Source organism: Halorubrum alkaliphilum (genome assembly GCF_017873815.1).
Classification (GTDB): Archaea; Halobacteriota; Halobacteria; order Halobacteriales; family Haloferacaceae; genus Halorubrum; species Halorubrum alkaliphilum.
The window spans coordinates 56132-113802 of record NZ_JAGGKQ010000002.1; the positions used below are offsets into that span (position 1 = coordinate 56132).

Below are 57671 nucleotides of genomic sequence, written 5' to 3' on the forward strand. Positions count from 1 at the left end.
CGAGGAGGAGTACGCCTACGAGGGGGAGGTGTACTGGAAAGACGAGACGGTACAGTACTGTGACGAGCTGTTCGAGAGCCTCGGTGCCGATCTGGAGGAGATAACTTATATTGAGGACCCGTGGGTCGGCGGCGGCAACGCGGGTCCCGCCATCGAGGTCATTTATAAAGGAGCCGAGCTGGCGACGCTCGTCTTCATGTGTATGGAACGGGATCCAGACGGGGAGTACGAGATGAAGGACGGCAACACGTACTCGTTCATGGACACGTACATCGTCGACACCGGCTACGGGCTGGAGCGATGGACGTGGATGAGCCAGGGGACGGCGACGGTGTACGAGGCCATCTATCCCGACGCCATCGACTTCCTAAAGGAGAACGCCGGCATCGAGCACACGGAGGAGGAGCGCGAGCTCATCCATCGCGCCGCGAAGCTCTCCGGGCGACTCGACATCGACGACGTCGACGACGTGGAGGCGGCCCGCGGCGACATCGCCGAGAAGCTCGGCGTCGACGTCGAGGCGCTCCGGGAACTCGTTGAGCCGCTGGAGTCGATCTACGCGATCGCAGACCACTCGCGCACGCTGGCGTACATGTTCGGCGACGGGATCGTCCCTTCGAACGTGGGGACCGGCTACCTCGCGCGGATGGTGCTTCGCCGGACGAAACGGCTCGTGGACGAGGTCGGGGTCGACGCGCCGCTCGACGAGCTCGTCGACATGCAGGCCGACCGACTCGGCTACGAGAACCGCGACACGATCCGCGAGATCGTCCGCACCGAGGAGCGGAAGTACCGGGAGACGCTCGAACGTGGCTCCCGAAAGGTCGAGGCGCTCGCCGACGAGTACGCAGGTACCGGCGAACCGATCCCGACGACCGAACTGTTGGAGCTGTACGACTCCCACGGGATCCAGCCGGACATGGTCGCCGACATCGCCGTGGAGCGTGGCGCGAGCGTCGACGTGCCGGACGACTTCTACGCGCTGGTCGCCGACCGCCACGAGGAGGCCGATGCCGACGCCGAGAGCGACGACCGCGACGACCGCCTCGGCGACCTCCCGGAGACGGAGAAGCTGTTCTACGACGAGCAGGGACGAACCGAGTTCGAGGCGGTCGTCCTCGACGTGTTCGACCGCGAGGACGGCTACGACGTCGTGTTGGACCAGACGATGTTCTACCCCGAGGGCGGCGGACAGCCGGCCGACCGGGGACAGCTCACCGTCGGCGAAACGACGGTCGACGTCTCGGACGTACAGGAGGTCGACGGCGTCGTCCTCCATCACGCGGACGCGGACCCCGGAAAGGGGGAGTTCGTCCGCGGACAGGTCGACGGGGAGCGGCGGGAGCGGCTGCGGGCCCACCACACGGCGACGCACCTGATCGGACACGCGGCCCGCGAGGTGCTCGGCGATCACGTGCGACAGGCGGGCGCACAGAAGGGGCTCGACTCCTCGCGGCTCGATGTGCGTCACTTTGAGCGGATCTCTCGGGAAGAAGTCAAAGCGATCGAACGCGTTGCCAACGAGCTGGTCCGCGAGAACCTCTCGGTTCGTCAGGAGTGGCCACACCGCCACGAGGCCGAGGCGGAACACGGCTTCGACCTGTACCAAGGTGGGGTACCGCCGGGAACCAACGTCCGGCTGATCCACGTCGGCGACGCCGACATCCAGGCGTGTGCCGGCACCCACGTCGACCGAACTGGCGACATCGGCGCGGTGAAAGTGCTGAAAACGGAGCCGGTACAGGACGGTGTCGAGCGTATCGTCTTCGCCGCCGGTGAGGCCGCAGTCGAGGCGACACAGCGCACGGAGGACGCGTTGTACGACGCCGCGGACGCGCTCGACGTCGACCCGCTCGACGTCCCGGAGACCGCTGAGCGGTTCTTCGAGGAGTGGAAAGCACGCGGGAAGGAAGTCGAGTCACTGAAAGCCGAACTCGCGGAGGCGCGAGCCGCCGGCGGCACCGACGCCGAGACGGTCGACATCGACGGGTTTACCGCCGTGATACAGCGTGTCGACGGCGACGCCGACGAGCTTCGTGCGACGGCTAACGCCCACGTCGAAGACGGTTCGGTCGCAGTGGTCGGCAGCGGAGCGAACGGCTCTGCCAGCTTCGTCGTCGGGGTGCCGGAAGAAGTCGGGGTCAACGCCGGGCAGGTCGTTTCCGAGCTTGCCGGTCGCGTCGGCGGGGGCGGCGGCGGCCCGCCGGACTTCGCGCAGGGTGGCGGGCCGGACGTCGACGCGCTCGACGAGGCGCTCGACGACGCACCGGACGTGTTGCGGACGCTTCTGGAGGCGTGACTCGATAGCCGTGGCCCGCGCGACCAACGACGGCGTCTCGATTCGATACGAGATCGACGAGGGGCGCTCGGTCGACGATGAAGCGGTCGTGTTCTGTGGCGACGTCGGACTCGGCCCGTGGCAGTTCGGCTGGCAGCACGCGGCGCTTGCGGGTCCACACACGGTACTCACACCGGAGACGCGCGGGATCGGGGAGTCCGACGCGCCCCCGGGACCGTACACGGTCGAGGCGCTCGCGAGCGACCTCGACGCGGTCTGTGCGGCCGAGGGGATCCGGAACGCCCACCTCGTCGGCTACGGGCTGGGCGGCACGGTCGCGCTCGCGTACGGGATGGCCTCCTCACGGCCGGCGAGTCTGACGCTTCTCGGGACGCCACCCGCGGGCGACGCGTACAACCCCGACGGCGTCTGGGCCGACCCGAACGACCCGGACGCGGTGGAGGGGTCGCTGAACGGGCTGCTCTCGGTCGACTTCCGCGAGGCGCACCCGGACGCGCTATCACGGATCGCGGAGTGGCGCGTCGCGGAGGACGCCGGCCGCGAGGTGTACGAGGCACACCGCGCGGCGGTTGAGGGGTTCGATCTGGCCGACGCGCTCTTCGAGGTCACGACGCCGGCGCTCGTCGTCCACGGGACCGACGACACGGTCTGTCCGGTCACGGCCGGCGAGACGCTCGCTGAGGGGCTCCCGCGCGGCGAGTTCCACGCCGTCGAGGGTGCTCGACATCTCGTTGGTGTCGAAGCGTCGGCCGCGGTCAACGACCTCGTAACCGGGTGGCTCGCGGCACAGACGACGGATCCGTCGGCCTGACGGCGACTGGGGATCCCGGCCCACTCCGAGCGTCGACTGCCCTCGTCGCCGACACCGGAGGAACTCCGCATCGACGCAACCGCTTTGAGTCGCTCGCGCGTTCAATACCGTATGGCTCGCCTTCGGTTCGCCCTGTTGAACGCCGCCCACGACGGCGCGAACACGCGCCGAAACTTCCGCCGTGAGATCGACGCCGACCTCGCCGAGTTCGAGGCGGTCGAGGGACACCTCCCCGACCACACCGACTTCGACGGGGTCGTCGTTACCGGCTCGCGCTCCTCGGTCTACTGGGACGAAGCGTGGATCCCGCCGCTCGTCGAGTACATCGCCGAGGCGGCCGAGAACGGTGTCCCGGTGCTCGGCGTCTGTTACGGGCATCAGGTGCTCGCGGAGGCGCTCGGTGGCCGCGTCGCGGGCATGGACGGGTTCGAGATCGGCTACAACACGATCCGGCAGGTCCGTGATGACGAGCTGTTCACCGACGTCGAGGAGTCGTTCACGGCGTTCACCACGCACGGGGACACGGTCGTCGACCTCCCGCCGGGAGCGACGCTACTCGCGGAGAACGAACACGGAGTTCACGCCTTCCGGAAGGGCCACTCCTGGGGCGTCCAGTTCCACCCGGAGTACGACGTCGAAACCGCACGCGAGGTGACCGAGGGGAAACGAGAGCGGATCGGCGACGCCCGCGTCGACGAGGTCCTCGCGGAGATCACGCCGGAAGCGTACGAGGCCGCCTGTGAAGCGAAGTCGCTGTTCGACAACTTCGTCGCGTACACACAGGATCTGAAACACGAGCGAGAGGCGGCGACCGCCGCTGACGACTGAGTCAGAACTCGAATCGCTCGACCCCAGCCACTGCCGACAACTACTTTCGACGTGGCGCTGTAATGAGGATCGATGATAGTCGGCCGGATGGAGGGGTGGTTCACGCGGGTCAAAACGGAGATTCAACGCTCTTTTGCCGAGGAGTACACCCCAAAGGAGACGGCTGGGAGTTTTTCCGTTGGCGTGTTCATCACGATGTTGCCGACGCTCGGAACCGGGCTCCTGTTGTTCTTCGTTCTCGCGTGGCTGTTCGACCGTATCAACCGCGCGGCGCTGGTTGCGTCCGTCGTCGTCTTCAATCCCGTCGTGAAATGGGGCGTGTACGCGGCCAGTTTCACGCTCGGTGTACTCATCCTTGGGCCGGTGCCGGGCGTGTCGACCGCGGAGGTGTCGCTGTCGGCCGGCCCGGATGTCGTCGTCCGCCTGCTGGTCGGGAACCTGATTCTCGCAGTCGTCGCGGCCGTCCCCGGCTACTTCGTCTGCCTCCGGCTGGTGGAGGCGTACCGGACCCACGAGATCGATGTCGTCGACGCGGTTTCGGAGATCGTCGAACCCGACGAGGAGGAGTTGGCGAGCCCACCGGGAACGGACGACTGATCCGTCGGGGGGCGGACCGATTCGCCGGGGGGCAAACCGACCGATCCGGCGGTTCGCGGCGGTCGAACACTCTTATACCGTTCCCGCCCGGAACTGGGGTATGAACGTAGTACCGGACACTAGTGCGGTCATCGACGGCCGCGTGTCCGAACGTGTCGAGGACGGGTCCTACGAGGGCGCGACCGTGATCGTCCCGGAAGCCGTCGTCGGCGAGCTGGAGTCGCAGGCGAACGACGGGCTGGAGTCGGGGTGGGACGGCCTGAGCGAACTCCAGCGACTCGCCGAATTCGCCGACGAGGGCCGGATCGAGCTCCGGTACGTCGGCGACCGACCGACCGGAGATGCCCGGTCACACGCAGCCGAGGGCGATGTCGACGCGCTCATCCGCGAGGTCGCCGACGCGGAGGCCGCAACGCTGCTCTCCAGCGACATCGTTCAGGCGGAGGTCGCTCGCGCGAAGGGTATCGACGTCGAGTACGTCGAGCCGGTCGCCCGCGGCGTCGTCGACGAGCTTCCCATCGAGGAGTACTTCACGGACGACACGATGTCCGTTCACCTCAAAACGGGGACGAAGCCGAAGGCGAAACGCGGCGCGTTAGGCGAGATGCGCTACGAGGTCATCGAGGAGACGGAGACGACCGAGGAACGAATGACCGAGTTAGCGAACTCGATCGTCGATCTCGCACGGCAGTCTTCCGAGGGGTTCATCGAGCTCTCCGACGACGGAATGGACATCGTCCAGTACCGTAACTACCGGATCGCGGTCGCCCGCCCGCCGTTCGCCGACGGGGTCGAGATCACGGCGGTTCGGCCCATCGCGAAGACGACGCTCGACGACTACGAGTTCGCGGACGAGCTCCGCGAGCGCTTCCGCGAACGGAAACGCGGCGTACTCATCGCCGGGTCGCCCGGTGCCGGCAAGTCCACGTTCGCGCAGGCCGTCGCGGAGTTCCTCAACGACAGCGACTACGCGGTGAAGACGATGGAGCAGCCGCGCGACCTCCAGGTCGGCCCGGAGGTCACCCAGTACGGTGCACTGGGCGGCGAGATGGCGAACACCGCCGACTCCTTGCTCTTGGTCCGCCCCGACTACACGATCTACGACGAGGTCCGCAAGACGAAGGACTTCGAGGTGTTCTCGGACATGCGGATGGCCGGCGTCGGGATGGTCGGCGTCGTCCACGCCTCCCGCGCGATCGACGCGCTCCAGCGGCTTGTCGGCCGCGTCGAACTCGGGATGATCCCGCAGATCGTCGACACGGTCGTCTACATCGAGGCAGGCGAGGTCCACACCGTCTACGACGTGACGACGGAGGTGAAGGTGCCCGCGGGGCTCACGGCGGAAGACCTCGCTCGGCCCGTCATTCAGGTTCGGAACTTCGAGACTGGCACGCCCGAGTTCGAGATATACACGTTCAACCGGCAGGTCGTCACCGTCCCCCTGAACGACGAGGAGGGAGAAGAAAGCGAGACCGGAGTCGGCCGTATCGCCAAACAGGAGATCGAACGCGAGATCCGGTCGGTCGCGCACGGCCACGTCGACGTCGAACTGAAGGGGAACGACGAGGCGATCGTCTACGTCGGCGAGGGCGACATCGGTACGGTGATCGGCAAGGGTGGCGGTCGGATCGCCGACATCGAGAACCGGCTCGGCATCGAGATCGACGTTCGCACCCACGACGAGAAGCCGGGCGGACGCGGTGCGGGCAGTGCGGGCGAAAACGGTGCCGGCGGCGCGGGCGAGGCCGGCGGACAGGTCGGCGAGGAGCGCGGCTCCGTCGTCCAGCCGGAGATCACCTCCCGACACGTCGTTCTCGACGTCGAGGGTGGCGTCGGCGAGACGGTCGAGGTCCGGGCGAACGGCGAATACCTCTTCACCGCCACGGTCGGTCGCGGGGGTGAGGTCCAGGTGTCGCGCGGCTCCGCGATCGCCGAGGAGTTGGAGGACGCGATCGACCGGAAGCGGACGATCACCGTCGTTTCCGCACGCTGAGCGGGGAGATCGGCCAGCGCCGCTCACCGCGTTCCGTCGTTTCACACGAACGGGTTCGACGATCGTCGATAAAATTCCCTCCTGAAAGATAACGCTTTTTTGATGGTGGTCGGAAGTACGTGGCATGTCAGACGAGCTGAAACGCGGGTTGGAAGGCGTCCTCGTCACGGAGTCGGAGCTCAGTCACGTCGACGGGGAGGCTGGGAGGCTCGTGTACCGCGGGTACGACATCGAGGAGCTAGCACGCGGCGCGAGCTACGAGGAAGTGCTGTACCTCCTCTGGCACGGTTCGTTGCCGACACGTGACGAACTCGACTCCTTCTCGGCGTCGCTCGCCGCCGAGCGCGACGTGGACTCGGAGGTGCTCGAAACGGTTCGGACGTTGGCCGACGCCGACGAGCGGCCGATGGCCGCGCTTCGAACCGCGACGTCGATGCTCTCGGCGTACGACGACGACGAGGCGGTCGAGAGCCGCGGAGAGACCATCGAACAGGGAACGCGGATCACGGCGAAGGTCCCGACCGTGCTGGCCGCTTTCGAGCGCGCTCGACAGGGCGAAGCGCCCGTCGACCCGGATCCCGACCTCTCACACGCCGGGAACTTCCTCTATATGCTCACCGGGGTCGAGCCCGACACCGTGAGCGAGGAGACGTTCGACATGGCGCTGACGCTCCACGCCGACCACGGGCTCAACGCCTCCACGTTCACGGCGATGGTGATCGGCTCGACGATGGCCGACGTCTATTCCGGCGTCACCGGCGGGATCGGGGCGCTCTCCGGATCGCTTCACGGCGGCGCGAACCAGGACGTGATGGAGCTACTTTATGAGATCGACGAGTCCTCGAAGGACCCGGTCCAGTGGGTGAAGGACGCTCGCGATGCGGGCCGTCGCATTCCCGGGTTCGGCCACCGGGTCTACGAAGTGAAGGACCCCCGTGCGCGTATCCTCGAGGACAAGCTCCGTGATCTCTCCGATTCCTCGGGCGATCGCACGTGGCTCGACTACACCACCGCCATCGAGGCGCACCTCACCGAGGAGGGGCTTCTGGAGAAGGGGATCGCCCCGAACGTCGACTTCTACTCCGGATCCGTCTACGACAGCATGGGTATCCCGATGGATCTGTTCACTCCCATCTTCGCGATGAGCCGCGTCGGCGGCTGGGTCGCACACGTCGCCGAGTATCAAGAGGACAACCGCCTTATCCGTCCGCGCGCCCGGTACACTGGCCCCGAGTCCGCGGAGTTCGTTCCGATCGACGAGCGATAGGCGAGTCTCGGGATGGGCGTGACCGGCGGGATCGGTGCTTATATATAAATCTTCGTCGGCGAAACCGCCGTTCTCGACGGCCGAATTGGCCGTTTATACGTCCCGTCAGTGTAGCGTTCGACGGATGAGTGACTCCGAATCGACGGTGAACGCCTTCCGTGATCCCAGTCGATCACTTATAAGTCGTTGCTGGCGCGGTGACCTCCTTCAAGTCCCCAGTCGCTCGCTTATAAGTTGGTGACCGTGATCCGACGGCGAACTCCTTCAAAACCCCAGCCTGCTCCGGTCGAAGGGCTCGCTGCGCGCTGGAACGGGCTCGCGACGCTCGCCCTTTTTGAGTGCTTGCGTCGTCATCAGAACGCTCCGCGTTCTGATCGGCTCACGAGAGCGGCGCTCTCGTGAACGCCCGTCTTCCCGGAGCAGGCTGCCCCTTTGAGTCCCACCCCGCACCCCCCGAACCTCAGGCCTCCCCAGCCTCGCCGCTCACGCCCTACGGGCGTTCGCGGCGTCCCTCGCGGGCTCCGAGCGGCCGCTTATAAGCGGCCGCTCGGAGGGGCGGGGCGAGAGCTTCGCTCTCGCTAGCAACTGGCGGCTCCGCCGCCGGTGACGCCGCCGCATGATCTGTTATATATCGCGTCCTCTCGGGCCGCTGGAGGCTATTCGAACGCCGCGATCCCGGTCAGGTCCTCGCCGAGGATCAGGCTGTGGATATCGTGGGTACCCTCGTAGGTGTACACCGTCTCCATGTTCGCCATATGGCGCATCGGCGAGTAGTCGGTCGTGATCCCGTTGCCGCCGAGCATCTCGCGGGCGACTCGCGACTGGTCCCTTGCGGTCCGGACGTTGTTCCGTTTCGCCATCGAGACGTGTTGCGGCCGGAGGTCGCCGCGCTCTTTCAGCTCTGCGAGCCGATACGCGAGCAGCTGTGCGGTCGTTATCTCCGTCGCCATCTCCGCGAGCTTCTCCTGTTGGAGCTGGAACCGGGCGATCGGACCGCCGAACTGGTCGCGGTCGAGCGCGTACTCACGGGCCTGCTCGAAACAGTCGCGAGCCGCGCCGACCGCCCCCCACGCGATCCCGAATCGAGCCTGCGTGAGACACGACAGCGGTCCTTTCATCCCCTCGACGCCCGGCAGCCGGTTCTCGGCGGGAATACGGACGTTTTGAAGACTGATCTCGCCCGTGATCGACGCCCGAAGCGAGAGCTTGTCGTGAATCGCCGCCGTCGTCACGCCGTCACGGTCGGTCTCGACGAGGAACCCTCGGACCGGAGTTCCCTCAGCGGAGCTCTCGCGAGCCCACACGACCGCGACGTCCGCGATCGGCGAGTTCGTGATCCACGTCTTCGAGCCGTTGAGGACGTACTCGTCACCGTCGGCCTCGGCGGTGGTCTCCATCGCTGAGGGGTTCGAGCCGTGTTCCGGCTCCGTCAGCCCGAAACAGCCGACCGCTTCGCCCTCCCCCAGCGCGGGGAGCCAACGCTCCTTCTGCTCGTCGCTGCCGAACGCGTGGATCGGGTACATCACCAGAGCCCCCTGAACGCTCGCCATCGACCGGAGCCCGGAGTCACACGCCTCCAGCTCCTGCATCAACAGCCCGTACGCTGTCTCCGAGACGTTCGGGAGACCGTATCCGTCGAGGTTGGGCGCGTAAAACCCCATCTCACCCATCTCCTCGATCAGCTCCGTCGGAAACGTCCCCTCTTGGAAGTGGTCGCCGATGTCGGGGCGGACACGCTCCTCGACGAACCGACGAGCCGTGTCGCGGATCAGCCGTTCCTCCTCGCCGAGATCGGACTCCAGTCCCACGTAATCGAGCATGAACAACCATGGGAGAGGGCCGGGCAAAAACGGATCGGGGTCGGGCGTGACGATCGGTCCGGCCGCGAACGGGACGCTATTCGATGCGTTCGCGCGCGTACTTCGCCAACAGCGGAAGGTCGTCGAGGTGGATCAGCTTCGACATCGCACGCTTCTCGCCCTGGTTCGCCTTCGCGAGCGTGTCATCGTCAGTCCGCCGGAGGTCCCGCATCAGCCGGTCGTAGCGTTCGTTGGGTGCGAGATACAACAGTTCGGTGAGCATCAGCCGCGCGTTCATCCGCGGGGCGACGTCGCGGTGCCAGAGCGTCTCGTAGATCGAGAGGCTCTCGGCGTCCGTCGGTTGGTTGGCGTCCGTGAGACACCGGTCGATGGCGGCTGCGGCCGCACGCGCGGACTTCATCCCTTTGTGGATCCCCTCGCCCCACAGCGGGTCGATGGTCGGAACCGTGTCCCCGATGGCGAGGAACGAGTCCGTATGCATCCGACCGGGCCGCTGGATGTGTGCGGAGCCGCGGTGGACCTTCCCCTCGATCTTCTCGGCCCCGTCGAACCGTGGATCCCGGTCGATCCATCCCTCGAGGTAGCCGTCGACGGTCTGGCCCTCCTCGGCGAACTCGCGGTGACGGTCGTTCTGGATGTAACAGATACCGACTTTCGCCGACTCCTCGCCCGTGGCGAAGATCCACGAGTAGCCGCCGGGCGCGATCTCGTGATCCAGTCGGAGCATCATCGCGCGACGGAGGTCCGCGAACTCGGGGTGATCGAGGTCGACGCCGTCCATCTCGTACTCGATCCCGATCGCCTGGTTCTCGCGTTCGAGGTCGACGACGTCGAGCGCGCTCGCGATGGGTGCGGCGGGACCGGTGGCGTCGACGACGACGTCGGCGTACACCTCCTCGCTACCCGCGTATTTCACGCCCTCGATGACGCCGTCATCGTCGAGGATCGGTCGCGACACGCGGGCGTCGAACCGGTACTCCGCGCCCGACTCGCGGCCGTCCTCGACGAGGAACTGCTTGAACTCGGCGAACTCGAGGACGGCACCCGGCTGATAGGACTCGTAGTGGTCGTTCGGTGACTCCAATACGACGTTGTCGGTGTACGACATCACGACGTCGTCGGGGATCCCGAACGAGGCCATCATGGAGGGGAACGTCCCGGCCGTGGACTTGTTGCTCTGTCGCGGGAACTCGTCTTCCGGTTCGGTTTCGAGAACGACGACGTCGTAGTTTCGGGCCGCCAGATCGCGGGCACACTGCGCGCCCGCCGGGCCGGCACCAGCGATGACGACGTCGTAGCGGTCTGGCATATACCATACATACGAACGCGCGTAATTAGGTTTGCCGGAACGGCACGGATATCGGCACAAGACGCCCGTCGTCGACCGATTTTGGCGAGGAATGGAGGACGGATTCGAGCCGCTGCTGTGACTGACAGGATGATCGGTAGAAACCCCAACGCGGACGAACCGAAACGGGTTCGACGGGGTCGAGCGGGAAGCGGCTCCGACGCGTTTCAGTAAAACTCTCGAACGAGGTCGGTCGCACCCTCGGGCGCGCCGTCGGGGAGCACGGACATGTCCTCGTCGACGCCGTGTTGCTCGTGGTACGGCACGGAGTTCTCGTCCTGATAGAAGATACCTTGGTACTCCTTATCGGAGTCGAGGATCGCCTCCTTGGCGGCGTCACGGTCGGACGGATCGTGGTCCGCCTCTTTGAGGTCGACTAGCGAGTCACGGAAGTAGTCGTACGTGTCCACGTCGTTGAACGTGACACACGGCGAATAGACGTTGACGAAGCCGAACCCGTCGTGTTCGACCGCTTTCTGGATGATCTCCTGATGCCGCAGCGCGTCGGAAGAGAACGACTGTGCGATGAACGTCGCGCCCGACGCGAGCGCCAGCGCGTGGGGGTTGACGGGCGGCTGCTTGGGCCCGTCGGGGCTCGTCGATGTCTCGAAGTCCTCACGCGAGGTCGGCGACGCCTGCCCCTTCGTCAGCCCGTAGATGCGGTTGTCCATCACGACGTAGGTCATGTCGACGTTGCGTCGGACCGCATGGACGAAGTGACCCGCACCGATGGAGTAGCCGTCGCCGTCGCCGCCGGCGACCATCACTTCGATGTCGGGTCGCGCCATCTTCACACCCGTCCCGACCGGTAGGGCGCGGCCGTGGACGCCGTGAAGCGCGTAGCTGTGCATGTACGTGCCGATCTTTCCGGAACAGCCGATGCCGGCGACGACGAAAGTGTTGTCGGGGTCGTTGCCCGTCTCCGCGAGGGCCTTCATCATCCCGTTCATCGTGCCGAAGTCGCCACATCCTGGACACCAGGTCGGCTGCTTGTCGGATTTGAAATCCGTGAATCGAATGTCTGAGCTCATTGGTTACGCCTCCACCCCCGTCGTGAGGGTTGCTTTGATCTCCGCTGCGAGTTCGTCGGCCTTGAATCGCACGCCGGTGTACTTGTTCACGCGGTCGACGCGTTCGAGCACGTCGTGTTCGACGATGTCCGCGAACTGTCCGGTCTCGTTACACTCGACGACGACGACGTTCTCGGCCGCCTCGACGGCGTCAGTGAGGTCCGGCCGCGGGAAGACATACGGAACCGAGAGCACCCGTACGTCGACCCCGTCGTCCGCGAGGAGATCGAGCGCCTCGACGAGCGCCCCCTCGTTCGAGCCCCACGTGATGACGAGGTTCTCCGCGTCAGCGTCGCCGAACTCGCGCGGGCTCCAGTCCTCGCGCGCCTCGGCGGTCTCGACCTTCCGGTTGCGCTTGTCGACCTGTTCGACGCGCATCTCGGTGTCCTCGGTCCGTCGACCCTGCTCGTCGTGTTCGAGTCCGGTCGACATGTGTGCCCCGTCGGCGGTGCCGGGGAACGCCCGCGGCGAGATCCCGTCGTCGGTGATCTCGTGGGGCTGGAAGCCGCCCGACTCGCTCAGGTGGCCGTCGATGTTCGACTCGTCGACGACGAAGCCGCGGTCGATCTCGACTTCGTCCATATCGAACGCCTCCGGCGAGAACGTCTGCTCGGTGACCGCCATCGAGAGGTCGGCGGTAAGGTAGACGGGGAGCTGGTACTTCTCGGCGAGGTTGAACGCCTCGACGGTCTTCCAGAAACACTCGTCTATCGTCGTCGGCGCGACCACGAACCGGGGGATCTCGCCGTGGCCGCCGTACAGCATGTGGTTCAGGTCACCTTGTTCCTGCTTCGTCGGCATCCCCGTCGAGGGGCCCGAGCGCATCACGTTACAGATGACGAGCGGGGTCTCCGAGGTGGCGATCAGTCCGAACGTCTCCGTCATCAGGTCGATTCCGGGACCCGAAGTGGCCGTCATCGCGCGCGCGCCACCGCGGGCGGCCCCGAGCGCCATGTTGATCGCGGACAGCTCGTCTTCCGCCTGAACGACGTGGCCGCCGTACTGCTCGATACGGCCGGTCAAGTACGTCATCACGTCGGTCGCGGGCGTGATCGGGTAGCCGGCGTAAAAGCGGCAGCCCGCGGCGATGGCGCCCATCCCGATCGCCTCGTCGCCGTTGAGGAGGACGTAATCCTCGTCGGTCGTCTCCAAGTCGTAGTCGAACTCGTGGTCGTACTCCTTGGCGACGTACGACTGGCCCGCGCGGGCCGCCTCCTTGTTGTTGTCGACGAGTTTCTGCCCTTTGTCGCCGAACCGCTTTTCGAGCGCGGAGTCGAGGTTCTCGATGGGGAACTCGGCGACCTCACAGGCCGCGCCGAGCGCGACGACGTTCCGCATGATCGCTCCCCCGGCCTCTTCGGCGAGCCGCTTGAGCGGAACGTCGAGACCGATCATCTCGTCGGGGATCTCGACGTTCTGCATCGTCGTTCGCTCGCCATCGTAGATGATCACGGATCCTCCGTGGAGCTCGTCGAGGTTCTCCTCGATCGTCCGGGGGGTCAACGCGATGAGCACGTCGAGTCGGTCAACGACGCTCTGTACCTTGTCGACGGATGTCCGCACCTTATACGCGGTGTAGCCGCCCCGGATCCGCGAGGCGAAGTCCTTCGACGTGAACACGTGTCGACCCGCTCGGGAGAGCGCTTGCGCGAAGATCTTCCCGGTCGAGTCGATGCCGTCGCCGGCCTCCCCGCCGACGGCCCAGTTGAAGTCCGCAGCCATTGCTATGTCGCAGGTTTCGCCGGACTCATCAAAAGGCTTCTGGAAGGAGCTATCGACTGAGTTTAAAACGAACGTCCAATTATATATAGTATTCAAGGTAAATATAGCGTACATAGCCTGTTAACGAATTATAATTGGACGAATGTTTTCCATAACCCTCACGATCGACCCTCGTCGTCCCATTTGATTTCGACATCCGTCGAAAAGGGATTGCGATCGGTTCGTCGGGACGGACGGGAACACGTTTGTGTCCGAGGACCCCATCGAGGATATGGATGCGACAGTCACGGTAGCTACGGTCGAAACGGTCGGCCCGGACACGTACGCGATCCGGTTCGATACCCCCGACGGGTTCACCGCGGAGCCCGGACAGTTCGTGAAGCTCGGAACCGAGATCGACGGCGAGCACGTCGCCCGGTTCTACACGCTCTCCTCGCCGACGGTCGACGAGACTTTCGAGGTCACGGTCGGGATCGACCCCGAGGAGGGCGGCGAGTTCTCCGCGTTCCTCGCCGATGTCGAGGCGGGCACCGAGATGACGCTCTCGGGCCCGTTCGGCGATCAGCACTACGACGGCGAGACACGCGCGGTGGTCGTCGCCGGAGGTCCGGGCGTCGGTCCGGCCGTCGCCATCGCGGAGCGCGCGCTCGACGAGGACGCCGAGACCGCGATCGTCTACCGCGACGACGATGTCTCACACGCGGACCGACTCGACGACCTACGGGCCCGTGGCGCGGCGGTTCGTCTCCTCGACGCTGACGAGCCGCTCGACGACGCGGTCGACGAAGTCCTGACGGGTGCCGACGGCGAGACGTTCTTCGTCTACGGTTTCGCTGATCTGGTTGCCGACGCCGAAGCAGCGATCGAGGCCGCCGGCGGCGACGCCGACGCCGCGAAGGTCGAGAACTTCGGATAGGCCATCGGTCCGGCCGCGATCGATCCGCTTACCCCCGGGAACCCGCTGCGGTCGAGCGGGCAGACCGTGGCCGACGATCGGACAGTAGAGCCTGACGACGCGACTGAGAGCGACGCGTCCGGCGGGAACAGTTCGTCGCCTACCGGCGGTGCCGACGCCCAAGAAACCGTTGCGAGCGACGAACGCGAGGCGCTGGCGACGATCGCTCGCGGAGCCGTCGTCACCGGTGGTGCGGTCTCGGCACAACGGGCGTTGACGACCGCGACCGAGTTCGTGTTGACCCGCGGACTCGGCCCGGCCACGTACGGGGTCTACGCGTACGCGTGGCGGATCACGCAGGTGCTGGTCCAGCTCGTTACCGTCGGGAGCGTGCCCGCACTCCAACGGTTTCTCCCGGCGGCGGGAGACGACCCCGGCCGCCGGTCACGGATCACGGGGTTAGCGTACGCGACCACGGTCGTGGCGGGACTCCTGATGGCCGCCGGGATCTGGTATGTGGCCCCGTGGATTAACGAGCGTACGGTTGCGGACCCCACGTTCACACCGACACTGCGACTGTTCGGGCCGCTTATCGGCCTTCTCGGTCTCGTGAGCATCGTCGCGGCCGTCTTTCGGGCGATCGGATCGGCGCGCGGGGAGGTTCTGTTCAACAAACTTCTTCGGCCGGGCGTCCGGCTCGTCGGTGCCGTGATCGCCCTTGCGCTCAGCTATTCGGTCGTTGGCGTCGTGGGGGCGATCGTTCTCGCGACGCTACTGCTCGTCGTCCTCGGCGTTCCGATGTCCATCCGCGCAACCGGGATCAGACCGCGGCTCCGAGGCGCACGCCGGAACGTAGCCGAGTTCTACAACCACGCCGGACCCGTCGCGATGAGCAGTTTCGGTAAGGTGTTCCAGAACCGCGTCGACGTCCTGCTCGTCGGGGCGCTTCTCACCTCCGTTGCTGCTGGGGTGTACAACGTCGTCCTCGTGTTGATCTCGTTCGCGTGGATCCCGTTGCTCTCGTTTAATCAACTCCTTCCGCCCGTCGCGTCCGACCTCTACGCTGCCGACCGAATCGAAACGCTCAACGCGGTGTACGCCTCCGTGACACGTCTGATAGTCACAACGGTCCTGCCAGTAATCGCGGTCCTCGGCGTCTACGGAGCGGAGCTGCTCGCCGTGTTCGGATCCGCGTACACCCGTGGATACCTCCCGCTCGTGGTGTATCTGGGCGGCGTGTTCGTCGGGAGCGCCGTCGGGGCGACCGGGTGGCTCCTCATGATGACCGACCACCAGTACGCCAGAATGATACTCGACTGGCTGCTCGCCGTTCTCAACGTCGCCCTCACCTACGTCTTCGTTCTCCAGTACGACCTCGTCGGGGCAGCCCTCGGAACGTCGGTGGCCATCGCCGTCCAAAACGGAGTACAGGTCCTGCTCCTTCGTCGGTTCGAAGGGTTATGGCCGTTCGACCGGACCTTCCTGACGCCGCTGGCGGCTGGGGGCGTCATGGTCGCCTGTATGCTCGCGGTCCGGGAGGCGCTTCCGGGTCTCGTCGCCGTTGCTGTCGGAACGCTCGTCGGTATTGCCGCCTACCTCGCGACGCACCGACTGCTCGGGGTCGATCCCCGAGACCGACTCGTCGTCGCCACGCTGGCTGCGGAGTACCGCGAAACCCTCGCCGAGTGGTCCCCAATCGGAGGTCGCTAGGACTCCTCGCGGCACGCTTTCCGATCCGACGCAAAGTACTCGACGAGCCGCTCGGCCGCCTCGACCGCACGCGGCGTCACCAGTGCGAACCGGATCCACTCGTCGCGGGCGGTGCCGAACGTCTCGCCGGGCATCCCGGCGACGCCCGCCTCGTCGATCAGTCGTTTGACGTTTGCCATTGTTCCAGGGAACCCGTCGAACCGCGCGAGGACGTAAAAGGCTCCCTCAGGGCGGGTGTACGCCGCGCCCGCCTCGTCGAGGGCGGCGGTGAACGCGTCGATCCGGTCCGCGAGGCGGTCGCGCGCCTCGGCGTAGTAGTCCGCGTCGGTGGCGGAAAGCGCCTCCGCGACCGCGTACTGGGCGGGCCGCGACCCGGCGACGTTCACGAGCATATGTCTGGCCTTCGCGGGAAACGCGTGCTCGTCCGGGAGCACGGCGTACCCTACCCGGAACCCCGTGATCGCCATCGACTTCGAGAAGCCGCTCGTGACGATCACGCGCTCCGAGTCGAGCGTTAGCGCGGACTCGAAGCGCCCGGAGAAGTCGAAGTGGTCGTACACCTCGTCGACGACGACGAGCGCGTCGACCGCCTCGGCGACCTCGACGACCTCCCGGACGTTCTCGACGTCGTACACCGCTCCGGTCGGGTTGTTCGGGGTGTTCAACACGATCAGCGCGGTCCCGTCGCTCGCGGCCGCACGGACCGCCTCGATGTCGAGGCTCCCGTCCCGCTCGGTCGGGACGAGCGTTGGCTCTCCGCCGAGTAGCTCGGTCTTGCCGGGGTAGTACGGATAAACCGGATCCATCAACAGCGCCTCGTCGCCCGCGTCGCGCTCGAACGCCCGGGCCATGGCGAGGTAGTTCGCCTCGCCCGTTCCGTTGGTGACAACGATCCGGTCGGGGTCGACGTTTCGACGGGCCGCGATCGACTCCCGGAGCCCCCTGATCCCTTCGCTCGGCGGATACTGGAACGCCTCGGACGGTCCGTTCGCGTACTCCGAGAGGGCGTCCCGGAGCGCGGCCGGCGGCTCCCAGTCGGGGTTGCCGCTCACCATGTCGACCACGTCGCCGTCGGCGGCCGCGGCGTACTCCATCACGTGGAAGAACTTCGGCTCCTCGTACTCCATGCCGACGCCTGGGCGGCCGCCGCCGTGGCTCTTTCGGGACGCAGTCCGCGCACGCGATCCGTGCCTTTTGAGTCACGCCCCCGAAAGGGGGTATCATGAACAAACGCGGTCACGTGTTGAACGCGCTGTTGCTCGCCGTCGGGATCGGGTTCGTGTTGGAGCCCGGTGCCGACCTCGACACCGCGACGAAGATCGGCCAGATCACCGTCCCGATCGTCCTCGGCGCGCTGTTCCCGGATGTCGACACCGCGTTCGGAAAACACCGGAAGACGCTCCACAGCCTCCCGGTGCTCGCGATCTTTCTCGCGTACCCGATCTTCTTCGACAACCTCCATTTCGTCTGGGTCGGGGTACTCACGCACTACATCCTCGATCTGGTCGGGAGCCGCCGGGGAATCGCGCTGTTCCACCCGCTCTCGGACAACGAGTTCTCGCTTCCCTTCGGCGTGACGACGAGCAGCAAGTACGCCGACCTCGTGACCGTGATCATCACCGCGCTCGAGGTCGCCGCGTTCTGGGCGGTCCACACGTACGTCGTCGAACTCGACGTCGACCTCACGGCGGCAACCGCCGGACTCGGGATCTAAGCGGGCGAGGAACGTGGGCGAGAAGCCTAGCGATACACGCTCACGTCGTCGAACCGCCCCTCATAAGCGACGTTCGACGGGAGCGTTGGCTCGTCGCCGGAGAGGAACAGCCGGTCGGCTTTGACCCACGTGTTCTCGTAGGCGATGTGCGCGAACTCGACGAGTCCCCGGATCCGATGGCCGATCCCGCTGCGATGGACGACGGTTCGCGGGCGACCCTCACGGAACGCGTCGACGACGGCGTCGGCGTCGGGGAGGTCCTCCTCGAAGGCGGTCCACGCCTCGCCGACCGTCGAGGGGAGATGCGCGTACGACGAGCCGAATCCGGGGAGATCGAGCTCGTCGGCGATCCGCTGGGCGCGGGCGTTCTGGTGGGGGAGTAGTTTGGCGTCGTACGTCTCGATCGCGTCGATCCGGGCGGCATGTGCCGTGATCTCGGGTCGAGTCAGCGAGACCGTCGCGAACTCGGGGTGGGGCACGAGCACGGCGGCGTCCTGCCGGTCGAACTCCGCCATCGCGCCCTCGAAGGTGATGTAGTCGGGAACGGGCTCCGAGAGTCCGAGCGCGAGCAGGTGTCTCCGGTTCCCCCAGTCGCCGGTGAACACCTCTCGACCGGGAACGATCGTCAGGTCGTCGTCGCTGTAGCGGGTGGCACGGTCGCGGATCGTCGGTAGCCGCGTGAAGTGGGGGGCGTACACGAGCGCGTCGATCCCGCGGTCCTTCGCGCGGGCGACGACGCGCTCGTCGAGCACCTTCACGTGGGTGTCGACGCGCGTTCGGGGTCGGCTCACGGTTCGGAGTACCGGACAGCAGTCAAAAGGCGTATCGTTCGACGTCCGTACCGGTGACAGGTCCGGGTCGGGGGAAACCGTTAACGCCCCCGGCGGGCACTATGGAGTATGGCTCCCTGGGCGTGTGGGATCGAGGACTGTGACGCCGTCTTCGACGGCGTGGAGTCGCTCATCCTCCATCAGACGCGCGACCACCAGCGTCACGAGTGTAAGGTGTGTGGGACGATCGTCCCGGACGGCTACTTCGCGATCCGACACACGTTCGACGAGCACACCCGCGCCGAGTACGTGCGAGCGTACGAGGCGGACTCGGGGGCGGTTCGCCGCCGCGAGAACGTGAAACGCGAGATCGAGACGGAGGCCGACCTCCAAGCCGTCGTCGACCGGCTCGACGGATCGGTGTAGCGGGGGCGCTCGCGCCCGCCTCCTGTACGACTTTCCAGGCTCTCCGGTCGATGTCTCGCCGCTCCGTACCGACGGGTACACAAACGCGCCGCCACCAGTACCGTCCATGGACGATATCGACGTCGAGCCGGTCGACCGTGTCGAGGAGACGGACTCCGCCGACGAGTCGGGGGCCGCCGACGGAACGGAGACCGGCCACGAGCCGGACGCCGCCGACCCCGACGACGCGCTCGTCGGCGACGACGGGACGCGGCTCCCGCAGGGGGTCGACGCCCCCGACTACGTGCTGTACGGCGGGAAGGGCGGCGTCGGAAAGACGACGATGGCGGCCGCAACGGGGCTCTCCTCGGCAGCCGGCGGCGTCCGGACGCTGGTTGTCTCCACGGACCCGGCACACTCGCTGTCGGACACGTTCGGCATCGACGTGCCGGCCACGCCGGCGCGGATCCGCGATGACATGCCGCTTTTTGCGGCGGAGATCGACCCCGACGACGCCATGGACGAGGGAATGTTCGGTGCCGACGGCGACCCCCTCGGCGGGATGGGGGACATGGGCGACGCGATGGGCGGAATGATGGGTGGGATGGCCGGCGGCGGCATGGAGGGCATGGCCGAGGACGCCGCGGAGGGGATGGACGATGCTCCCGGCTCGCTTCTCGGCGGGACGATGCCCGGCGCGGACGAGGCTGCGGCGATGCGGCAGCTGTTGGAGTATCTCGACGACACGCGGTTCGACCGGGTGATTGTCGACACCGCACCCACCGGTCACACCCTGCGGCTGCTCCAGCTACCCGAGATCATGGACTCGATGATCGGGCGCGTGATGAAGATGCGCCAGCGCTTCTCGGGGATGATGGACGGATTAACGGGGATGTTCGGCGGCGACGACGGCGCGGACCCCTCCGCGGACCTCGAGGAGCTTCAAGCACGCATCGAGCGGCTGCGGGGTGTGTTACAGGACCCCGAGCGGACGGACTTCCGCGTGGTGATGATCCCCGAGGAGATGAGCGTCGTCGAGTCCGAGCGGCTGATCGCCCGGCTCGACGAGTTCGGCATTCCCGTGAACACGCTCGTCGTCAACCGCGTGATGGAGCGGGTAAGCGGCGTTGCCGACGTCGACCCCGACTGGATCGTCGAGCCCGACCCGGAGCACTGCGAGTTCTGTGCCCGACGGTGGGACGTCCAACAGAACGCCCTGCGAGGGGCGACTGACATGTTCCGCGGCCGCGACGTGAAGCGCGTGCCGCTGTTGGCGAACGAGGTGCGCGGCGAGGCCGCGCTGCGTGTGGTCGCGGCGTGTCTGGACTGAGAGGAGGCGCGAACATTTATAAAGCATATCGGATCTATTGAAATCCCATCATTCAGAGATATTCTCACCTGAAACAGCTGGTCGGCGAGAATTGCGTAGTGACCGATTCCGGGAGCACGTCGCGCAATACGGTGGAGTGGTTGTTTATAAGTGATCGAGTGGTGTTGCTGGCGGCGGTTCATAAGTGATTGAGTATGAATCGGCGGTGAACGGGTCCAAAGCCCCAGCGCTTAAAAGGGCGTACGCTCGCTGTGCGCCTCAGTCGCTCGTTTCACTCGCTCTTTGCGGTGCTTGGGTCGCCTACGCCCTTTTAATCGCTGCCCCTTCGAGTCCCGCCCCGCACAGCAGCACAACCTCACACCTCCCCATCCTCGCCGGAACGGCGCTTATAAGCGCCGTTCCGGGCTCCAGCGAGAATCGAAGATTCTCTGACAGCCGGCGCGGAGCGCCGTCGACCTCGCACCGTCGGTGAGCGCCGTACTGCGGCGCTCACCGGGGCGCGCCACCGCAGCATTCTTTATAAATAATCGTCGCACCTGTTCGTGGTCGGTTTATATACGATATTGTCGCTCCCACTCTGAGAGACTCACTCCCGCCATCACTCACGACTGCGTCTGTACTGACCGATTCGCGCCCTGTATCCAGTACACAGGTCGTGTCAGTTCTGGATGATTTCAACCCCTGATCTCGACGGGATTTCGACGGAACCGACGACTCGTGAGCGACTACGACCGGACGACCGTGCGATCACACGACGAACGATCACGCTCTGGACTCGACGGACGCCCGGAACGGACGCCCTTTTAGGCGCTACGCCCCTCCCACCGGTATGAACTGCCGGCAGTGTGGAACGCCCCTCGACAAGCCCGGGGACTACTGTCTCACCTGCCACACTGCCAACAGCAACGCGGTCGTCGTCGAGTTCGACCCGGATCGCGCCGAGTTGACGATGCTCGACGAGGACGACGTGGTCGGCCACACGGCGATCACGACTCGCCCGGAGCGCGACGAGGACCTGACCCACATTCAACTGCGCAACTTCGCCGGCCGCGTCGCCGACGAGATCCGCCGGAAACGACCGGAGACCGTCTACGCCGCCGGCGCACGCGACCCGCTGCGGGAGACCCGCGCGCAGATCCACCACGAGTTCTACCGCGTGCCGGACGCCGACCCCACTGATGAGTCGGGCGAGAGCGGTCGGGACGGCCACCCCGCCGAAAGCGACGTGGTCGCGTGGGTGCTCGACCGCCGCGGCGACCGCGCGCTGGAGGTGGTCGAGACCCCGCCCCGCGAGAAGATCGGCGGCTCGCACTCGACGCTCATCGGCGATCGCAAGGGTCGGAAGGCGGTCCAGACGGTCGCCTCGCATCCGCACGTCAAGAAAATCGTTCCCGGCCCGATCGACGCCGGTGGGACCGGCTCGCGGACCGGGCTCCGCGCGAAGGCGACCCGCGCGGGCACGAACGGGAACGTACGTCTGCTCCTCCGTGACGGCTCCAGCGTCCAAGAGAACCGGATCGTCACGACCGCGATGGATCGGGAGACTGGCGAGCGGGTCCGCGAGGACCTCAACGAGGCGCTGCGTGACGCGGAGCTACAGGACGTCTAAGCGGGATCGACGACGCCGTGCGGGCACTCCTGCCCGCCGCTCAGTCGTCCGCCTCACTCTCCGGGATCGGCTCGGCCGCACACCGGTTCGGGCCGAGTTCGAGCTCGATGGCGGCGGTCTCGTCGGGCGGCGACTCGATCCCGCGGTTCGCCGCGATCACCGACTCGTAGTTCGGCGGCTTCTCCGGTAGCGTCGCCGTGATCCGGTCGACGAACGACTCCCGATCGCGGTCGAGGAGATCGATCCCCGTCCGCGCCTCGCCGACCGTCGTCGCAACCGGCTCGCCCGGCGTCACGTCGCCCGTCGTCCCGTCGTTCGCGACCGAGAAGTGCCCCGGCAGGACGACCACGTCGTCCGGCTCCGCGAGCAGGGTCCCGTGTAGCGAGTCGTAGAGTCGCTCCGCACCGGTGCGCGCGCCAATGGGTTCCTGACTCTCGTCCCCGCCGGCCGCGAACTGGAGCTCCGTCCGGCCGACGCTGTCGGTGAACAGCGTGTCGCCGGTGAGCACGGCTGATGCTCCGACGAGGTAGCTCGCCATGTCGTCGGTGTGGCCGGGCGTCGCGAGCGCCTTCAGGTCGATTCCGCCGACATCGAGGACCTCGTTGCGCCCGATCGGCTCGAACGCGTGGGCCACGTCGCGTTCGGCGGCCGCGGCCGGGAGGTAGTAGGGAACGTCGAGTTCGTCGGCGAGCGCGCGCCCCCCGGAGAGGTGGTCGGCGTGGACGTGGGTGTCGAGGACGGCCGCGATCTCGGCGTCGTACTTCTCGGCGGCCGCCCGCCATTCCTCGCCGTGACGGGAGACGTCGATGGCGATGGCGACGCGGTCGGAGCCATCGGAACCAGCGACGGCGACGCGGTCGGAGCCATCGGAACCAGCGACGGCGACGCGGTCGGAACCGTCGGAGCGCGGCTCGGTGCCGCCCACGACGAGGTACCCCAGACATCCCTTGGCGCGGCGCTGGATCTGGACGATGTCGAGCGGGGCCTCCCCGTCGTCGGGGAGAGGGATCTCGGCGTGGTCGTACACGGCCGACCAGCCGCGCATTCCGTCGTCGATCACGGATACGTCCTCGTAGCCGGCGGCGGTGAGCTCCTCGCCGAGGTCGAGAGAGGCCTTCCCCTTCGCGCAGGTGACCACGACGGTGTCTTCGGGACCGACCCCCGTCTCGGCCTCGAACTCGTCGCGATCGAACTCGTGAAACGGCTTGTAGAAGTAGTTGATCGAGTCGGCGATCCGCCACCCCGTGAAGCTGTCCTCGGGTCGCGTGTCGACGACGGTGAGGGAGCGTTCTTGCCGGCGCGCCGCGTCGACCATGTCCCGGAACTCCGATGCGGTGACGACGGTAACCATACTTCCATATCGACGCGGGCGGGCAAAACTCTGTCCCGACGCGGAAGCGCGTCGCGACCCGCGGACCGCCCGCGATGGATAGGTTTTAGCCGAGCGACACGGACGATGGGGCATGGTCGAGGCGTTCGCGGTCGCCAGCGGAAAGGGCGGCACCGGCAAGACGACGAGTACGCTCGCGCTCGGCATGGCGTTGGCCGACGAGTACGACGTCACCGTCGTCGACGCGGACACCGGAATGGCGAACCTACTCTTTCATACCGGGCTCGACGACGCGACGGTGACCCTCCACGATCTGCTCGTCGAGGGGACCGCGACGAACGTCTCCGAGGCCACCTACGACCGCTTCGGGATGTCCGTCGTCCCCTGTGGCACGTCGCTCGCAGGGTTCGAGGCCGCGGACCCCGCTCGCCTCCGCGAGGTGGTCGCCGAACTCGCCGGAGACACGGACGTGCTGTTGCTCGACTCGCCAGCCGCGCTCTCCTCGAAGTCCGCGGTGTTGCCCGTCGTGCTCGCCGACCGCGTCGTCGTCGTCGTCGAGCCGACGATCCCGGCGCTCTCTGACGGTCTGAAGGTTCAGGAGTACGCCCGCTCGTACGGCACCGAGACCGCAGGCGTGCTCCTCAACAAGGTCCGTGACGAGTCCGCCGACGTGGCCGAGCAGGCAGGACGGCACTTCGGCGGGCCGGTGCTCGCGAGCGTCCCGGAAAGCGACGTCGTGCGCGCGGCCCGCCGCTCCGGGATGCCGCTTCTCGCACACGCACCCGACAGCGAGCCGGCGGTCCGGTACCGCGACGCGGCCGCGCGACTCGACGTGCGCGACGGCGACGGCGAAGCGGTCGCGGCCCGGTTCAAGAGCGCGGTGGTGCCCGACACGCCATGACGCGGGCAACGGATGGGCCGGAGCTCCGGATCCCGCGGGGAGACCTCCTTCGCTCCCGCGTCGTCTCCGACGTCGGAACGACGCTGTCGACCGTGCTCGACCGGGAGCTGACCGGATACGTCACGCTCGTTCCACAGGAGACGCTGTTGTTGGAGGGGGACGCTCGCGGTGTCGTTACCTTCGCAGACGGCGTCCCGGTGCTCGCGTACAACACCGTCAGCGACAGGGGCGGCCCCGACGCGCTCGCCGAACTCGCCGTCCCCGGCCCGTATCGGGTCGAACTGTACGCAGTCGCCGCCGACGCGCTTGCCGCCGCCCACGAGGAGGAGGCGCTCCGGGTCCCGCCGGGTGCGGTCGCGACCGAACTCGCCGACGCACCGGATCTCGCGGACCGGACGCGGGAGGCGGCCCCGGCACACCGACTGGAGACGGACGACGGCGACGACGCGGACGCGGTCGCGGCGTTCCTCGAGGACGACGAGCGGATCGAGGCGATCCGCGAGCAGGCACGCGAGGAGGCGGCCGAGCGCGCGAGCGAGTGGGGGCTCGACGACGCGCTCGACGGGAGTGACTGAGATCGGTTGGCCCCCGAGCGGTCGGTGCCGTTTTGTCCTCGCCGCCCGTTCGTTCGGTATCACCGTCCTCCGCCTCCTCCGACTGACGACGCCGGACGCGTTCGCGGACTGGTATGCCGCGAGCCGTGCGTACACCCGCCACGTCGCCGACGGAATGGACTTTACAGGAGCCGACGCGCTCGACGGCGACCGAATAGCGACCGCGCTCGGGGACGCGCCCGAGGAGCTCTCCCCGGCCGCGGCACGGTCCGTCGCGACGACGCTGCTCGCGGACGCCGCGTTCTCGGAACCGTACTGCGAGTGGATGCCGGTATGGTACGAGATCGGCCTGCTCGCACCGGTTCGATACGCCGACTGGCGGCTTCGTCGGGTCGCCGGCGCGGTCGCGGACGCGTCCGACGCGACCGTCACTGCGCCGCGGTTCTCGCGTCCACGCGACGTCCGTATCGACGGGGATCCGGCGCTTGCGGGCGTCTCTGGATTCTGCGAGCGATTCCTCCTCGCGGACGCGCTCTTACATCTGGAGTGGTTCGTCCACGTCGCGACCGCGGACGGGATCGCCGTCCCCGACGACCTCGTGGCGCGGACCCGGCGGGAGTCGCTCGCGTACTACGCCGGAACCCGCGATCGGCTCTCACCCGACGTGAGGCGGTTTCAGGCGCTGCTCTTCTCGGACGACGCGTGGGTTCGTCGGGTCGACACGGCGTACGACCTCGACAGCCGCCTGTTCGGTCTCTGGGAGCGACTGCTCGCTACCGAGCGCCGCAGACTCGAGTCGACGTGAGGGGCAAACGGTGTTACAGTATCCGTAACACGGTACCGGGGCGATCGGCTGAGCGGTACGTAAGTATAGTAATCCGTGGTTCGTATGACGTGTTACGGACCGACTGTCGGTTCGTTGCGTCCCGACGATTTCGGCCCTCTTTCGCTCACCGATCGAGTCAACCGGCGCGGTGCGATCCGCAGTGGCTGGGTCTGCTGACACGAACCACGGTGATTGGCCTCCAGGACAACTCGATCGTGAGTAACATTTATTCTACGTTGTACCCTCCGGAAGATTCATGCGTCGGCTTGTGGAAACCTCGCGTAACGAATGGCAGTACTCTGGCTGGAGGACGTCGACGCCGACGACGTGGGAGTCGTCGGCGGCAAGGGAGCGTCGCTAGGTGAACTCATCGGTGCGGGCCTTCCGGTCCCGCCGGGGTTCGTCGTCACCGCGGGAACCTATCGGGAGTTCATCGAGGGGGCGGGGATCGACGAGACCCTGTTCGATGCCGTCGACGTCGACCCCGAGGACTCGACCGCGCTCCGGGAAGCCGAGGCGACCGCCCGCGAGCTGATCACGGAGACCCCGTTCCCGGACCCGGTTCGCGAGGAGATTCTGGAGAGCTATCGTTCGATGGGGACCGAGGACGACGAGGCGTTCGTCGCGGTCCGCTCCTCGGCGACCGCGGAGGACCTCCCCGACTCCTCGTTCGCCGGCCAACAGGAGACGTTCCTCAACGTCCGCGAGGCCGACTTGCTCCGACGGGTGAAGGAGTGTTGGGCCTCGCTTTTCACCCAGCGCGCCATCTACTACCGCCAGCAGCGCGGCTTCCCGCACGAGGACGTCGACATCGCGGTCGTCGTCCAGCGGATGGTCGACGCGGAAAAATCCGGCGTGATGTTCACCAGCCATCCGTCAACCGGCGACCCGCAGATGACGATCGAGGCCGCGTGGGGGCTCGGAGAGGCCGTCGTCTCGGGGACCGTCTCGCCGGACAACTACGTGTACGACCGCAGTCGAGCGACCGTCGAGGACGTCACGGTCGCCGACAAGAAGGTTGAGATGGTGAGAGACCCCGAATCGGGCGAGACCGTCCAGCTCGACCTCGACGAGGAGCGCCGAACCGAACGCGTCCTCTCCGACGCCGAGATCGACGACCTCGTAACCCTCGGCGAGCGCGTCGAGGAACACTACGGAACGCCACAGGACGTCGAGTGGGCCGTCTTCGAGGGTGAGATATACATGCTCCAGTCCCGTCCGATCACGACGATCCGCGAGGACGCGGACGGGGCGTCCGGGGAGTCCGAGACGACGGATGGCGACGCCGGATCCGGTCACGAGGCCGCAGCCGCCATCGGTGACGGAGACGGCGAAGCGGGCGAGGACGGAGGCGATGACGTCCTCGTGAGCGGGCTCGGCGCGAGCCCGGGAGCCGTCTCGGGTGCGGTGCGGATCGTCGACAAGCTCGATCACCTCGATCAGGTCGAGGAGGGAGACGTGCTCGTCACGGAGATGACGATGCCGGACATGGTGCCCGCGATGAAACGCGCCGCGGGGATCGTCACCGATGAGGGAGGGATGACGAGCCACGCCGCGATCATCTCGCGGGAGCTCGGCGTCCCCGCCGTCGTCGGGACCGGTAACGGGACGCGCGTACTGAAGGACGGCGGGTCGGTCACGATCGACGGCGACAAGGGGACGGTTCGGGCCGGCGCGGACGAGGGCGCGGAGCCCGCCGAGGAGTTCGAACCGGTGGAGGCGGCGCGACCGGAGACGCCGGTGAAACCGATGACGGCGACGGAAGTGAAGGTGAACGTCTCGATCCCGGAGGCGGCCGAGCGCGCGGCCGCCACCGGTGCCGACGGCGTCGGACTGCTCCGGATCGAGCACATGGTACTCTCGCTCGGGAAGACGCCCGAGCGGTACATCGCCGATCACGGCGCGCGTGCGTATCAGGACGAGCTGATAGACGGGATCCGGGCGGTCGCCGAGGAGTTCTATCCTCGGCCGGTTCGGGTGCGGACCATCGACGCGCCGACCGACGAGTTCCGTGAACTGGAGGGCGGCGAGGGCGAACCCGTGGAGCCGAATCCGATGCTCGGTTGGCGCGGGACCCGCCGGAGTCTCGACAAGCCGGAGCCGTTCCGGCAGGAGCTCGCGGCGTTCGGCCGGCTCATCGAGATGGGATACGACAACATCGAAGTGATGTTTCCGCTCGTCAACGACGCGACCGACATCGAGGGCGTGAAACGCCATCTCCAAGAAGCTGGCATTGACCCCGAGGACCACACGTGGGGCGTGATGATCGAGACGCCCGCGAGCGCCCTGTTGATCGACGAGCTCGCGGACGCCGGCATCGACTTCGCTTCCTTCGGGACCAACGACCTCACTCAGTACACACTGGCAGTCGATCGGAACAACGGTCACGTCGCCGACCGATTCGACGAGCTTCACCCCGCCGTGTTACGCCTGATCGGCGACACGATCGATCGGTGTCGCGAGCGCGGCGTCGATACGAGCATCTGCGGGCAGGCCGGCTCGAAACCGGAGATGGTCGAGTTCCTCGTCGAGAAGGGAGTCTCGTCCATCTCCGCGAACATCGACGCCGTCCGCGACGTTCAACACGAAGTAAAACGGGTCGAACAGCGGCTCCTTCTCGACTCGGTGCGCTAGGACCGGTCGAACAGATTCCTTAGGTCTCTCCTTCCGGCACGGCGAAGCCAACGCCGCCAGCAATGATGGCGGCCGACGCGAGGATCGTCGCGCCGAGGACGACGTAGCTGTCGTCCGGGTTTAGGCGACCAATCCCCGCGGCGACATCAACGACGACGACGGTAACGAACAGGCTCAAAATGGCGAACGCGAGCATAACCACGCCTGCGAGCAGTGCACTGGCTAACGATCCGAACGCATCGAGTACTCCCATGCGTGACCGCAACCCGATGCCCCACCTAAATAGCTTTTTTCACCACGCCAGTTCTGTTCAACGGCTACGCCAGAGAGCGGAACGGGTAAAACGTCGGCATGATGAATGAGATGCGAATGCAGACCCCCGAGCCGCAGTCGTTCGACCGGGTGCTCTCCTCGATGTGTACGGAGCCGCACCCGGCGGCCCGCGACGCCGCCGAGCGCTTCCTCGCGACGAATCCCGGCGATCCGGGGACGTACGAAGCGGTCGCGGACCTCGAAGAGCGCGCCGTCGGACTGCTCGCGACGGTGGCAGAACACCCGTCGCCGACCGAGGCATCCGGATACGTCGCCGGCGGCGGGACCGAAGCAAATCTACAGGCGGTGCGGTCGGCGCGGAACCGGCATCCGGACGCTGACGTGAACGTTGTCGCGCCGGAGAGCGTCCACTTCTCCGTTTATAAAGCCGCCGAGGTGCTCGATGTCGACCTCCGGACCGTTCCCACTGACGACGACCACCGCGCCGACTTGGCCGCCGTCGAGGCCGCGGTCGACGAGGCGACCGCGCTCGTGGTCGGCGTCGCGGGGACGACGGAGTACGGCCGCGTGGATCCGATCCCCGAGCTGGGGCGGATCGCCCACGATGCGGGCGCGCTCCTCCACGTCGATGCGGCGTGGGGTGGGTTTCTCCTCCCGTTCACCGACCACGACTGGTCGTTTGCGGACGCGCCGGTTGACACGCTAACGATCGACCCCCACAAGTGCGGGCGCGGGGTCGTTCCGGGAGGTGGCCTACTCGCTCGCGACCCGGCAGCGATGGACGCGCTCGCGGTCGAAACCCCGTATCTGGAAAGCCGATCACAGGCGACGCTGAACGGTACCCGGAGCGGTGCGGGGGTCGCTGGCGCGGTCGCCGCAATCGAGGCGCTGTGGCCGGACGGCTATCGTGAGGCCGCCGAGCGCGCGGCGGCGGACGCCGACTGGCTCGCGGGCGAACTCACCGACCGCGGCTACGACGTTGTCGAACCAGATCTGCCGATCGTCGCATTCGACATCTCGGATTCGACTTTTGAGGCCCTCAGAGCGGACGGCTGGCGGCTCTCCCGAACCGGCGCGGGCGAGGCGCGCGTGGTCCACATGCCGCACGTGACTCGCGAGAGTCTCCGGGCCTTTTTGACCGATCTGGACCGGATCCGAACGTGATGTCGGGAGTGGGTGTATCAGTACGGTTGATCTGTTGTTTATAAAAGGTCGAGTAGTGTTGCTGTCGGTCATTTATAAACGATCGACGACTCCGCGATGAAGGCCTCCAAAGCCCCAGCCGCTGCGGGCGGCGCACGCTCGCTGCGCTCCTCAGTCGCTCGTTTCACTCGCTCCCTGCGGTGCTTACATCGCCTGCACCGCCCGCAGCGACTGCCCCTTTGAGTCCCGCCCCGCCCCGCACAGCAACCGCACCTCACGCCTCCCCAGCCTCGCGGCTCGCGCTTGTCAGCGCTCGCCGCGTCCCTCGCACCGTCGTCGCCGGCGCGTAGCGCCGGCTGCCAGAGGGACCCTCGGTCCCTCGCGGCTCGCGGCCCTGCGGGCCGCTCACCGGGGCGCGCCACCGCACCAGGTTTTATAAATAATCATCGCCGTCGCTCACGCCTATTTAAGTACTTGATCACAGTCATGGATCTGCAACACCCACTCCCGATATCGCTCACGACGCACTCTATATCGATCGACGCACGGCAATCCACAGGAACCGAACCAACATATTCACTATCGGGCATCACGAACCGGCGGCTATGAGCACGGACGACGTCTCTCGGCGTAGGTTCATGCGGACCGCCGGCGGCGCGGCGGCGACCGCCAGCGCGGCCGCGGCCGCGTCGGGGACGGCCGCGGGACAGGAGGACGAAGACGAGGACAACGGCGGCGGCGACGTCGAACCCGACTGGCCCGGGGGAGCCGAAGGGAACCTCGGCACGTACGAGGACGCTCGCGGGCAGGACGAGGTCACGGTGATGGTCGGTGCCGGCGATCAGGGGCTCGCGTTCGATCCGACGCTGTTGTGGGTCGATCCGGGTACGACGATCACGTGGGAGTGGACCGGCGAGGGCGGCGGCCACAACGTCGAAACCGTCGAGGGACCGGCCGATCTGGACAGCGGAACGCCCGTCGACGAGGCGGGATACACCTACGAGCACGAGGCGACCGAGGAGGACGAGGGGATCACCCACTACGTCTGTGCCCCCCACGACGGTACCGGGATGCACGCGGGGCTCGCGGTCGGGGACGACATCGAGACCGTCGACGTCGGTGGCGACGCGGCGGGGGCCGTGTTCGTCCCACAGGGGGCTCGTGCCCTCGGCATCGCGACGTTCATCGCGATGTGTAGCACGCTCGGACTGGCCTTCGTCTTCATGAAGTACGGCGGGACGATCACGCAGGACGAGCCGTAACGAACCGGTTGCGGGTCCCTTTTTGTCGTCTCACTTCCCCGCGAGTTCGGTATACAGGTCCACGTATCGGTCGAGCACCGCGTCGTGGTCGTACGAGTCGAACTCCGGCTCAGTGGTCCGGCGGTCGAGCTCGCCGACCGCGACGAGTTCGTCGGCGAGCTCCGCGGGGCTCGTGACGAGTCGCCCCCGCGTGCGCCCCTCGACGAGTTCGTGAGCGCTCGAATCCGCTTGGTACTCGACGAGTCCGACACAGCCGCACGCGAGCGCGAGGAGGAGTTCGGACGCGAACGTCTCCCACGTCGCCGTCTGCGCGAAGGCGTGGGTTCCCTTAAATATCGGGACGCGCTCGTCGAGCGGCAGGTTCCCGAGGAACTCGACGCGGTCAGCGATCCGGAGGTCGCGCGCGGTCGACTCGATCCGCTCGCGCTCCGGGCCGTCGCCGATCACGGCCGCGGTCCAGTCGCGTCCGCGGATCTCCGCGAGCGCGAGCAGGAACGTCTCGACGTTCGCGTGTCGGTCTAGCCGCCGGGAGTAGACGGCGTCAAACCGGTCGTCGATCGCCGCGTCCGCGATGAGTTCCGTGTCGATGCTCTCGGGGACGACTCGGACCGCATCGCCCGTCGCGCCGTGCTCACGGACTCGCGTCTTCGTCGTCCGCGATGGGGTTGTGATCGCGTCGGCGTCGCGCGCGAGCAGGCGGTACCCGCGCCGGGAGTCCGCCGGGTGGTCCCGCCACCAGTCGACGAGCACCGGCGGGCCGCGGAGCCGCCGGGCGACCGTGGCCGCCAGCGTCGGCGTCGGCGGGCTGTTGACCGCGTGGACGACGGCGGGATCGGCCCGCCGGAGTGCCGTCGGGAGCCGCGCGACGAAGGCGGTCGGTGACGGGTCGGGGACGACCGCGCGGTAGGTGAATCCGTCCGACTCGAACCGCTCGACGTCGCCGCCCCACCAGCGGGCACACAACCAGATCACGTCGTGGCCGCGTTCGGCCAGCCCACGGGCGACTCGCCGCGTTCGCGCTCTGGCCGGCGTGGTGCCGTGTTCGGGCGTGAAAAGCGAGACGAACGCGACGCGCATACGCCGACGGGACGCCCGGACCGAATAAAAAGACACGGCATCGACGGCGGAACGAGTAGCCGGTCGCCGGGGCCCGCCAAGTTCGCCGAAACCCGGTTCGCTCACCCGAAACGGTTTCACACCGGCGACGGAACCGGTCGGTATGCACCGATACGACATCGAACGCTACCTCAACGTCCGAAGCGCCGGGGGCGCGGACCTCGGCCCCGGCGGCCGACTCTCGTTTCTGCTCGACACGACCGGCACCTCGCAGGTCTGGTCGGTCGACGGACCGCTGGAGTGGCCCGAACAACACACCTTCTTCGAGGAACGCGTCACCTTCGTCGACTCCTCGCCGGAGTACTCCGAGGCCGTCTTCGGCATGGACGAGGGCGGTAACGAACGCGCCCAGTTGTACCGGCTCGACTTCGAGTCCGGGCGGATCACGGACCTTACCGACCGACCGGAGGCGAAACACCGGTGGGGCGGTTGGGACGGGGAGGGTGACCGGTTCGCGTTCGCCTCCAACCGCCGCGACGAGTCGGTGTTCGACGTGTACGTACAGGGACGCGACGAGACGGGTGACGACGCCGAACTCGTCCACGAGGGCGACGGCTGGCTCTCCGTCGCCGGCTGGTCGCCGAGCGACGACCGACTGATCGTCCACGAGGCACACTCCTCGTTCGACCACGACGTGTACACGCTCGACGTGGAATCGAGCGATCTAACCCACCACACGCCCCACGATGGCGACGTTCGATACAGCAGCCCGGAGTGGGGCCCGGATGGCGAGTCGCTCTATCTCGTCACCGACCGCGAGAGCGACACGCTCCGGCTGGAACGGCTCGACCTCTCGACGGACGAGTTCACCGTCGTCGCCGGGGGCGGAGAGCACACCGAGGACGGGGGGAGTGACTCCGACGGTGCGGAGGCGTCGGGCGGTGCCGCGAGCGCGAAGGCGGGCACGGACGGGTGGAACGTCGACGGCGTCGCGATCCACGAGGAGTCCCGGCGGATCGTCTACTCGCGGAACGTCGACGGCTACACGGAACTCACGGTCGGCGAGCTGGTCTCGCCACACCGGATCGACGAGTTCCCCGAACCCGACCTCCCCGACGGCGTCGCCGGCGGCGTGAGCTTCGGCCCCGACGGCGACCGGTTCGCGATCACCGCGACGGGAAGCACCACGAACGCGAACGTGTACGTCGTCGACGCGACTACGGGCGAGACGGAACGCTGGACCAACGCCTCGACCGCGGGGATCCCGCGGGAGACGTTCATCGAGCCGGAGCTGGTTCATTATCCGACCTTCGACGGGCGTGAGATCCCCGCGTTCTTCTCCGTCCCCGAGACCGAGACGCCCGAGGACGGCTACCCGGTCATCGTCGACATCCACGGCGGACCCGAGTCACAGAGACGCCCCTCCTTCGGATCCGTGAAACAGTACCTGTTAAACGGCGGATACGCGGTCTTCGAGCCGAACGTCCGTGGCTCCTCGGGATACGGAAAGGCGTACTCCGGGCTCGACGACATCGAGAACCGGATGGACTCGGTCGCCGACGTCCGCGCGGGCGTCGAGTGGCTCCACGACCACCCGGAGGTGGACCCCGACCGGATCGTCGCGATGGGCGGGTCGTACGGCGGGTTCATGGTGCTCGCCGCGCTGACGGAGTACCCCGAACTGTGGGCCGCCGGCGTCGACATCGTCGGCATCGCGAACTTCGTCACGTTCCTAGAGAACACCGGCGACTGGCGGCGCGAGCTACGCGAGGCCGAGTACGGCTCGCTCGCGGACGACCGCGAGTTCCTGGAGTCCGTCTCGCCGATCAACAACATCGAAACGATCGAGTCGCCGCTGTTCGTCCTCCACGGCGAGAACGACCCCCGGGTGCCCGTCGGCGAGGCCGAACAGATAGTCGAGAAGGCTCGCGAGCAGGGCGTCCCCGTCCGGAAGCTGATCTTCGACGACGAGGGGCACGGCTTCTCGAAGCTGGAGAACCGCATCGAGGCGTACCGCGAGATCGTCGACTTCCTCGCCGAACACGTCTGATCGGACTCCGGCGTTCGGTTGGTACCGACCGGCCGGTCGGACTCTCCGCGCGACCCGGCCTCGTTTTGTTCGTATCAATTGGCTCCGTCCCTCCGGTGTCGATCCCGTCGGAGCGCCCGCGAACCGCGGTCGCCGGACCGGTAGCGTGCGCTACTCCCAGTCCGGCCCGAAGTCCGGGTTCAGCTGTCGGTCGGTGCGGCCGAGCGTGTCGATCGCGTTCACGTTCTCGTCGTCCAGTTCGAGTTCGAGGCTCGCGAGGTTGTCGCGAATGTGGTCCTCGCCGGTCGCTTTCGGGATCGCGGTGACGCCCTTCTCGCGGAGCCACGCGAGACTCACCTGCGCCGCGCTGACGTCGTGTTTCTCCGCGACCTCGCCGACGGTCGGGTCGTCGAGAACCGTCCCACGGGCCAACGGCGAGTAGGCGACGAGCTCGATGTCGTTGTCGTCGGCGTATTCGCGCAGCTCCTCCTGTCGGAGCAGCGGATGCATCTCCACTTGGTTCGCGAAGGGCGTCTCGCCGAGGGCGTCGGTCGCGGCGTCGAGATGCTCCGGCTCGAAGTTCGAGACGCCGATCCGGTCGATCAACCCCCGATCGCGTAACTCGGCGAACGCGGGCAGCGTCTCCGCGGGATCGTACGCCCCGGACGGCCAGTGGACGTACATGAGATCGACGCTCTCAACGCCGAGTTTATTGAGGCTTTCGCGGGTCGAGTCGATCACGTCCTCGTGAGCGAGTTGGTCGATCCATACCTTCGAGGCGAGGAACACGTCCTCGCGGTCGACGTCCGCGGCCGCGATCCCCTCGCCGACCGCGGCCTCGTTCCGATAGATCTGTGCGGTGTCGACGTGGCGGTAGCCCGCGTCGAGCGCGGTCGTCACCGATTCGGTACACTGTGCCGGATCGTCGTTCTCCCACGTGCCGAGTCCCAGCGCCGGCATTCCGTCGTGGAGCGGTGCCTCGGGGCTGCGGGTTCCCTGTGACATACGAGACCGTACGGCAGCGAGCCGAAAACCGCTTGCGGTCGGCCGGTGGTATATAAATCGTCGAAGCACGGGGTTCAGGATGGATCGCGGACGATTTGATGCGATCGTGGGTTTCTCGTCGCCCGCGGCGGCCTCACTCTTGGGGGAGCAGCGCTCGCGAGGAGTTCGTCACGACGAGCAGACTGGAGATCCCCATCGCGACCGCGGCAAAGAGCGGGTTGAGCAGTCCGGTCACGGCGAGCGGGATGGCGATTGCGTTGTAACAGAACGCCCATGCGATGTTCCCTTTTACCCGCCGGCCGGCCGCCCGCGAGAGGTCGAAGACGGTCCGGACCGAGTCGAGGTCGTCGTCGACGATGGCCACGTCCGCGGCGTCGGCCGCCATCGCGGTTCCCCCGCCGAGCGCGACGCCCAGATCCGCGGCCGCGAGCGCCGGGGCGTCGTTGGTGCCGTCGCCGACCATCACGGTCCGCCCGCGCCCTTTTAATCGTTCGACGGTCTCCGCCTTCCCCTCCGGCGGTACGCCCGCGAACACTCGGGACACCGCGGGATGGTCGGCGAAGACGGTCGAGGCGCGCTCGTCGTCGCCGGTCAGGACGACCACCTCGACGCCGGAGTCCGCGAGCGACGAGAGCGTTCCCTCCCATCCGTCGCGCAACTCGTCGCCGACCACGACGAGTCCCTCGGCCGCCCCGTCCCGTCCAAGCGCGACCGGAACGCGTCCCACGTCGCGTGCGGCGGCGACGGACTCCCGGAGACGATCCGGCACCGTCCACCCGCGCTCGTCGAACAGGCCGGGATGGCCGACGATCACCTCGACGCCGTCGACGACGCCAGCGACGCCGCGGGCGTGGCTCTCGAAGGAGTCGACCGTGGGGGCCGGTTGCGCGTCGGTCCCGGTTCGGTCGGTTGTCGCGGTGTCGCCGTCGCCCGCCGTGACGGTTCCGCCGTCCGCCGCGACGGGGCGGGAGCCGTCGTTTTCGGCGGCCGCCGTCGCGATGGCCCGTCCCACGGGGTGGGCGGACTTGGATTCGAGCGCGGACGCGAGCCCCAGCAGGTCGTCGTCGACGTCGCGGTCGAGGAGGCGCATCTCGCCGGTCGTCAACGTTCCGGTCTTGTCGAAGACGACGGTATCGGCGTCGCGAATCCGCTCGAAGACGGTGTCGTCGAAGACGACGATCGCGCGTTCGAGCGCGTCCCGGATCCCGGCGGCGACCGCGAGCGGGGTCGCGAGCCCCAGCGCGCACGGACACGAGACGATGAGCACCGTGAGCGCGACCAGCATCGCGGTCGCGACCCCGTTCCCGAGCGCGAGGTTGCCCGCCGCGACGACGACCGCGACCGTCAACACGAGCGGGACGAACACCGTCGCGAGCCGGTCCGCGAGCTTCTGGACGCCGTGGTTCCCGCTCTGGAGGTCCCAGACCATCTCGGCGACGCGATCGAGGCTGGAGGTCGCGTCCGGGCCGACCGATATCGTCAGCGAGCCGTCGGCCACGACGGAACCGCCGACGACGGCGTCGCCCGGCTCCTTGCGGACCGGGAGCGACTCCCCGGTGACGACGGACTCGTCGACCGCGGCGTCGCCGTCGACCGCCTCGCCGTCGACCGGGACGCGCTCTCCCGCGCGCACGAGCAGTCGGTCACCCGAGTCGAGCGCGTCGATGTCGACGCTCTCGGTCCCATCGCCGGTCATCCGGCGGGCAGTATCGACTTGGACGGCCGTGAGATCGGAGAGGAGCTCCGTCGCCCGGCGTTTGATGGCGGTCTCGTAGTGGGTGCCGACGGTGACGATCACGATGATGGCGATCGTCACGTCGTAGTAGATCGAGGGATCATCGAGCAGCGCGACCGCCAGCGTGCTGTAGAGGTACGCGCTGACGGCGGCGATGGCGACGAGCAGGTCCATGTTCGGCGACCGCGTCCGCGCGCTCACGTACGCGCCCCTGAGGATCGGCTTGCCGGTGACCGCCAGCACGATCGTCGTCAAAACCCCGATGACGATGAAAAAGTACGTTCCGGACGTCGACGCCATCGCCTCGTTGATGAACTCCAGCGTTCGCTCGTCATAAAAGGGGAACGCGAAGTAGGTCGGATAGATGAGCACGATGTACTGTAACATGACGGCCATCCCGACGAGCACGCCGACCGCGAGCCGTGCGGTCGCCATGTTGTCCGCCTGCCGCCGCGAGAAGGCGTCGTCGCGGGAGTATGCGCTGTAGCCGAGCCCGCTCACCGCTTCCGCGAGGTCGTCCGTCGAGACGGCACCGGGGTCGTGGTCGATCCGGACCGTGTCGGTGACGTAGCTGGCGCTCGCGGCGCTGACTCCCTCCGTTCGCGTCGCGACCGTCTCGATGAACGCCTCGCAGGTCGCACAGTGCATGCCGTCGACTTCGAGAAACGTCGCCTCGTGGTCGGCGGGGATCTCGGGGGCGTCGTCGGTCCCATCGGCGTCGGTGGAGTCGGCGCTGCCGTCGCCCGCGTTCGACCCGTCCCGCCGCTCGGCAACCGTCTCGGCGTCCACGTCGACGTCGCCGAGCGCATCGTAGACGCCACGACAGCCGGTACAGCAGAACTGGTTTCCCTCGTCGTCGACGACGTCGACGCCCTCCGTCGGGAGGTCACACAGCGTACAGTCGGGAAACGGTCGATCGTCGGTCATGGTTAGTGGCCTCCGTGGTCGCCGTGGCTTCCGTGATCGCCGTGGCCGCCCGCGACCTCGTGTCCCACGAGTTCGCCCGCGTCAAGCGGGTTCCAGAACGGTAGCTCGGGGTGGGGAAGATGAATGCCGACCGCCATCAGCCCGTGCGCGAACAGGACGTAGCCGAGGACGACGAACGCGACGCCGAGCAGCCGGTGGACCCGCCGGCGATGGACGGCATCGACGCGCTCGATCAGGGTACCATAGAGGAACACGGCGGGCATCGTTCCGACGCCGAGCGCCGCGAGCGCGATCCCGCCGCTGACGGCGGAGCCGCTCGCGAACGCGTACAGGTACGCCGGGTAGAGGATCGGACATGGGAGCAGTCCGTGGACGGCCCCGAGCCCGACGATCCCCGGACCGTTCGCGAGCCGGTCGACGTGACCGGTCAGCCAGCCGGTGATCCGCTGAAGTCCGGGGAGGTGGACGCCGCCCGTCGCGCCGCCGAGGACGTACCGGATCCCGACGAGGATCACCGCCGCGCCGACGCCGAGTCCGACGACTCCGCGGACCGTCCCTGCCGCGCCCGTGAGCGTTGCTGCCCCGACGAGGACGACCCCGCCGATCGCGCCGAGCAGCGCACCGATGAGCGTGTAGCTCGCGGTCCGTCCGAGATTGAAGAGGGCGTGTTGGCGAACCTCGTAGGTGGTGAGGTGGCCACTCCGTCGACGGTCGGTCGAGTCGGTTCCGGCTGCCGCGCCCGTCCCCCCGTCGGTTCGACTCCCGGCCGTCGACCCGCTCCCGCCCGTATCTGTTACGCCGCCGTTCATCCGCGCGGAGTACGCGGTCACGAGCGGGCCGCACATCCCGATACAGTGGGCACCGCCGAGCAGCCCGATGGCGAGAAACAGGAGGACGTCCGTTCCGAGCAGGAGTGAGGGGTCCATCGCGTGGTTCACCTCGGTTTGGGGGCGAGCGCGCTAATGGGTTTCGTCGTCGGTCGTTCGGATACGGACGGGACGCGGGCGGGACGCCGACGTCTCATCGGTCACGCAGTTCCCTGACGGTCAGCACGGAGAGCACGGCGAGAAGCGCGGCCTCCACGACCTTCGAGGCGAACGCGAGCGAGTCGTCCTGGAGGTGAACGACGACCAAGCGTATCGGTCCCAACTCCGAGTGACCGCCGTGTGCGGGGCGACCGGGCCAGAACGCGCCGTGATCGAGGACGGTGTGCCACGCCGCGTAGCCGACGAGGAAAACGAGCATCAACAGGATCCCGCCGACGTAAACGGGAAGCGGGTCGAACCCCTGTACGACGAGCAGCACGCCCATGAGCATCGCCATCGTCGCGAGAAGAAACGCCGCTGGCCGAGGGTCGTGGAGGATCCCGAACCGGAGCTGATCGACGGCGACCGGCAGCGCCCAGTAGAGGTGGATCCCGGCGACGGCCGCCGCAAGAACGCCGGCGAGACGGCGGAGCATGCGGTCGGACGACGGCGAGGTCTCGACGCCCATCTCACGGCTCCTCCACGATCACGGTCGCGTACATCCCGCCGAACTCGTGGGGAATACAGACGTAGTCGTACCGTCCCGGAACATCGAAAGTGTGGCTGAACTGCTCTCCGTTCCGGAGGTCTCCGCCGAAATCGTCGTGCCACTCGTCGCGTGCGGTCTCCTCGTCGTCGAACCCGCCGGAAGCGAAGTACTCGGCGTCCTCCGGGATGCCGCCTTCGTAGGCCGTGACGGTGTGGATCCGCGTACTGGTGTTCTCCCAGACGACGGTGTCCCCGACCGTCACGGTGAGATCGTCCGGGACGTAGCCGTCAGCAGTCATTCCGACGTCGTAGCCGTCGTCCTCCCCGTCTCCGTCTGTCGCGTTCGCGTCGCCGCCTCCACCGCCGGTGATCGCGCCGTCCCACTCGTCGACACATCCGGACAGTGCGATGGCGCTCCCGATCCCCACGCCGGCGAGTCCGGCGCGCTCGAGGAAGCGTCTCCGATACATATCGGAGGTGAGGGACGTGGTCGCTTGAACCCCGCGATCACTCCCGTCCGTCGGGAAGAGCCGAGATCAGCCGTCGTGACCGATCGCATCGGTGCCACCGTCGACAACGACGCCGATCATCCGTCGTTGGGCCGCCGCGAGGTGTTCGGCGAACGTCGACCGGGCGATCCCCACGGCCTCCGCCACCTCCTCGGCGCTCGCCTCGCGCGGATACGAGAAGTAGCCGAGCCGCCACGCCGCACACAACACCTCGCGCTGTCGGTCAGTTAACCGTCTCCGGTCGACCACGACGGGGTCCGCCCGCTCGTGGTCGCCGGAGTGAGTGAGGCGGTCGAGCGTGACGGTCGCACCCGTCGACTCAACGGCGTCGACGATGCCCCCGAGCGGCTCGACGGTGGGCAAATGAACGGTGACACGGAGTCGATCCGGATTCGTCCGAACCGTCGCGTCGGCCACCGGGTAGCCGAGCGACTCGATCGTGCGATACGGACACGCGTCCCGCGGCTCGACTTGGCGTCGATACACGCGAGCGCCGTCGACCTCAAAAACCGGAGCGGCCGGGGCGGAACCGTCGGACGGGATCGGACCCTCGACTCGGAACTGCTCGATCGTGACGTCATCGAGCGTGATCGCTCGAACGTCCGTCGCGACCGTCCCGTCCGGCAGGGCGTCGACCACCGGACACTCCGGAGGGTCATGGGCGACGAGGCGCGCGCGAACGCCATCGCCGGAGGTGCCGTACCCCGGGTCCCGTACGTTCGAGGCGGGAGCGCCGCTGGAGCGACTGGGAACCGAGCGAACCGGATCGGGTGACTCTGGCATGTGTTCTCCCCCGTATCCCACGAGTAAATCGGCGGGGCCTGACAGGTACGCCCCAAGCCGCTTCGACGACATATAAAAGCCCGTCGCATGACGGCGATGATTCTCGGCGATGGACGATCACGTGTCACACGATGAGCGATCGCTCTCTCGACGGGACCTCAGTCGGGATCGTCGGCGGCGGGATCGGCGGGCTCGCCGCGGCGGCGTATCTTGCCGACGACGGCGCGGCAGTGACGCTGTACGAGCGTTCGGACCGGGTCGGCGGCGTCGCCGGCCGGATCGAACGGGACGGATTTCGGTTCGACACCGGTCCCTCGTGGTACCTCATGCCGGAGGTGTTCGAGCGGTTCTTCGGTCACTTCGGTCACGAGCCCGCGGAGTTCTACGAGCTGGAGCGGCTCGACCCGCATTACCGCGTGTTCTGGGACGACGGCGACCGTGTGGACGTACCAGCCGATCCTGAGGCCGCCGCACGGCTGTTCGAGTCGTACGAGGACGGCGGTGCGGAGGCGTTCCGTCGATACCTCGCGGACGCCGAAGCCGCATACGAAGCCGGAATGGAGCAGGTCGTCCTCCCAGGGCGGTCGCGCCTTCGTGACTACCTCTCGACCGACGTTCTCCGTGCCGGCCGTGAACTGGCCCTGCTCGACAGTCTCGACGAGCGGGTGAGCGAGTACGTCGACCACCCGAAGCTCCGGCAGCTGCTCCAGTACACCCTCGTGTTCCTCGGCGGGTCCCCGCACGACACGCCGGCGATGTACCAGTTGATGAGCCACGTCGACTACGGCCTCGGCGTGTACTACCCGATCGGCGGGATGTACGAAGTCGTTGAGGCGGTCGAGGCGGTGGCACGCGAGCGCGGCGCGGACGTCCACACGAACGTCGAAGTTACCGGCCTCGACCCCGTCTCGGGCGGCGTCGCGGTCGACCTCGGCGGCGACCGATACGTCCACGACCGGGTCGTCTGTAACGTCCCCCCGGAGTACGTGGAACGAGAACTGCTGCCCGCGGGGAGCGTCCCGCGACTCGGCAACTACTGGGACCGTCGTACGTACGGGCCCTCGGCGTACCTGTTATACCTCGGCGTCGAGGGACGGGTAGACGAGTTGGCACACCACACGCTCGCGTTACCGACCGACTGGGATCCCCACTTCGAGGCCATCTTCGAGGACCCCCGGTGGCCGGAGGAGCCGACGGTGTACGTCAACGTTCCCTCGCGAACCGATCCGTCTGTCGCGCCGTCGAGCCACGAGAGCGTCGTGATCCTCGTTCCGTTGGCTCCGGGGCTCGACGACGCTCCGGAGCGACGAGAACGGTTCCGCGAGACGGTACTGGAGACGGTGGCGTCGTACACGGGCGTCGACCTCGCGGACCGGATCGTCGTCGAGGAGTCGGCGTGTGTCTCCGAGTTTGCGCGCCGGTTCAACCGTCCCGGCGGAAGCGCGCTCGGACTCGCACACACGCTCACACAGACGGGCCCCCTCCGTCCGGGTCCCCGAGTTCGAGGGGTCGACCGGCTCTACCACGTCGGCGGCGGGACGAACCCGGGGATCGGCGTGCCGATGTGTCTGCTGAGCGGCGAACACTGTGCGGACGCGGTCGCCGAGGACGTCTCGATCGGGGGGTTCGATCGACTCTCCTTCCTCGCTCGCGAGTGAAGCAGAAGTGTGGTATACCACCACAAGACATTTTACGTCGTGGTACCGGAGATGGACACGTACCACCCCTCCTGTAGGGCCGGTTCCACCGCGATCCATACTCGTTAGGTTGATAGATTTAATCAAAGTAGAACCAACCCGTAGGTGTCGCATGATAGAAACAGCAGCAGCCGACCTAGCGGTAGCAGCACAGGGAGTCCCCCTGGAGGTAACCCAGACCGATATCTGGAACTACCTCCAAAGCGATGAGGGGATGTTACTGAACCTCTCGTTGTGGGTCAACATCGCCTTGGCAGGGCTCTCGATCCTCCTCTTCGTGTTCATGGGGCGGAACGTGGAGGACCCGCGCGCACAGCTGATCTTCGTCGCGACGCTCATGGTCCCGCTGGTATCCATCTCCAGCTACACCGGACTCGCGTCCGGACTCACGATGAGCGTCCTCGAGATGCCAGCAGGACACGCGGCAGCCGGCTCGACGACGCCGATTGCCGGCGGCACGGACGGCGTCCTCACGATGTGGGGCCGTTACCTCACGTGGGCGCTCTCGACGCCGATGATTCTGCTCGCGCTCGGTCTGCTCGCGGGCTCGAACATCACGAAGATCTTCACGGCTATCGTGGCTGACATCGGGATGTGTGTCACCGGTCTCGCGGCCGCGCTGACCACGTCCTCTCACGCGCTCCGCTGGTTCTGGTACTTCATCAGCTGCGCGTTCTTCCTCGTCGTGCTGTACGTGCTCCTCGTCGAGTGGGCAGCCGACGCCGAAGTCGCTGGAACCTCGGAGATCTTCAACACGCTGAAGATCCTCACCGTCGTGATGTGGCTCGGCTACCCGATCTTCTGGGCGCTCGGTGCTGAGGGGATCGCGGTGCTCGATGTCGCGATCACGTCCTGGGCCTACAGTGGCCTCGACATCGTCGCGAAGTACATCTTCGCGTTCCTCCTGCTCCGCTGGGTCGTCGACAACGAGTCCACGATCGCGGGCATGGCGTCCGGGCTCGGCTCCGCCAGCGGCGGCGGCGCGGCTCCGGCCGACGACTGACGACGTAGCGTCGCGGTATCACCGTTCGGGCGGTTTCACGGTGTCGTTCTCCCGCGGACCGACGTGGGGTGTCCGCGGGCCTTTTTGCGGTTCAGTTCACCGTTCGCTAGCGGCAGCACCCGGAGTTGACTCACGACCACGAAGACGGGCCGTGAACGTCGATATCCGCTGGACAGACCCGTGCCGGCCAAACGGGTGCCGGTCGACCGGACGCCCGGAGGGTCCCGGACGTTCGAGTTGCCGGTTGGATATTGTTCGTTGCCGATCGAACCTGTGAGCTGCCGGATGACCTGCTGTGACTCCGCTACCCGGCGAGGATCGGTCGACTCTCGTGGCACGCATTGAGGGGCCGGCCGGCGGCAAAGAGCGCTGCGTCCATCGGGACCGGCGATCGCCGTTTCGGCGGAGGGTGGCAGTCGACTCCCTCTCGGACCCGTGATACGGGTCAGCGGACGTACCGTTCACCCGGGAGAAGCCGGAGCCCGTGACTGCGTTTCGCGACCGTGTCAGTTCGGTCGTCGCCGAGGCAGGGCGGTCCGACCGGTCTCAGTCGTCGCCGGTCGCACCGTGTCGCTCGGCGTGGCGCGTCGGCTCGGTGCCGTCGTCGTTCGTGACGACCGACCGTGCGCCGAGTACGCTGCCCGCCGCGAGCAGGATACCGGCGGCGACGTCGACCATCCAGTGGATCCCGAGTGCCATCGTCGCCAGCACAATGCTCGTCGCGAGCACGAACGCGACCGGAGTCCAACGGGGGAACTCCGCGTGTGTCATGCCCGCAACCACGAGTACCGTCACCGATAGCGACGTGTGGAGGGAGGGGAACACGTTCGTCTGTGAGTTCACGAGCGAGGTGAGATAGACGATCTCGGGAAACAGCTCGATAAGACCGTGGCTCACTGTCGTTGCCGACTCGGAGCGCTGGTGATACGTCCGTGGTCCGTACGCTCGAACGACCGCGTAACACACGATCGCCACGGCGTAGTTGATCCCGTAGGCGGCGACGAGCGTCTCAAGCGGGCGCGTCGATGACGCGAAGAGGTACGCGAGCAGCGGAAAGGTCAACAGCACCGCGTAGCCGAACACGTACACTCCGGCGAAATACACCGTCCCCCACTCCGGAAACAGCGCCTGGATCGCGGCGACGGCGTTGCCTTCGATCGAATGGAATAGCGCCGTCGGATCGATCCCGTACTGATACGAGAAGGCGACGATGTACGTCTGTAACCCCTTGTTCACGACGAGGATCGCTGCGAGTAACGCGACGTACGGCGCGATCGCACGCAGTCGACTGCGGAGGTGATGGCGGTCCGTCAGCACTCGCCGGCGTTGCTCACCGTCGACACAGAGAACGAGTAACGCGGCAAGCGAGGTCGCGGTGACAGCGAGCACGACCGCCACGAGTCCGGCGGTAAGCAGCAGGCTCATCCGGCCGTCACCTCGCCGCAGGACTGCTGGTCGGCGAGTCGGGTCGTCGCGGGTGACGTTGACGGCTCTCCCACGCTCAGCCGTGTTCCTCCGGGTGCCACGGCCTCACTTCCCCCAGAACGGGTCGCGCTTTCGGCGCGTGTCGAGGTAGCCGGCGAGCGCCTCGCGCTCGTCGGCGGTGATCTCCTCTTTGAGTTCCTGTTCGAGGATCTTCGCGTGCTTCTCGGGGACCTCAGTCCACAGGGTGTCTCCCTCCTCGATGTCGCGGCCCACCGTTGGACCGTCGATGGCGATGCTGACGCGCTCGCCCGAGCGCGCCTCGTCGACGTCGTCGCCCTGCTTCTGGATCCCGGAGAGACTCCCGACGCGATGGAACTCGTTGCCCTCGAAGTAGCCGACAGAGCGGTTGTTCTGGAGCGTCCCGGCGATGATCTCGACGCCGACGACCGCGGGGTCGTTCTGGCGGAACGTGTGATCGGGGAGCAGTCGGAACCGCGAGGGCCGGACCACCTTGTCGAGCACCGTCTCCTGTTGTGCGCGCTGGCGCTCCTCGACGTACGTCTCGTAGTCCTCGATCAGCTGGTAGATCACGTCGTTCGTGAACAGCTTCACGTCCGCGCTCTCCAGTTCCGTCTCGGCGTTCGGGAGGATGTCGACGTTGAACGCCAACAGCGCCTTGTGTTCCTCTTGGTTCGCCGTCTCCGTGATGGCGATGTCGCGCGGGGCGACGTCGCCGACCTCCGCCCGCATGATCGGCACTTCGGCCTCCCTGAGCGCGTTCGCCATCGCTTCCAGCGATCCGAGCGTGTCCGCCTTGACGACGACGCCGTCCTCGGCGGTGTCGACTTCGATCTCGGCGAGTTCGGCTTTCACCTCGGCGATGGCGTCGTCCAGCGGTTTGTCGCGGACGACCCGGACCGGTGCGCCCGCCATCGCGTCGTCGAGGTCGGGCGCGGCGATCTTCACTCCGGCGGCGGCCCCGACCGAGGCCACCTTTTCGAACTGCTTCTCGGTGCGGATCTCCGCGAGTGGGCGGGGCTGGAGCAGCGCGCGCACCTCTGTGACGATCGGTTCCTCCTGACCGCCCACGACGATCTCGTCGCCGTTCTCTATTACGCCGTCGTAGACGACGGTGTCGACGGTCGCACCAAACCCTCGCTCGTCTTTCACTTCGAGCACCGTCCCCTCGCCGGGTCCGTTGACGTCTATCGCCATCTCCTCTTTCATGAACCGTTGGGAGAGTCCCATGAGCACCGCCAACAGGTCCGGGACCCCCTCAGCGGTGATCGCCGAGACGGGGACGACGCCGATGTTCTTTTGGAAGTCTTGGACGCGCCAGTAGAGGTCCGCGGAGAAGCCAGCGTCGGACAGCTGGCCGATGATCTCGTAGAGGTTCTCGTTGAGCATCGACATCGCGCGCTCGGACTGTGCCTCCATGCTCCGCTGTATCGGCTCTCCCTCCTGCGGGTTCCATCCGGGGGTCGTGTCGATCTTGTTGGCGGCGACGACGAAGGGGGTCCCCGTCCGTCGGAGGATGTCGATCGCCTCCTCGGTCTGTGGCTGGAACCCGTCGTTGACGTCGACAACGAGCACGGCGATGTCAGCGAGCGCGCCGCCACGGGCGCGCAACGTCGAGAAGGAGTGGTGTCCCGGCGTGTCGATGAACAGGAGTCCGGGCAGGTCGAAGTCGTCCGGGATCACGAGCTCGCCGGCCATCCGCGAGATGGTGTCGAGCGGGATGTCGGTCGCGCCGATGTGCTGGGTGATCGCGCCCGCCTCGGCCTCGCTGACCGCGGAGCCGCGTATCTCGTCGAGGAGGCTCGTCTTTCCGTGGTCGACGTGGCCCAGGACGGCAACTATCGGCGTCCGAAGGGTGTCCGTGTGAGTGTCTTCAGTCATGAGAATCGCCCCGAGAAGGTTGTTACGTTTCGTTCCGCCCGGCCGTCAGTTAAGTGTTTCAGGACGCGGCCGTGCGCGGTGCGGCCCCGGCGGTCCGTGACACCCGGCGTGTTGCCGTCCGTCATCCGTCCGACGGCCCGTGGCGTTTAATATCGTGCCCCGAACAAACACCCCTATGGCAGACATCTTGGCGGAGAACCTCTCCGGGAAGGCAGTAATGGGGGCGGACGGGACCGAGCTCGGCGATCTGTACAACATCACGATGGATCTGAAATCCGGCGAGCTCCGACACCTGCTCGTCAGCCCGCACGAACAACTCAGGCTCGAGCGTGTCACGTTCGACGTTGACGACACCGGTCGGCTACAGGTTCCCGTCGGGAACGTCCAGGCGGTGAAGGACTACATCGTCGTCAGCCGCTGATGAGAGTTCTCGACACGTCGGCGTTCATCCACGAGTACACCACCGACGACTCGGTGGTCTCGGTGCCGGAAGTCCACGACGAGCTCGACGGCGAGACCGCGCTCCGGTTCGACGCGATGGAGGGGTCGGGGATGACCATCCACGTCCCTGCGCCCGAGGCAGTGGGGAACGTCGAGCGCGCCGCGCGCGGCTCCGGCGACCTCGCCGAGCTCTCGGATACCGACGTCAGGCTGATCGCGACCGCCGTCGAGCTTCACGCTACGCTCGTCACCGACGACTACGCGATGCAGAACGTCGCCGAGCGACTGGATCTGGACGTCGAGCCCATCGCTCGCGACGGCATCACGGAAGAACGAGAGTGGCGATTCCAGTGTGTCGGCTGTAGCCGAACCTTCGACGAAAACCGCGAGCGGTGTCCGATCTGCGGCAGCGACCTGACGCGAAAGAATCCGGCATGAGCGGTCGATCGTTTCGCCGGTAGTGCGTCGGCGATCGATCCGATCCGGTCAGCGCTCTGTCGACTCGCTCGAAGCGTCGATATCGGGGTCGTTCGAGACCACCTCGTCGAGTGCGGTGTGGTCGATCCCGGGGAGTCGGTGACGGAGCCGAGTCGCGACGCGACGCGCCTCCGCGAGTTCGACCTCGGCGACCGCCCGGACGAGTGCCGCGGCACGTTCGGTTCGGGCGCGCCGCCACGTCTCCTCGCGGGCCCCGTACGTCCGGATGGCGCGCATAAAATCGACTTCCGAGAACGCCGGCCAGTAGGGGGCACAGAAGTAGACGGCCGCCTCGTTGCCGTTGGCGTGCCACGGGAGGAAATTCGAGGTTCGCTCGTCGCCGCCGGTCCTGATGATGAGATCCACGTCACGGACCGGCCGATCGTAGAGCCGAGACTCGACGGCCTCGACGTCGACGGCGGCGGGATCGAGGTCGCCGTCGGCAACCTCGCGGACGACCTCGCGAGCCGCGTCGAGCAGCTCGGTGCGGCCGCCATACGCGAGCGCAACGTTGAGCGTGAAACGGTCGTTGTCGGCGGTACGTCGCTCGGCGTACGTGACCGCGTCCCGCACGCGGTTCGGGAGTCGCCCGATGTCTCCGATAGCGCGGACGCGGACGCCCTGATCGTGGACGCGGTCAGCGTCGGCGAACTCCCGGAGCTTCGCTTCCAGTAGGTCGAAGAGCGGTTCCAGTTCCGTGTCCGGCCGCTCGAAGTTCTCGGTGGAGAACGCGTACAAGGTTAGTTCCTCGACGCCGACGTCCGCACACCAGTCGAGCAGCCGCTCCGTGGTGTTCGCCCCGGCGCGGTGCCCGTCGGGCGGGGCGTCCCCCTGCTCCCGGGCGTAGCGCCGGTTCCCGTCCTGGATGACGGCGACGTGTGTCGGCACCCGCTCCACCCGCCGGTGGAGGTGTCGCAGGTATGCGCGTTCGACCGCGCCACGGAGCCGGTTCAGCACGGTCCGTGCGACGACACGAACGGATATGTAACTTGTCGTTTCCGTGAGACGACACGAACGGGAACGTAACCCGTCGTTGCCGGCCGATCGGAATATAACGGGCACTGTGGCCGATGAACGGTACACCTGCTCTTTTACAGGCGGCTCAAGACGAGTGCCTCGGGGTTTGGCCCCGAGCGGTTCACGGGTGGAACTCGTCTTCGTACTCCTCCTCGTCCTCGTCGTCGCCGTCCGGTGGCACGAACTGCCCGGTAAGAACGTAGCTCGTAATAAACAGCGCGATGAAACCGACGCCGACCGCCGCGGTCGTCCGCACCACGAACGGGAACTCGATCCACCAGAAGTAGCGGTCCGAAATGATGATGGCGATGACGGCGACGACGATCGCCTTCTGCTCGTCGGTCGGATCGCGAACGAGACCGACCACGTCCGATCTGAGATCGTCGACTAATCCCATCAGGCGTCACCTCCGCCTGCGGCCGCACCAGGGTGGTCGATCACGCGGCTCACGCGTTCGAGACCCTCCTCCAACTCGTCGGTCGGGAGCCCGAACCCGATCCGGAAGCGATCGGGAAAGCCGAACAGATCGCCGGGCGCGAGCACGACCCCCTCGCGCTCGACGACCGCGCGACAGAACTCGCGGCCGTCCTCGAACCCCTCAGGCACCGTCGGGAAGGCGTTGACGCCGACGGGATCATACCAGTCGAGGTCGTGACGATCGACCCACTCGGCGACGCGCTCGCGGTGCTCGCGGGCCAACTCGCGGTTCTCCTCCAAGATCCGATCCTCGCGCCGGCCAAGCGCCTGTTTCGCGACGTGCTGGCCGAACAGCGACGGGGAGATGGTGGTGTAGTCCTTCCAGCGCCACGCCTGCTCGACGACCGCCTCCGGCCCGGCGATCCAGCCGAACCGGAGCCCGGCCAGCCCGTACGCCTTCGTGAGGCTCGTCGTGGAGATGCCGTGGGCCCCGAAGCTCGCGACCGGCGGCTGCGGCTTCTCGGCGAGCAGCCGGTACACCTCGTCACACAGGAGGTATGCGTCGTGATCGACGGCAATGTCGTAGGCCGCCCGCATCGCCGCTTCGTCGTGGTACCGGCCGGTCGGGTTGTTCGGGTTGTTCACGACGACGACGGCGGTGTCTTCGCGGACCGCGTCGGCGACTGCGTCGGAATCGAGCTCCCACGTCGGCGGCTCCAACTCGACTCGTGTCACCTCGCCAAACGCCTCAGGAACTGCGTGAAGCGCCTGATACGTCGGGGTGACGACGACGGCGTGGTCGCCCGAACCGACGCCATCATCACCCGGCGGGTCATCAGTTGCGACGAGCGAGAGGAACGCGAGGAAGTTCGCCTCCTGTGTGCCGCAGGTGAAGAGGACCTCGTCGGCGCTCCGCCCGTACCGCTCGCCCACGCGGGTCCGGAACTCGGGGTCACCGTTCGTCGGGATCACGTAGCCAAGCTCGCCGGGGTCGAGATCGAATCGACCCGCGTCGAGCGACCGGATCCCGCTCTCGGCCAGCATGATGTCGGCCTCGTGTTCGTACTCGGCGAACCAGCGTTCAAGGCCGAACGGTTCGATGCGCATACCCGATCTGCGGTCGGCGCGAGGTTAGATGCTACGGTCGCGGTCGGCGCGATTGCGGCTCCGTTCCGCCGCCGACACCGCTTTCACCGACTAGCCGCTTCGATCGATATCGAATGATTCCTCCGACTTCGGCGTCTCCCTCGGCGTCAGAGACCTCACGTCCGACCGCACTCGCGTCCGCGACCTCACTTTCACCCGATCGGCTCGTCGAACTCGCGGACCGCGTGGACGGGAAGTCGGGCGAGAGCCTCGACGTGTTTGCGCCCGCGACGACCGAGCGGATCGGGTCGGTGCCGGCGTGTGACGAAACCGATGTTGCGACCGCTGTCGACCGGGCCCGGGAGGCTGGGGCGGCGTGGGCAGACCGTCCGATCGACGAGCGCGCGGCGGTGATCGACCGGGCCGCGGACCTGCTGCTTGCGGAGCGGTCCGCGCTCCTCGATCTGCTTCAGGCCGAAACCGGCAAGTCCCGTCGGACCGCTGTCGAAGAGCTGTTCGAGGTGCCGCTCGCCTGCGAGTACGCGGCTCGGAAGGGTCCGGACGCGATTGCTGAGGACCGACGGAACGCCGCGGTCCCGGGGCTCTCGACAGCGACGGTCACTTACGAGCCGGTTGGCGTTGTGGGCGTGATCTCGCCGTGGAACTACCCCCTCACGCTGTCGGTTGCGGACGTGGTCCCCGCGTTGCTCGCGGGCAACGCGGTCGTGCTTAAACCGGACGAGAAGACGCCGTACACCGCGCTCGCGCTCGCAGAGATACTCGAAACAGCCGGACTTCCCGAGGACGTGCTGACCGTGGTGACCGGCGAGGGACCGACCGTGGGGCCCGCCCTGATCGACCGTGTCGACCACGTCGCGTTCACCGGGAGCACGGAGACGGGTCGGATCGTCGCGGAGCGTGCCGGGCGCAACCTGATCGACTGCTCGCTGGAGCTCGGCGGCAACAACCCACTCGTCGTACTCGACGATGCCGACATCGAAGCGGCGGCTCGGGGCGCGGTCCAAGTCTGTTTTGCGAACGCGGGACAGCTCTGTCTGGCGGCCGAGCGGATCTACGTCGTCGAGTCCGCCTACGACGCATTCCTCGACGCCTTCGTTCGCGAGACGGAGCGACTGACGCTCGGAACCGGCTACGACTACGACGACGACCTCGGCTCGCTGATCGACGCCGACCAACTCGACCGGGTGCGATCACACGTCGATGACGCCAGAGAGCGCGGCGCAACTGTCGAGACCGGGGGTCGCCATCGTCCGGATATCGGCCCCTACTGTTTCGAGCCAACCGTGCTGACCGGGGTCGACCCGGACGCGACTGTCGCCTGCGAGGAGACGTTCGGGCCCGTCGTCTCCGTGACGCCCGTTCCTGATGTCGACGCCGCGGTCGCGGCCGCAAACGACTCGCCGTACGGTCTCAACGCGAGCGTCTGGACCGCCGACCGAAAGCGCGGCGCGGCGGTCGCTCGCCGGATCGACTGCGGGACCGTCTCCGTGAACGACGGATTCCTGACCGGCTGGGGCGCGCGCGACGCGCCGATGGGAGGATTCGGCGACTCGGGGATCGGCCGGCGGAACGGCCCGGAGGGAGTCCGGCGGTTTACGGAGTCGCGGACGGTCGGCGTCTCTCGAATCGGCCCGTTCACCTTCCCCGACCGGATCCCGACCGGGTGGTTCGTCCGTGGGGCGTTCGCTGCGACGACTGCGGGACGCCGGCTCTCGAAGGCGGGTCGCCGCCTGAAAAACGGAACGGTCGGACGGCTCAAACGGGGGGTGTTCGGGCGGGAGTGAACCGTCGGCAAGTCCGAGGGGAAGACGGCGATGTTTAAGTCGCGTAGCCCGTTGGACCGATAGACCGATCGCTCCGACGACCGGGTCGCCGGGGCGACGTCGTCACGCCACGACACAATGCAACAGTACCTCGACCTCGTCGACGACACGCTCTCGACGGGCACGTACAAGCCGAACCGCACCGGCGTGGACACCATCGCGACGTTCAGCGGCCAGTACACCGTCGACCTCGCGGAGGGGTTCCCCCTGCTGACGACGAAGCGGATGGACGGCTACCGCTGGAACTCGCTCATCCACGAGGTGCTGTGGTACCTCTCCGGCGAGGAACACGTCCGCAACCTGCGGGAGGAGACGAAAATATGGGACGCCTGGGCCGACGAGGAGGGACTGCTCGATACCGCCTACGGTCGGTTCTGGCGGCGGTTCCCGGTACCGGACGAGGCCGACGGACTGCCGGGCGAGACGTGGCCCGACGACGCCCATCGCTGGGTGACCGTCGAGGAGGGGCCGGACGGGACCGAACGCCGGACCTTCGATCAGATCGAGTACGTGCTCGACACGCTCCGTGAGAACCCCCACTCCCGACGGATGGTCGTGAACGCGTGGCACCCGGCGAACGCGACCGTCTCGACGCTCCCGCCGTGTCACTACACGTTCGTCGTGAACGTTCAAAACGGCAAGCTCAACCTCCATCTCACGCAGCGCTCCGGCGACATCGCGCTCGGCGTCCCGTTCAACATCGCCGCGTACGCGCTGCTCGCGAACGCGCTGGCCCAACGAACCGGCTTCGAGGTCGGCGAGTTCGGCCACACGGTGGTGGACGCACACGTCTACTGCGGACGGGGCGACCGCGGCGAGTGGTACGCCGAGAACCTCCCTCGAGTTCAGGAGCGGCTGGCGAACGTCGAGGACGACGCCGACTACCTGCGCGTAAAGGAGTGGGTGGCGGACGCCGCGCCCGCCGAGGCCGACGGTGAGGGGGGGTACGACCACGTTCCCGGGCTGCTCGAACAGCTCTCGCGCGAGCCGCGCGACCGGCCGCGGATCGAGATAGCCGACGTCCCGCTCGACGAACTGACGTACGACGACGTCGAGGTCGTCGACTACGACTCCGCGGAGGGGCTCTCCTTCGCGGTCGCGGAGTGATGGCGGAGGACGACGGCGGGGCGGCCGGGCGTGGCGACCGCGGCGACTCGGATTTCCCCGACGATGTCGACCTCGTCCTCGTCGCGGCGGTCGCTGAGAACGGCGTCATCGGCGTTGACGCGGGGATGCCGTGGCACTACCCCGCCGACCTCGCACATTTCAAACGTCTGACGACCGGCCATCCCGTGATCGTCGGGCGAACGACCTACGAGAGCATCGTCGAGCGGATCGGCGGCCCGCTCCCGGAGCGGACGAGCGTCGTTCTCTCCACCCGCGATCTCGACCTCCCCGACGGTGCGGTCCTCGCCGGTGACCTCGACGAGGCAATCAATCGGGCCACGGACGCGGCAGCCAGCAGGGGTGTCGATACCGTCTACGTGATCGGCGGCGCGACCGTTTATAAGGAGCTTCTGCCGCTCGCGGACCGAATGGTCCTGACGGAGATTCCCGAACGACCCGAGGGAGACACGTACTTTCCGGAGTGGGACCCGGACGTGTGGGCGGAGAACGCCCGCGAAACGCCGGACAAGGCGGGCAGCGACGGCAACGACAGCGACGACCTCGCCTTCGTAACCTACGAGCGGACCACGGATCGACCGGATCGGTGACCGGCCTGCGGCTCTCCCGCTCGGCGACTCACCTTTTTAATGGTGCGACGGCAGTGGAGAGCATTCGCGACGTGTTCGCCCAGAGTCCGCTGACGAGGAGGAAGCCGACGAAGATGACGGCGAACCCGGCCATCGACAACACGGAGAGCGTCTCGCCGAGCAGCGCCCACCCCCCGACCGCGGAGACGACCGGGACGAAGTAGAACAGCAGGTTCGCCCGCGTCGGGTCGGTCTCGTCGATCAGCGCGAAGTACGCGAGATACGCGATCGCGCCGGAGAACACGCCGACGTACAGCAGTGCGGCGACCGCGGCGGGTGCCATCGTCACTCCCGCCATCGACTCGCCGGCCGCGAAGCTCATCGCGTGTGAGAGCACCGCCGCGATCGGAACCCCCCAGACGGTGCGAGCCGTGCTCGAAATGGTCGCGTCCGCGCGGCGGATCAACACGACGCCGAGCGCGCCGACGACGGCGGCGGCGAACAGCAACGGCACCCCGGGTCCGTTTCCGAGCAGCGCCGAGGGTTCGGGGTTCGCGACCAGCACGACGCCGAGGAGTCCGAGCCCCATTCCGGCGATCCCCCGGTGTGAGAGTCGCTCCGTGCTGAGCAGGAGTCCGGCGAACACCGGCGTCAGGATCGGATTGAGGCTGAAGACGACGGCCGCCACGCCGCTCGTCACGTACTGCTGACCGAGGAACAACAGCGCGTTGGTGAGGCCGATGACGAGCGCGCCCGTCGCGAGGATTCCGGCCACGTCGCCGAGCGTCCGGGGTCGCAGGTCCGCCCAGGAGAGGCGAGTCGCGGCGAACGCCGCCAACACGACCGCGCCGATGTCGAACCGAAGGGCGACGAACAGCAGCGGCGGGAGGTGGTCGAGCCCGACCTTCGCCGCGACGAAGGTCCCGCCGAAGAGAACGGCCGAGACCACGAACAGGAGGCCAGTTCGTCGGTTCAACACGCTACTGTCTCACCTCGGGATCCGGGTTGGGTGAACCGAGGGCCGGGGGAACCCGGCGTCGATCGTGGGGAGGTCGTCATGTACCACACTCGGGGTTCAGGACGGATAACGGACTCCAGAAAACGTTCCACGGCGGGAAATCGGCCGGCTCGGTGACAGAGTTTCATCCCCTGAAACGGGCACCTCAGTCGACGGCGCAAAGAGCGAAGCCGGTTTATTTCGCTGGACGCTGGGAAACGTATGAAGCGTCCGCTCGACGAGATCGAGTTTCTCGCCCGCTCGACGAATCGCGTCGAGGTGTTACAGCTGTTAGCGGCGGAGCCGCACACTCGGGGAGAACTCGCAACCGCCACGGGTGCCTCACAGGCGACGCTCGGGCGGATCCTCGAGGACTTCGTCGAGCGGTCGTGGGTGACGAGGTCGGATCACACGTACAGCGCGACGGCCACCGGGAGGCTCGTCGCCGAAGGGGTCGACGAACTCGTGTCGGTGCTCGAAACCGAGGGCAAGCTACGTGACGTAATAACGTATCTCCCGACAGCAGAGCTGGGATTCGACCTGCGTCAACTCGCCGACGCGACGGTGACCACCCCGAGCAGAACACGTCCGAGCGCGCCACTCCAACGTGTGCTCGAAGGAATGAGAGGTGCCCGAACGCTGCGTGCGTTCTCGCACACGCTCAACGAACAGAGTCTCACGATCGCTCACGAGCGCGTCACCGCCGGCGCGCAGGAGTTCGAGGCGGTTCTCTCCACCGGCGCGATCGACGCGCTCGCGTCGGACGACCGCCTCTGGACGCGGCTGCGAGCACTGGTCGATCACGACGGCGCGGAGATCAGGGTCTCCCACGAGGAGATACCGATCTCCGTCACCGTCGCCGACGACACGGTGTACGTCCTCGTTCGCGACGACGGCGGGATCCTCAGGGCCGCCATCCACACCGACGATCCGGAGGTGCGCGAGTGGGCATCGGAAGCGTTCTCGACGCACTGGGAGCGGTCACGTCCGTTCGATCCGGCGGCATACGACCGGTGAGCGTCCCGTCCGACGCACGGGTCTCGAACGGGCGAGTCGAACGGGCGAGTCAAACGGGCGAGTCGAACGGGCGAGTCGAACGGTCCGGTGGGCCGAACTACTTAGCTCCGCAGCGCCTCGACGGGCCGTTCGTTTGCGGCCTTCCACGCCGGGTACGCGCCGCTCACGAGCCCGACGCCGACGCCGAACCCGAGCGCCAACAGGAGGTAGTAGCCGTTCGTCGGGTCCAGAACGATCGCGGCGTCGACCGCGGGGGTCGCGGCGACGAGCGCGGCGACGATGAGGACGGTCAGCGCCGTCCCGATGGCCGCACCGATCGCGCCGATGAGGCCGGCCTCCGCGAGCAACACGCGAAGGACGTCACGCCGGGTCACGCCGACCGCCCGCATCACGCCGATCTCCTGTCGGCGCTCGACGGTGCTCATGAGCATCACGTTGAGGATCGAGACGCCCGCGACGACGAGCGAGATGCCGCCCAACCCGAGCAGGAACGTTCCGAGGAGGTCGAAGAACTCGTCGATCTCGTCGACGATCGCGGCCAGTTCGAACACGTCGACGCGCTCCTCGCGGTCGTTCACGGACTCGCGGACGGCGTCCGCGGCCGCCCGCGCCTCCCCGCCCGTCTCGGAGACGACGAGCACCTGATCGTAGCCGTCGGCGGCGAACGCCGACTCCGGCAGGAAAACGGCGTCGTCGGGCGCGACCGGGCTGAACGTCTGTGACTCCGCCAGCACGGCGACCACGCGGGTCTGTCCGCCCGCGACCTCGACGCGGTCGCCGACGCCCACGTCGAGGTCGGCCGCGAGCCCGGCCCCGAGGATCGCGCCCTGTCTGTGTCGCTCCGGGACGCGCCCCTCGGCCGCCTCGAACGCGATCCCGGGCTGTTCGACGCCGTAGACGGTCGCGAACCCCTGTTCCGTCGGGCCGGAGACGACCGCGCCGTCGGAGTACAGCGGGACGACCGCGGGCTCGCCGACCGCCCGACGGATCGCGGCGATGTCGGCCTCCGAGAGCGACTCCACGCCCGCGTCGGCGTTCGGCGAGAGCACGACCTGCGTGCCGATGTCGCCGATGGCGTCGTCCGCACCGAGCGCGAGCACGTTCCCGAAGATCCCGAGCACGGCGACCGCGAGCACGCCGATACAGACGCCCAGAACGGCGAGTACGGTCCGTACCCGGTTGCGCCGGAGGTTCCGCGAGGCCATCGCGATCGCCGGTCGCCACGCGCCCGGATTCATCGCTCCTCACTCGGTGCGGGTGACGGGTCGCCGAAGAGGTCGGGCCCCTCGTCGTCGCTCTCGTTCCCGTCGCTCTCGTTCCCGTCGTCCCCTTCACGCGGCTTCCCGCCGACGAGTACGCCGTCCGTGAGTTCGACGACCCGATCGGCGTACTCCTCGACGAGCGCGTCGTGGGTCACGGCGATCACGGCGACGCCCTCGGACCGGACCCGCTCGAACTCAGCGAGGATCGACTCGCCCGTGTCGGTGTCGAGATTCCCGGTCGGCTCGTCCGCCAGCAACACGTCGGGGTCGTTTATGAGCGATCGCGCGATCGCGACCCGCTGTTTCTGGCCACCGGACAGCTCGGTCGGCTCGTGGTCCAGCCGGTCTCCGAGTCCGAACCGCTCCAAGAGCGACGCGGCCCGGTCGGTCGCGTCACCGGGGTCGAACGCGGTCGGTAACGCGACGTTCTCGACCGCGGTCAGCGTCGGCAGCAGATGGAAGTCCTGGAAAACGAACCCGATCGACTCCTTCCGGGCCGTCGTTCGCTCCCCGACAGAGAGGCTCGTCACGTCGGTCCCGGAGAGCAGTCGTCGCCCGTCAGTCGGGTCATCGAGCAGGCCGAGAACGTTAAGCAGCGTCGACTTTCCGGAGCCGCTCGGACCGACGACCGCGACGAACTCCCCCGGATCGACCGCGAGATCGACGGCATCGAGCGCGACCACGGGTTCCGTACCCCCTCCGGGGTACCGCTTCGTCACGTCCTCC

The 57671-nt window shown here is 67.3% G+C and carries 50 protein-coding genes (2 of these 50 running past the window's edge); 27 read left to right on the forward strand and 23 right to left on the reverse strand.

Annotation, left to right across the window (positions count from 1 at the left end; all coding sequences use genetic code 11):
* The 6 genes from alaS to citZ form a co-directional block, all read left to right on the forward strand.
* On the forward strand, nt 1-2299 hold the 3' portion of the coding sequence (gene alaS / locus J2751_RS01535; RefSeq protein ID WP_209482709.1) for an alanine--tRNA ligase. Its footprint begins 479 nt before the window's first position; 2299 of the gene's 2778 nt are visible here — the last part of the coding sequence; its start codon lies beyond the left edge, outside the window; the stop codon is at nt 2297-2299.
* Between the two features lie 10 nt (nt 2300-2309).
* Nucleotides 2310-3110: an alpha/beta fold hydrolase gene (locus J2751_RS01540; protein ID WP_209482710.1), complete on the forward strand. Its 801-nt coding sequence runs from the start codon at nt 2310-2312 to the stop codon at nt 3108-3110.
* Nucleotides 3111-3221: 111 nt separating this feature from the next.
* Nucleotides 3222-3938, forward strand: coding sequence for a type 1 glutamine amidotransferase (locus tag J2751_RS01545; RefSeq protein WP_209482711.1), 717 nt, complete (start codon nt 3222-3224; stop codon nt 3936-3938).
* A gap of 72 nt (nt 3939-4010) precedes the next feature.
* Nucleotides 4011-4535: a DUF2062 domain-containing protein gene (locus J2751_RS01550; RefSeq protein WP_245202541.1), complete on the forward strand. Its 525-nt coding sequence runs from the start codon at nt 4011-4013 to the stop codon at nt 4533-4535.
* Nucleotides 4536-4635: 100 nt separating this feature from the next.
* Complete coding sequence (locus tag J2751_RS01555; protein WP_209482712.1) at nt 4636-6528, forward strand: PINc/VapC family ATPase; 1893 nt, start codon at nt 4636-4638, stop codon at nt 6526-6528.
* 124 nt (nt 6529-6652) lie between these two features.
* Nucleotides 6653-7795: a citrate synthase gene (citZ, locus tag J2751_RS01560; RefSeq protein WP_209482713.1), complete on the forward strand. Its 1143-nt coding sequence runs from the start codon at nt 6653-6655 to the stop codon at nt 7793-7795.
* 656 nt (nt 7796-8451) lie between these two features.
* Here citZ and J2751_RS01565 read toward each other — a convergent pair.
* From J2751_RS01565 to J2751_RS01580, 4 genes are all read right to left on the reverse strand, one after another.
* Nucleotides 8452-9615, reverse strand: coding sequence for an acyl-CoA dehydrogenase family protein (locus J2751_RS01565; RefSeq protein WP_209482714.1), 1164 nt, complete (start codon nt 9613-9615; stop codon nt 8452-8454).
* Nucleotides 9616-9691: 76 nt separating this feature from the next.
* Nucleotides 9692-10924, reverse strand: a complete 1233-nt coding sequence (locus tag J2751_RS01570) for a digeranylgeranylglycerophospholipid reductase (protein WP_209482715.1) — start codon at nt 10922-10924, stop codon at nt 9692-9694.
* 206 nt (nt 10925-11130) lie between these two features.
* Nucleotides 11131-11994: a 2-oxoacid:ferredoxin oxidoreductase subunit beta gene (locus tag J2751_RS01575; protein WP_209482716.1), complete on the reverse strand. Its 864-nt coding sequence runs from the start codon at nt 11992-11994 to the stop codon at nt 11131-11133.
* Between the two features lie 3 nt (nt 11995-11997).
* On the reverse strand, nt 11998-13755 hold the full coding sequence (locus tag J2751_RS01580) for a 2-oxoacid:acceptor oxidoreductase subunit alpha (RefSeq protein ID WP_209482717.1): 1758 nt from the start codon (nt 13753-13755) through the stop codon (nt 11998-12000).
* A 271-nt stretch (nt 13756-14026) separates the two neighbouring features.
* On the opposite strand from J2751_RS01580, the gene J2751_RS01585 reads away from it, so the two are divergent.
* Together J2751_RS01585 and J2751_RS01590 are read left to right on the forward strand one after the other, a co-directional pair.
* Nucleotides 14027-14671, forward strand: a complete 645-nt coding sequence (locus J2751_RS01585) for an FAD-binding oxidoreductase (RefSeq protein ID WP_209482718.1) — start codon at nt 14027-14029, stop codon at nt 14669-14671.
* 66 nt (nt 14672-14737) lie between these two features.
* A complete protein-coding gene (locus J2751_RS01590; RefSeq protein ID WP_209482719.1) occupies nt 14738-16360 on the forward strand; it encodes a lipopolysaccharide biosynthesis protein in 1623 nt (540 codons plus the stop codon).
* Here the strand turns inward: J2751_RS01590 and J2751_RS01595 are convergent.
* Complete coding sequence (locus tag J2751_RS01595; protein WP_209482720.1) at nt 16357-17487, reverse strand: pyridoxal phosphate-dependent aminotransferase; 1131 nt, start codon at nt 17485-17487, stop codon at nt 16357-16359. The genes J2751_RS01590 and J2751_RS01595 overlap by 4 nt on opposite strands.
* Nucleotides 17488-17582: 95 nt before the next feature.
* Here J2751_RS01595 and J2751_RS01600 point away from each other — a divergent pair, with 95 nt between their 5' ends.
* Entirely contained in the window at nt 17583-18074 is a 492-nt protein-coding gene (locus tag J2751_RS01600) for a metal-dependent hydrolase (RefSeq protein WP_209482721.1), read from the forward strand.
* Between the two features lie 26 nt (nt 18075-18100).
* Here the strand turns inward: J2751_RS01600 and J2751_RS01605 are convergent, their stop codons facing one another.
* Complete coding sequence (locus J2751_RS01605; RefSeq protein WP_209482722.1) at nt 18101-18865, reverse strand: PHP-associated domain-containing protein; 765 nt, start codon at nt 18863-18865, stop codon at nt 18101-18103.
* A 108-nt stretch (nt 18866-18973) separates the two neighbouring features.
* On the opposite strand from J2751_RS01605, the gene J2751_RS01610 reads away from it, so the two are divergent.
* The 3 genes from J2751_RS01610 to J2751_RS01620 all read left to right on the forward strand — a co-directional run bounded on the left by J2751_RS01610 (nt 18974) and on the right by J2751_RS01620 (nt 22188).
* On the forward strand, nt 18974-19270 hold the full coding sequence (locus tag J2751_RS01610; RefSeq protein ID WP_209482723.1) for a DUF7565 family protein: 297 nt from the start codon (nt 18974-18976) through the stop codon (nt 19268-19270).
* A 106-nt stretch (nt 19271-19376) separates the two neighbouring features.
* Nucleotides 19377-20579 carry an ArsA family ATPase gene (locus J2751_RS01615; RefSeq protein ID WP_209482724.1) on the forward strand — a complete coding sequence of 401 codons (1203 nt, stop codon included), beginning with the start codon at nt 19377-19379 and terminating at the stop codon, nt 20577-20579.
* 829 nt (nt 20580-21408) lie between these two features.
* Entirely contained in the window at nt 21409-22188 is a 780-nt protein-coding gene (locus J2751_RS01620; RefSeq protein WP_209482725.1) for a DUF2103 domain-containing protein, read from the forward strand.
* A 40-nt stretch (nt 22189-22228) separates the two neighbouring features.
* On the opposite strand, the gene J2751_RS01625 is transcribed toward J2751_RS01620, so the two are convergent.
* Nucleotides 22229-23539 carry an MBL fold metallo-hydrolase gene (locus tag J2751_RS01625; RefSeq protein WP_209482726.1) on the reverse strand — a complete coding sequence of 437 codons (1311 nt, stop codon included), beginning with the start codon at nt 23537-23539 and terminating at the stop codon, nt 22229-22231.
* 112 nt (nt 23540-23651) lie between these two features.
* On the opposite strand from J2751_RS01625, the gene J2751_RS01630 reads away from it, so the two are divergent.
* The 4 genes from J2751_RS01630 to ppsA all read left to right on the forward strand — a co-directional run bounded on the left by J2751_RS01630 (nt 23652) and on the right by ppsA (nt 28433).
* Nucleotides 23652-24419, forward strand: a complete 768-nt coding sequence (locus tag J2751_RS01630; RefSeq protein ID WP_209482727.1) for a nucleotide-binding protein — start codon at nt 23652-23654, stop codon at nt 24417-24419.
* Nucleotides 24416-24994, forward strand: coding sequence for a hypothetical protein (locus J2751_RS01635; protein ID WP_209482728.1), 579 nt, complete (start codon nt 24416-24418; stop codon nt 24992-24994). Before J2751_RS01630 ends, J2751_RS01635 begins: the two co-directional genes overlap by 4 nt.
* 154 nt (nt 24995-25148) lie before the next feature.
* Nucleotides 25149-25778: a hypothetical protein gene (locus J2751_RS01640; RefSeq protein WP_209482879.1), complete on the forward strand. Its 630-nt coding sequence runs from the start codon at nt 25149-25151 to the stop codon at nt 25776-25778.
* A 309-nt stretch (nt 25779-26087) separates the two neighbouring features.
* Nucleotides 26088-28433 (forward strand): phosphoenolpyruvate synthase, encoded by a 2346-nt coding sequence (gene ppsA / locus J2751_RS01645; protein ID WP_209482729.1) that lies wholly within the window; start codon nt 26088-26090, stop codon nt 28431-28433.
* A gap of 19 nt (nt 28434-28452) precedes the next feature.
* Here the strand turns inward: ppsA and J2751_RS01650 are convergent, their stop codons facing one another.
* On the reverse strand, nt 28453-28686 hold the full coding sequence (locus tag J2751_RS01650) for a hypothetical protein (RefSeq protein ID WP_209482730.1): 234 nt from the start codon (nt 28684-28686) through the stop codon (nt 28453-28455).
* 110 nt (nt 28687-28796) lie between these two features.
* Here J2751_RS01650 and mfnA point away from each other — a divergent pair, with 110 nt between their 5' ends.
* Both mfnA and J2751_RS01660 read left to right on the forward strand, forming a co-directional pair.
* Nucleotides 28797-29870, forward strand: coding sequence for a tyrosine decarboxylase MfnA (gene mfnA, locus J2751_RS01655; protein WP_209482731.1), 1074 nt, complete (start codon nt 28797-28799; stop codon nt 29868-29870).
* Nucleotides 29871-30454: 584 nt separating this feature from the next.
* Nucleotides 30455-31111, forward strand: a complete 657-nt coding sequence (locus J2751_RS01660; RefSeq protein ID WP_209482732.1) for a halocyanin domain-containing protein — start codon at nt 30455-30457, stop codon at nt 31109-31111.
* A gap of 30 nt (nt 31112-31141) precedes the next feature.
* Here the strand turns inward: J2751_RS01660 and J2751_RS01665 are convergent, their stop codons facing one another.
* Nucleotides 31142-32188, reverse strand: a complete 1047-nt coding sequence (locus J2751_RS01665; RefSeq protein WP_209482733.1) for a glycosyltransferase — start codon at nt 32186-32188, stop codon at nt 31142-31144.
* A gap of 142 nt (nt 32189-32330) precedes the next feature.
* Between J2751_RS01665 and J2751_RS01670 the strand changes: the two genes are divergently transcribed.
* Complete coding sequence (locus J2751_RS01670) at nt 32331-34217, forward strand: S9 family peptidase (protein ID WP_209482734.1); 1887 nt, start codon at nt 32331-32333, stop codon at nt 34215-34217.
* Nucleotides 34218-34367: 150 nt separating this feature from the next.
* Here the strand turns inward: J2751_RS01670 and J2751_RS01675 are convergent, their stop codons facing one another.
* The 6 genes from J2751_RS01675 to J2751_RS01700 all read right to left on the reverse strand — a co-directional run bounded on the left by J2751_RS01675 (nt 34368) and on the right by J2751_RS01700 (nt 40669).
* Nucleotides 34368-35156, reverse strand: a complete 789-nt coding sequence (locus J2751_RS01675; RefSeq protein WP_209482880.1) for an aldo/keto reductase — start codon at nt 35154-35156, stop codon at nt 34368-34370.
* A 178-nt stretch (nt 35157-35334) separates the two neighbouring features.
* A complete protein-coding gene (locus J2751_RS01680) occupies nt 35335-37863 on the reverse strand; it encodes a heavy metal translocating P-type ATPase (protein WP_209482735.1) in 2529 nt (842 codons plus the stop codon).
* A gap of 2 nt (nt 37864-37865) precedes the next feature.
* Complete coding sequence (locus J2751_RS01685; RefSeq protein WP_209482736.1) at nt 37866-38789, reverse strand: sulfite exporter TauE/SafE family protein; 924 nt, start codon at nt 38787-38789, stop codon at nt 37866-37868.
* Between the two features lie 94 nt (nt 38790-38883).
* Entirely contained in the window at nt 38884-39357 is a 474-nt protein-coding gene (locus J2751_RS01690) for a hypothetical protein (RefSeq protein WP_209482737.1), read from the reverse strand.
* 1 nt (nt 39358) lies between these two features.
* Nucleotides 39359-39847 (reverse strand): cupredoxin domain-containing protein, encoded by a 489-nt coding sequence (locus tag J2751_RS01695; protein ID WP_209482738.1) that lies wholly within the window; start codon nt 39845-39847, stop codon nt 39359-39361.
* Nucleotides 39848-39913: 66 nt separating this feature from the next.
* Nucleotides 39914-40669, reverse strand: coding sequence for a helix-turn-helix domain-containing protein (locus J2751_RS01700; RefSeq protein WP_209482739.1), 756 nt, complete (start codon nt 40667-40669; stop codon nt 39914-39916).
* Nucleotides 40670-40800: 131 nt separating this feature from the next.
* Here J2751_RS01700 and J2751_RS01705 point away from each other — a divergent pair, with 131 nt between their 5' ends.
* Together J2751_RS01705 and J2751_RS01710 are read left to right on the forward strand one after the other, a co-directional pair.
* Entirely contained in the window at nt 40801-42327 is a 1527-nt protein-coding gene (locus tag J2751_RS01705; RefSeq protein WP_209482740.1) for a phytoene desaturase family protein, read from the forward strand.
* A 253-nt stretch (nt 42328-42580) separates the two neighbouring features.
* Nucleotides 42581-43369 (forward strand): bacteriorhodopsin, encoded by a 789-nt coding sequence (locus tag J2751_RS01710; RefSeq protein ID WP_245202555.1) that lies wholly within the window; start codon nt 42581-42583, stop codon nt 43367-43369.
* A 546-nt stretch (nt 43370-43915) separates the two neighbouring features.
* Here the strand turns inward: J2751_RS01710 and J2751_RS01715 are convergent.
* Together J2751_RS01715 and infB are read right to left on the reverse strand one after the other, a co-directional pair.
* The gene (locus J2751_RS01715; protein ID WP_209482742.1) at nt 43916-44794 is read right to left on the reverse strand and encodes a phosphatase PAP2 family protein; all 879 of its coding nucleotides are present in this window, start codon (nt 44792-44794) and stop codon (nt 43916-43918) included.
* Between the two features lie 105 nt (nt 44795-44899).
* Entirely contained in the window at nt 44900-46693 is a 1794-nt protein-coding gene (gene infB, locus J2751_RS01720; RefSeq protein WP_209482743.1) for a translation initiation factor IF-2, read from the reverse strand.
* A gap of 175 nt (nt 46694-46868) precedes the next feature.
* Here infB and J2751_RS01725 point away from each other — a divergent pair, with 175 nt between their 5' ends.
* Nucleotides 46869-47114, forward strand: coding sequence for a PRC-barrel domain-containing protein (locus J2751_RS01725; protein ID WP_209482744.1), 246 nt, complete (start codon nt 46869-46871; stop codon nt 47112-47114).
* Nucleotides 47114-47572: an NOB1 family endonuclease gene (locus tag J2751_RS01730; protein ID WP_209482745.1), complete on the forward strand. Its 459-nt coding sequence runs from the start codon at nt 47114-47116 to the stop codon at nt 47570-47572. Before J2751_RS01725 ends, J2751_RS01730 begins: the two co-directional genes overlap by 1 nt.
* Nucleotides 47573-47620: 48 nt before the next feature.
* On the opposite strand, the gene uppS is transcribed toward J2751_RS01730, so the two are convergent.
* From uppS to J2751_RS01745, 3 genes are all read right to left on the reverse strand, one after another.
* Nucleotides 47621-48568 carry a polyprenyl diphosphate synthase gene (uppS, locus tag J2751_RS01735; RefSeq protein ID WP_209482746.1) on the reverse strand — a complete coding sequence of 316 codons (948 nt, stop codon included), beginning with the start codon at nt 48566-48568 and terminating at the stop codon, nt 47621-47623.
* Between the two features lie 181 nt (nt 48569-48749).
* A complete protein-coding gene (locus J2751_RS01740; protein WP_209482747.1) occupies nt 48750-49025 on the reverse strand; it encodes a hypothetical protein in 276 nt (91 codons plus the stop codon).
* On the reverse strand, nt 49025-50152 hold the full coding sequence (locus tag J2751_RS01745; RefSeq protein ID WP_209482748.1) for an aminotransferase class I/II-fold pyridoxal phosphate-dependent enzyme: 1128 nt from the start codon (nt 50150-50152) through the stop codon (nt 49025-49027). Before J2751_RS01745 ends, J2751_RS01740 begins: the two co-directional genes overlap by 1 nt.
* A 113-nt stretch (nt 50153-50265) precedes the next feature.
* Between J2751_RS01745 and J2751_RS01750 the strand changes: the two genes are divergently transcribed.
* From J2751_RS01750 to J2751_RS01760, 3 genes are all read left to right on the forward strand, one after another.
* Nucleotides 50266-51936, forward strand: a complete 1671-nt coding sequence (locus tag J2751_RS01750; RefSeq protein WP_209482749.1) for a succinic semialdehyde dehydrogenase — start codon at nt 50266-50268, stop codon at nt 51934-51936.
* Nucleotides 51937-52053: 117 nt separating this feature from the next.
* Complete coding sequence (gene thyA / locus J2751_RS01755) at nt 52054-53082, forward strand: thymidylate synthase (RefSeq protein WP_209482750.1); 1029 nt, start codon at nt 52054-52056, stop codon at nt 53080-53082.
* Nucleotides 53082-53690 (forward strand): dihydrofolate reductase, encoded by a 609-nt coding sequence (locus J2751_RS01760; protein WP_209482751.1) that lies wholly within the window; start codon nt 53082-53084, stop codon nt 53688-53690. The genes thyA and J2751_RS01760 overlap by 1 nt, the downstream gene beginning before the upstream one ends.
* A gap of 28 nt (nt 53691-53718) precedes the next feature.
* On the opposite strand, the gene J2751_RS01765 is transcribed toward J2751_RS01760, so the two are convergent.
* Nucleotides 53719-54648: a DMT family transporter gene (locus tag J2751_RS01765; RefSeq protein WP_209482752.1), complete on the reverse strand. Its 930-nt coding sequence runs from the start codon at nt 54646-54648 to the stop codon at nt 53719-53721.
* 240 nt (nt 54649-54888) lie between these two features.
* Here J2751_RS01765 and J2751_RS01770 point away from each other — a divergent pair, with 240 nt between their 5' ends.
* A complete protein-coding gene (locus J2751_RS01770) occupies nt 54889-55683 on the forward strand; it encodes a helix-turn-helix transcriptional regulator (RefSeq protein ID WP_209482753.1) in 795 nt (264 codons plus the stop codon).
* A 101-nt stretch (nt 55684-55784) separates the two neighbouring features.
* Here the strand turns inward: J2751_RS01770 and J2751_RS01775 are convergent, their stop codons facing one another.
* Nucleotides 55785-56921, reverse strand: a complete 1137-nt coding sequence (locus tag J2751_RS01775) for an ABC transporter permease (RefSeq protein ID WP_209482754.1) — start codon at nt 56919-56921, stop codon at nt 55785-55787.
* A protein-coding gene (locus tag J2751_RS01780; RefSeq protein ID WP_209482755.1) for an ABC transporter ATP-binding protein crosses the window boundary here: on the reverse strand, nt 56918-57671 show its 3' portion. The gene runs 17 nt beyond the window's last position; 754 of the gene's 771 nt are visible here — the last part of the coding sequence; the start codon falls outside the window, past its right edge — the gene reads right to left on this strand; it ends in the stop codon at nt 56918-56920. Before J2751_RS01780 ends, J2751_RS01775 begins: the two co-directional genes overlap by 4 nt.

What these genes read in the sequence shown, in the direction of transcription:
- J2751_RS01770 (WP_209482753.1), top strand. Translation starts at nt 54,889, where the DNA reads ATGAAGCGTCCGCTCGACGAGATCGAGTTTCTCGCCCGCTCGACGAAT.
- ppsA (WP_209482729.1), top strand. Translation starts at nt 26,088, where the DNA reads ATGGCAGTACTCTGGCTGGAGGACGTCGACGCCGACGACGTGGGAGTC.
- J2751_RS01740 (WP_209482747.1), bottom strand. Translation starts at nt 49,025, where the DNA reads ATGGGATTAGTCGACGATCTCAGATCGGACGTGGTCGGTCTCGTTCGC.
- J2751_RS01685 (WP_209482736.1), bottom strand. Translation starts at nt 38,789, where the DNA reads ATGGACCCCTCACTCCTGCTCGGAACGGACGTCCTCCTGTTTCTCGCC.
- mfnA (WP_209482731.1), top strand. Translation starts at nt 28,797, where the DNA reads ATGCGAATGCAGACCCCCGAGCCGCAGTCGTTCGACCGGGTGCTCTCC.
- J2751_RS01690 (WP_209482737.1), bottom strand. Translation starts at nt 39,357, where the DNA reads ATGGGCGTCGAGACCTCGCCGTCGTCCGACCGCATGCTCCGCCGTCTC.
- J2751_RS01675 (WP_209482880.1), bottom strand. Translation starts at nt 35,156, where the DNA reads ATGCCGGCGCTGGGACTCGGCACGTGGGAGAACGACGATCCGGCACAG.
- J2751_RS01730 (WP_209482745.1), top strand. Translation starts at nt 47,114, where the DNA reads ATGAGAGTTCTCGACACGTCGGCGTTCATCCACGAGTACACCACCGAC.
- infB (WP_209482743.1), bottom strand. Translation starts at nt 46,693, where the DNA reads ATGACTGAAGACACTCACACGGACACCCTTCGGACGCCGATAGTTGCC.
- J2751_RS01620 (WP_209482725.1), top strand. Translation starts at nt 21,409, where the DNA reads ATGAACTGCCGGCAGTGTGGAACGCCCCTCGACAAGCCCGGGGACTAC.
- J2751_RS01565 (WP_209482714.1), bottom strand. Translation starts at nt 9,615, where the DNA reads ATGCTCGATTACGTGGGACTGGAGTCCGATCTCGGCGAGGAGGAACGG.
- J2751_RS01700 (WP_209482739.1), bottom strand. Translation starts at nt 40,669, where the DNA reads ATGCCAGAGTCACCCGATCCGGTTCGCTCGGTTCCCAGTCGCTCCAGC.
- J2751_RS01750 (WP_209482749.1), top strand. Translation starts at nt 50,266, where the DNA reads ATGATTCCTCCGACTTCGGCGTCTCCCTCGGCGTCAGAGACCTCACGT.
- J2751_RS01550 (WP_245202541.1), top strand. Translation starts at nt 4,011, where the DNA reads ATGATAGTCGGCCGGATGGAGGGGTGGTTCACGCGGGTCAAAACGGAG.
- J2751_RS01570 (WP_209482715.1), bottom strand. Translation starts at nt 10,924, where the DNA reads ATGCCAGACCGCTACGACGTCGTCATCGCTGGTGCCGGCCCGGCGGGC.
- J2751_RS01555 (WP_209482712.1), top strand. Translation starts at nt 4,636, where the DNA reads ATGAACGTAGTACCGGACACTAGTGCGGTCATCGACGGCCGCGTGTCC.
- thyA (WP_209482750.1), top strand. Translation starts at nt 52,054, where the DNA reads ATGCAACAGTACCTCGACCTCGTCGACGACACGCTCTCGACGGGCACG.
- J2751_RS01610 (WP_209482723.1), top strand. Translation starts at nt 18,974, where the DNA reads ATGGCTCCCTGGGCGTGTGGGATCGAGGACTGTGACGCCGTCTTCGAC.
- citZ (WP_209482713.1), top strand. Translation starts at nt 6,653, where the DNA reads ATGTCAGACGAGCTGAAACGCGGGTTGGAAGGCGTCCTCGTCACGGAG.
- J2751_RS01580 (WP_209482717.1), bottom strand. Translation starts at nt 13,755, where the DNA reads ATGGCTGCGGACTTCAACTGGGCCGTCGGCGGGGAGGCCGGCGACGGC.
- J2751_RS01745 (WP_209482748.1), bottom strand. Translation starts at nt 50,152, where the DNA reads ATGCGCATCGAACCGTTCGGCCTTGAACGCTGGTTCGCCGAGTACGAA.
- J2751_RS01660 (WP_209482732.1), top strand. Translation starts at nt 30,455, where the DNA reads ATGAGCACGGACGACGTCTCTCGGCGTAGGTTCATGCGGACCGCCGGC.
- J2751_RS01600 (WP_209482721.1), top strand. Translation starts at nt 17,583, where the DNA reads ATGAACAAACGCGGTCACGTGTTGAACGCGCTGTTGCTCGCCGTCGGG.
- J2751_RS01760 (WP_209482751.1), top strand. Translation starts at nt 53,082, where the DNA reads ATGGCGGAGGACGACGGCGGGGCGGCCGGGCGTGGCGACCGCGGCGAC.
- J2751_RS01625 (WP_209482726.1), bottom strand. Translation starts at nt 23,539, where the DNA reads ATGGTTACCGTCGTCACCGCATCGGAGTTCCGGGACATGGTCGACGCG.
- J2751_RS01630 (WP_209482727.1), top strand. Translation starts at nt 23,652, where the DNA reads ATGGTCGAGGCGTTCGCGGTCGCCAGCGGAAAGGGCGGCACCGGCAAG.
- J2751_RS01545 (WP_209482711.1), top strand. Translation starts at nt 3,222, where the DNA reads ATGGCTCGCCTTCGGTTCGCCCTGTTGAACGCCGCCCACGACGGCGCG.
- J2751_RS01695 (WP_209482738.1), bottom strand. Translation starts at nt 39,847, where the DNA reads ATGTATCGGAGACGCTTCCTCGAGCGCGCCGGACTCGCCGGCGTGGGG.
- J2751_RS01670 (WP_209482734.1), top strand. Translation starts at nt 32,331, where the DNA reads ATGCACCGATACGACATCGAACGCTACCTCAACGTCCGAAGCGCCGGG.
- J2751_RS01680 (WP_209482735.1), bottom strand. Translation starts at nt 37,863, where the DNA reads ATGACCGACGATCGACCGTTTCCCGACTGTACGCTGTGTGACCTCCCG.
- J2751_RS01715 (WP_209482742.1), bottom strand. Translation starts at nt 44,794, where the DNA reads ATGAGCCTGCTGCTTACCGCCGGACTCGTGGCGGTCGTGCTCGCTGTC.
- J2751_RS01595 (WP_209482720.1), bottom strand. Translation starts at nt 17,487, where the DNA reads ATGGAGTACGAGGAGCCGAAGTTCTTCCACGTGATGGAGTACGCCGCG.
- J2751_RS01640 (WP_209482879.1), top strand. Translation starts at nt 25,149, where the DNA reads ATGGACTTTACAGGAGCCGACGCGCTCGACGGCGACCGAATAGCGACC.
- J2751_RS01585 (WP_209482718.1), top strand. Translation starts at nt 14,027, where the DNA reads ATGGATGCGACAGTCACGGTAGCTACGGTCGAAACGGTCGGCCCGGAC.
- J2751_RS01635 (WP_209482728.1), top strand. Translation starts at nt 24,416, where the DNA reads ATGACGCGGGCAACGGATGGGCCGGAGCTCCGGATCCCGCGGGGAGAC.
- J2751_RS01575 (WP_209482716.1), bottom strand. Translation starts at nt 11,994, where the DNA reads ATGAGCTCAGACATTCGATTCACGGATTTCAAATCCGACAAGCAGCCG.
- J2751_RS01710 (WP_245202555.1), top strand. Translation starts at nt 42,581, where the DNA reads ATGTTACTGAACCTCTCGTTGTGGGTCAACATCGCCTTGGCAGGGCTC.
- J2751_RS01725 (WP_209482744.1), top strand. Translation starts at nt 46,869, where the DNA reads ATGGCAGACATCTTGGCGGAGAACCTCTCCGGGAAGGCAGTAATGGGG.
- J2751_RS01775 (WP_209482754.1), bottom strand. Translation starts at nt 56,921, where the DNA reads ATGAATCCGGGCGCGTGGCGACCGGCGATCGCGATGGCCTCGCGGAAC.
- J2751_RS01705 (WP_209482740.1), top strand. Translation starts at nt 40,801, where the DNA reads ATGAGCGATCGCTCTCTCGACGGGACCTCAGTCGGGATCGTCGGCGGC.
- J2751_RS01615 (WP_209482724.1), top strand. Translation starts at nt 19,377, where the DNA reads ATGGACGATATCGACGTCGAGCCGGTCGACCGTGTCGAGGAGACGGAC.
- J2751_RS01650 (WP_209482730.1), bottom strand. Translation starts at nt 28,686, where the DNA reads ATGGGAGTACTCGATGCGTTCGGATCGTTAGCCAGTGCACTGCTCGCA.
- J2751_RS01665 (WP_209482733.1), bottom strand. Translation starts at nt 32,188, where the DNA reads ATGCGCGTCGCGTTCGTCTCGCTTTTCACGCCCGAACACGGCACCACG.